Origin of the sequence: Acinetobacter sp. WCHA55, from assembly GCF_002165305.2 — a bacterium.
GTDB lineage: Bacteria > Pseudomonadota > Gammaproteobacteria > Pseudomonadales > Moraxellaceae > Acinetobacter.
In genome coordinates this window covers 461,374-519,044 of the sequence record NZ_CP032286.1, presented here as the reverse complement: position 1 = coordinate 519,044, position 57,671 = coordinate 461,374, and the positions used below count along the sequence as shown (strand labels likewise).

The 57,671-nt window shown below is 42.1% G+C and carries 56 protein-coding genes, 2 tRNA genes and 3 rRNA genes (2 of these 61 only partly in view); 26 read left to right on the top strand and 35 right to left on the bottom strand.

The features are described 5' to 3' along the window. The 12 genes from ndk to CDG62_RS05245 form a co-directional block, all read right to left on the bottom strand. Positions 1 to 279: the 5' portion of a nucleoside-diphosphate kinase gene (gene ndk, locus CDG62_RS05300; RefSeq protein ID WP_004697669.1), read on the bottom strand. 153 nt of this gene lie to the left of the window's left edge; the window shows 279 of its 432 coding nt (coding positions 1-279); the start codon lies at positions 277 to 279; the stop codon falls past the left edge of the window. A 110-nt stretch (positions 280 to 389) separates the two neighbouring features. Continuing rightward, positions 390 to 590: a Fe-S cluster assembly protein IscX gene (iscX, locus tag CDG62_RS05295; protein ID WP_004697668.1), complete on the bottom strand. Its 201-nt coding sequence runs from the start codon at positions 588 to 590 to the stop codon at positions 390 to 392. Positions 591 to 680: 90 nt separating this feature from the next. After that, complete coding sequence (locus CDG62_RS05290; protein ID WP_087528035.1) at positions 681 to 1,232, bottom strand: phosphatase PAP2 family protein; 552 nt, start codon at positions 1,230 to 1,232, stop codon at positions 681 to 683. A 192-nt stretch (positions 1,233 to 1,424) separates the two neighbouring features. Then, entirely contained in the window at positions 1,425 to 2,705 is a 1,281-nt protein-coding gene (locus CDG62_RS05285; RefSeq protein WP_087528034.1) for a glycosyltransferase family 4 protein, read from the bottom strand. Positions 2,706 to 2,845: 140 nt separating this feature from the next. After that, complete coding sequence (locus CDG62_RS05280) at positions 2,846 to 3,262, bottom strand: hypothetical protein (protein ID WP_087528033.1); 417 nt, start codon at positions 3,260 to 3,262, stop codon at positions 2,846 to 2,848. A gap of 13 nt (positions 3,263 to 3,275) precedes the next feature. Beyond that, on the bottom strand, positions 3,276 to 5,582 hold the full coding sequence (locus CDG62_RS05275) for a fimbria/pilus outer membrane usher protein (protein ID WP_087528032.1): 2,307 nt from the start codon (positions 5,580 to 5,582) through the stop codon (positions 3,276 to 3,278). Between the two features lie 15 nt (positions 5,583 to 5,597). Beyond that, positions 5,598 to 6,302, bottom strand: a complete 705-nt coding sequence (locus CDG62_RS05270; RefSeq protein WP_087528031.1) for a molecular chaperone — start codon at positions 6,300 to 6,302, stop codon at positions 5,598 to 5,600. A 90-nt stretch (positions 6,303 to 6,392) separates the two neighbouring features. Beyond that, positions 6,393 to 6,905 (bottom strand): hypothetical protein, encoded by a 513-nt coding sequence (locus CDG62_RS05265; protein WP_087528030.1) that lies wholly within the window; start codon positions 6,903 to 6,905, stop codon positions 6,393 to 6,395. Positions 6,906 to 7,780: 875 nt separating this feature from the next. Then, on the bottom strand, positions 7,781 to 8,614 hold the full coding sequence (locus CDG62_RS05260; protein ID WP_228254422.1) for a DUF2971 domain-containing protein: 834 nt from the start codon (positions 8,612 to 8,614) through the stop codon (positions 7,781 to 7,783). Between the two features lie 227 nt (positions 8,615 to 8,841). After that, a complete protein-coding gene (ilvC, locus tag CDG62_RS05255; protein WP_086210463.1) occupies positions 8,842 to 9,858 on the bottom strand; it encodes a ketol-acid reductoisomerase in 1,017 nt (338 codons plus the stop codon). Positions 9,859 to 9,959: 101 nt separating this feature from the next. Further along, positions 9,960 to 10,451 carry an acetolactate synthase small subunit gene (gene ilvN, locus CDG62_RS05250; protein WP_004697653.1) on the bottom strand — a complete coding sequence of 164 codons (492 nt, stop codon included), beginning with the start codon at positions 10,449 to 10,451 and terminating at the stop codon, positions 9,960 to 9,962. After that, a complete protein-coding gene (locus CDG62_RS05245; RefSeq protein WP_087528029.1) occupies positions 10,448 to 12,175 on the bottom strand; it encodes an acetolactate synthase 3 large subunit in 1,728 nt (575 codons plus the stop codon). Before CDG62_RS05245 ends, ilvN begins: the two co-directional genes overlap by 4 nt. Before the next feature lie 810 nt (positions 12,176 to 12,985). On the opposite strand from CDG62_RS05245, the gene CDG62_RS05240 reads away from it, so the two are divergent. The 7 genes from CDG62_RS05240 (at position 12,986) to CDG62_RS05205 (ending at position 22,638) form a co-directional block, all read left to right on the top strand. Further along, positions 12,986 to 13,309: a DUF4124 domain-containing protein gene (locus CDG62_RS05240; protein ID WP_416232139.1), complete on the top strand. Its 324-nt coding sequence runs from the start codon at positions 12,986 to 12,988 to the stop codon at positions 13,307 to 13,309. Positions 13,310 to 13,431: 122 nt separating this feature from the next. Beyond that, positions 13,432 to 16,053 (top strand): leucine--tRNA ligase, encoded by a 2,622-nt coding sequence (gene leuS / locus CDG62_RS05235; protein WP_087528027.1) that lies wholly within the window; start codon positions 13,432 to 13,434, stop codon positions 16,051 to 16,053. 216 nt (positions 16,054 to 16,269) lie between these two features. Beyond that, entirely contained in the window at positions 16,270 to 16,779 is a 510-nt protein-coding gene (gene lptE / locus CDG62_RS05225) for an LPS assembly lipoprotein LptE (protein ID WP_087528025.1), read from the top strand. Between the two features lie 9 nt (positions 16,780 to 16,788). Continuing rightward, positions 16,789 to 17,778 (top strand): DNA polymerase III subunit delta, encoded by a 990-nt coding sequence (gene holA, locus CDG62_RS05220; protein WP_087528024.1) that lies wholly within the window; start codon positions 16,789 to 16,791, stop codon positions 17,776 to 17,778. Between the two features lie 115 nt (positions 17,779 to 17,893). Next, positions 17,894 to 19,228: a MacA family efflux pump subunit gene (locus CDG62_RS05215; protein WP_087528023.1), complete on the top strand. Its 1,335-nt coding sequence runs from the start codon at positions 17,894 to 17,896 to the stop codon at positions 19,226 to 19,228. A gap of 2 nt (positions 19,229 to 19,230) precedes the next feature. Next, complete coding sequence (locus CDG62_RS05210) at positions 19,231 to 21,222, top strand: MacB family efflux pump subunit (RefSeq protein ID WP_087528022.1); 1,992 nt, start codon at positions 19,231 to 19,233, stop codon at positions 21,220 to 21,222. Between the two features lie 9 nt (positions 21,223 to 21,231). Continuing rightward, complete coding sequence (locus CDG62_RS05205) at positions 21,232 to 22,638, top strand: efflux transporter outer membrane subunit (protein ID WP_087528021.1); 1,407 nt, start codon at positions 21,232 to 21,234, stop codon at positions 22,636 to 22,638. 56 nt (positions 22,639 to 22,694) lie between these two features. Here CDG62_RS05205 and CDG62_RS05200 read toward each other — a convergent pair whose 3' ends face one another. From CDG62_RS05200 to orn, 3 genes are all read right to left on the bottom strand, one after another. Next, positions 22,695 to 23,498 carry an enoyl-ACP reductase FabI gene (locus CDG62_RS05200; RefSeq protein ID WP_087528020.1) on the bottom strand — a complete coding sequence of 268 codons (804 nt, stop codon included), beginning with the start codon at positions 23,496 to 23,498 and terminating at the stop codon, positions 22,695 to 22,697. A gap of 144 nt (positions 23,499 to 23,642) precedes the next feature. After that, positions 23,643 to 24,377, bottom strand: a complete 735-nt coding sequence (locus tag CDG62_RS05195) for a Bax inhibitor-1/YccA family membrane protein (protein WP_087528019.1) — start codon at positions 24,375 to 24,377, stop codon at positions 23,643 to 23,645. Positions 24,378 to 24,535: 158 nt separating this feature from the next. Beyond that, positions 24,536 to 25,090 (bottom strand): oligoribonuclease, encoded by a 555-nt coding sequence (orn, locus tag CDG62_RS05190; protein ID WP_004697635.1) that lies wholly within the window; start codon positions 25,088 to 25,090, stop codon positions 24,536 to 24,538. Positions 25,091 to 25,213: 123 nt separating this feature from the next. Here orn and rsgA point away from each other — a divergent pair, with 123 nt between their 5' ends. The 4 genes from rsgA to secB all read left to right on the top strand — a co-directional run bounded on the left by rsgA (position 25,214) and on the right by secB (position 27,528). Beyond that, complete coding sequence (rsgA, locus tag CDG62_RS05185) at positions 25,214 to 26,272, top strand: ribosome small subunit-dependent GTPase A (protein ID WP_004983468.1); 1,059 nt, start codon at positions 25,214 to 25,216, stop codon at positions 26,270 to 26,272. Between the two features lie 97 nt (positions 26,273 to 26,369). Continuing rightward, positions 26,370 to 26,777, top strand: a complete 408-nt coding sequence (locus CDG62_RS05180) for a rhodanese-like domain-containing protein (RefSeq protein ID WP_004697633.1) — start codon at positions 26,370 to 26,372, stop codon at positions 26,775 to 26,777. 19 nt (positions 26,778 to 26,796) lie between these two features. Further along, positions 26,797 to 27,051, top strand: coding sequence for a glutaredoxin 3 (gene grxC / locus CDG62_RS05175; protein WP_004697632.1), 255 nt, complete (start codon positions 26,797 to 26,799; stop codon positions 27,049 to 27,051). A gap of 27 nt (positions 27,052 to 27,078) precedes the next feature. After that, the gene (secB, locus tag CDG62_RS05170; protein ID WP_004697631.1) at positions 27,079 to 27,528 is read left to right on the top strand and encodes a protein-export chaperone SecB; all 450 of its coding nucleotides are present in this window, start codon (positions 27,079 to 27,081) and stop codon (positions 27,526 to 27,528) included. A 60-nt stretch (positions 27,529 to 27,588) separates the two neighbouring features. On the opposite strand, the gene CDG62_RS05165 is transcribed toward secB, so the two are convergent. Next, positions 27,589 to 27,978 (bottom strand): cytochrome b562, encoded by a 390-nt coding sequence (locus CDG62_RS05165; protein ID WP_004697630.1) that lies wholly within the window; start codon positions 27,976 to 27,978, stop codon positions 27,589 to 27,591. Between the two features lie 77 nt (positions 27,979 to 28,055). Continuing rightward, a complete protein-coding gene (coaBC, locus tag CDG62_RS05160) occupies positions 28,056 to 29,330 on the bottom strand; it encodes a bifunctional phosphopantothenoylcysteine decarboxylase/phosphopantothenate--cysteine ligase CoaBC (protein WP_087528018.1) in 1,275 nt (424 codons plus the stop codon). A gap of 111 nt (positions 29,331 to 29,441) precedes the next feature. Between coaBC and radC the strand changes: the two genes are divergently transcribed. Then, positions 29,442 to 30,134, top strand: coding sequence for a RadC family protein (gene radC, locus CDG62_RS05155; protein ID WP_087528017.1), 693 nt, complete (start codon positions 29,442 to 29,444; stop codon positions 30,132 to 30,134). 75 nt (positions 30,135 to 30,209) lie between these two features. Then, complete coding sequence (locus CDG62_RS05150) at positions 30,210 to 31,121, top strand: bestrophin family protein (protein ID WP_004697627.1); 912 nt, start codon at positions 30,210 to 30,212, stop codon at positions 31,119 to 31,121. 67 nt (positions 31,122 to 31,188) lie between these two features. Here the strand turns inward: CDG62_RS05150 and CDG62_RS05145 are convergent, their stop codons facing one another. Further along, on the bottom strand, positions 31,189 to 32,040 hold the full coding sequence (locus CDG62_RS05145) for a PHP domain-containing protein (RefSeq protein WP_087528016.1): 852 nt from the start codon (positions 32,038 to 32,040) through the stop codon (positions 31,189 to 31,191). Between the two features lie 44 nt (positions 32,041 to 32,084). On the opposite strand from CDG62_RS05145, the gene CDG62_RS05140 reads away from it, so the two are divergent. From CDG62_RS05140 to mnmC, 4 genes are read left to right on the top strand one after another with little or no spacing between them, the layout of a single operon-like run. Then, a complete protein-coding gene (locus CDG62_RS05140) occupies positions 32,085 to 32,699 on the top strand; it encodes an inner membrane-spanning protein YciB (RefSeq protein WP_004983445.1) in 615 nt (204 codons plus the stop codon). Positions 32,700 to 32,728: 29 nt separating this feature from the next. Beyond that, the gene (locus tag CDG62_RS05135) at positions 32,729 to 33,031 is read left to right on the top strand and encodes a YciI family protein (protein ID WP_087528015.1); all 303 of its coding nucleotides are present in this window, start codon (positions 32,729 to 32,731) and stop codon (positions 33,029 to 33,031) included. A 4-nt stretch (positions 33,032 to 33,035) separates the two neighbouring features. Further along, positions 33,036 to 33,539, top strand: a complete 504-nt coding sequence (locus CDG62_RS05130) for a hypothetical protein (RefSeq protein WP_087528014.1) — start codon at positions 33,036 to 33,038, stop codon at positions 33,537 to 33,539. A gap of 36 nt (positions 33,540 to 33,575) precedes the next feature. After that, entirely contained in the window at positions 33,576 to 35,483 is a 1,908-nt protein-coding gene (mnmC, locus tag CDG62_RS05125) for an FAD-dependent 5-carboxymethylaminomethyl-2-thiouridine(34) oxidoreductase MnmC (protein WP_087528052.1), read from the top strand. Positions 35,484 to 35,579: 96 nt separating this feature from the next. On the opposite strand, the gene CDG62_RS05120 is transcribed toward mnmC, so the two are convergent. Next, positions 35,580 to 35,894, bottom strand: coding sequence for a rhodanese-like domain-containing protein (locus CDG62_RS05120; RefSeq protein ID WP_087528013.1), 315 nt, complete (start codon positions 35,892 to 35,894; stop codon positions 35,580 to 35,582). A 91-nt stretch (positions 35,895 to 35,985) separates the two neighbouring features. On the opposite strand from CDG62_RS05120, the gene CDG62_RS05115 reads away from it, so the two are divergent. The 3 genes from CDG62_RS05115 (at position 35,986) to CDG62_RS05105 (ending at position 37,638) form a co-directional block, all read left to right on the top strand. Next, positions 35,986 to 36,474, top strand: coding sequence for a YajQ family cyclic di-GMP-binding protein (locus CDG62_RS05115; RefSeq protein ID WP_087528012.1), 489 nt, complete (start codon positions 35,986 to 35,988; stop codon positions 36,472 to 36,474). Positions 36,475 to 36,502: 28 nt separating this feature from the next. Further along, positions 36,503 to 37,003: a DUF4442 domain-containing protein gene (locus tag CDG62_RS05110; RefSeq protein ID WP_087528011.1), complete on the top strand. Its 501-nt coding sequence runs from the start codon at positions 36,503 to 36,505 to the stop codon at positions 37,001 to 37,003. Between the two features lie 137 nt (positions 37,004 to 37,140). Then, the gene (locus CDG62_RS05105) at positions 37,141 to 37,638 is read left to right on the top strand and encodes an ester cyclase (protein ID WP_119496090.1); all 498 of its coding nucleotides are present in this window, start codon (positions 37,141 to 37,143) and stop codon (positions 37,636 to 37,638) included. A gap of 74 nt (positions 37,639 to 37,712) precedes the next feature. Here the strand turns inward: CDG62_RS05105 and CDG62_RS05100 are convergent, their stop codons facing one another. The 3 genes from CDG62_RS05100 to CDG62_RS05090 are packed head-to-tail and all read right to left on the bottom strand — an operon-like array spanning position 37,713 to position 39,481. Beyond that, positions 37,713 to 38,135 carry an acyl-CoA thioesterase gene (locus CDG62_RS05100; protein WP_087528010.1) on the bottom strand — a complete coding sequence of 141 codons (423 nt, stop codon included), beginning with the start codon at positions 38,133 to 38,135 and terminating at the stop codon, positions 37,713 to 37,715. Between the two features lie 17 nt (positions 38,136 to 38,152). Then, positions 38,153 to 38,584 carry a thioredoxin TrxC gene (gene trxC, locus CDG62_RS05095; protein ID WP_004697614.1) on the bottom strand — a complete coding sequence of 144 codons (432 nt, stop codon included), beginning with the start codon at positions 38,582 to 38,584 and terminating at the stop codon, positions 38,153 to 38,155. Beyond that, positions 38,585 to 39,481 (bottom strand): alpha/beta hydrolase, encoded by an 897-nt coding sequence (locus CDG62_RS05090; RefSeq protein ID WP_087528009.1) that lies wholly within the window; start codon positions 39,479 to 39,481, stop codon positions 38,585 to 38,587. Positions 39,482 to 39,605: 124 nt separating this feature from the next. On the opposite strand from CDG62_RS05090, the gene CDG62_RS05085 reads away from it, so the two are divergent. The 3 genes from CDG62_RS05085 (at position 39,606) to CDG62_RS05075 (ending at position 41,944) form a co-directional block, all read left to right on the top strand. Beyond that, positions 39,606 to 39,941, top strand: a complete 336-nt coding sequence (locus CDG62_RS05085) for a TIGR01244 family sulfur transferase (protein WP_005401736.1) — start codon at positions 39,606 to 39,608, stop codon at positions 39,939 to 39,941. Next, positions 39,934 to 40,359, top strand: a complete 426-nt coding sequence (locus CDG62_RS05080; protein ID WP_087528008.1) for a beta-lactamase hydrolase domain-containing protein — start codon at positions 39,934 to 39,936, stop codon at positions 40,357 to 40,359. Before CDG62_RS05085 ends, CDG62_RS05080 begins: the two co-directional genes overlap by 8 nt. A 208-nt stretch (positions 40,360 to 40,567) precedes the next feature. Beyond that, positions 40,568 to 41,944 (top strand): dihydrolipoyl dehydrogenase, encoded by a 1,377-nt coding sequence (locus CDG62_RS05075; protein WP_162904057.1) that lies wholly within the window; start codon positions 40,568 to 40,570, stop codon positions 41,942 to 41,944. Between the two features lie 173 nt (positions 41,945 to 42,117). Here CDG62_RS05075 and rrf read toward each other — a convergent pair. The 8 genes from rrf to CDG62_RS05030 all read right to left on the bottom strand — a co-directional run bounded on the left by rrf (position 42,118) and on the right by CDG62_RS05030 (position 50,765). Further along, a 5S ribosomal RNA gene (gene rrf / locus CDG62_RS05070) occupies positions 42,118 to 42,232 on the bottom strand. 200 nt (positions 42,233 to 42,432) lie between these two features. Continuing rightward, positions 42,433 to 45,326: ribosomal RNA gene (locus CDG62_RS05065) — 23S ribosomal RNA — on the bottom strand. A 349-nt stretch (positions 45,327 to 45,675) separates the two neighbouring features. Next, positions 45,676 to 45,751 (bottom strand) — tRNA-Ala (locus CDG62_RS05060). Between the two features lie 68 nt (positions 45,752 to 45,819). Beyond that, positions 45,820 to 45,896 (bottom strand) — tRNA-Ile (locus tag CDG62_RS05055). A 61-nt stretch (positions 45,897 to 45,957) separates the two neighbouring features. Then, positions 45,958 to 47,495, bottom strand: a 16S ribosomal RNA gene (locus CDG62_RS05050). The 16S, 23S and 5S rRNA genes sit together here with 2 tRNA genes alongside, the layout of an rRNA operon. Positions 47,496 to 47,931: 436 nt before the next feature. Beyond that, positions 47,932 to 49,005 (bottom strand): DUF6670 family protein, encoded by a 1,074-nt coding sequence (locus CDG62_RS05040; protein ID WP_087527420.1) that lies wholly within the window; start codon positions 49,003 to 49,005, stop codon positions 47,932 to 47,934. Between the two features lie 27 nt (positions 49,006 to 49,032). Further along, on the bottom strand, positions 49,033 to 49,863 hold the full coding sequence (pssA, locus tag CDG62_RS05035; protein ID WP_005401245.1) for a CDP-diacylglycerol--serine O-phosphatidyltransferase: 831 nt from the start codon (positions 49,861 to 49,863) through the stop codon (positions 49,033 to 49,035). 44 nt (positions 49,864 to 49,907) lie between these two features. Next, a complete protein-coding gene (locus CDG62_RS05030) occupies positions 49,908 to 50,765 on the bottom strand; it encodes a 23S rRNA (adenine(2030)-N(6))-methyltransferase RlmJ (protein ID WP_086208912.1) in 858 nt (285 codons plus the stop codon). A gap of 115 nt (positions 50,766 to 50,880) precedes the next feature. On the opposite strand from CDG62_RS05030, the gene CDG62_RS05025 reads away from it, so the two are divergent. After that, positions 50,881 to 51,483 carry a 2OG-Fe(II) oxygenase gene (locus CDG62_RS05025; protein WP_087527419.1) on the top strand — a complete coding sequence of 201 codons (603 nt, stop codon included), beginning with the start codon at positions 50,881 to 50,883 and terminating at the stop codon, positions 51,481 to 51,483. Positions 51,484 to 51,555: 72 nt separating this feature from the next. Then, complete coding sequence (locus CDG62_RS05020; protein ID WP_087527418.1) at positions 51,556 to 52,083, top strand: hypothetical protein; 528 nt, start codon at positions 51,556 to 51,558, stop codon at positions 52,081 to 52,083. A gap of 83 nt (positions 52,084 to 52,166) precedes the next feature. Here the strand turns inward: CDG62_RS05020 and CDG62_RS05015 are convergent, their stop codons facing one another. From CDG62_RS05015 to CDG62_RS04995, 5 genes are all read right to left on the bottom strand, one after another. After that, positions 52,167 to 52,424, bottom strand: a complete 258-nt coding sequence (locus CDG62_RS05015) for a DUF2789 family protein (RefSeq protein WP_087527417.1) — start codon at positions 52,422 to 52,424, stop codon at positions 52,167 to 52,169. 105 nt (positions 52,425 to 52,529) lie between these two features. After that, on the bottom strand, positions 52,530 to 52,790 hold the full coding sequence (locus tag CDG62_RS05010) for a DUF2789 family protein (protein WP_087527416.1): 261 nt from the start codon (positions 52,788 to 52,790) through the stop codon (positions 52,530 to 52,532). 163 nt (positions 52,791 to 52,953) lie between these two features. Next, a complete protein-coding gene (locus CDG62_RS05005) occupies positions 52,954 to 53,940 on the bottom strand; it encodes a malate dehydrogenase (protein WP_087527415.1) in 987 nt (328 codons plus the stop codon). A gap of 169 nt (positions 53,941 to 54,109) precedes the next feature. Then, positions 54,110 to 54,772, bottom strand: a complete 663-nt coding sequence (locus tag CDG62_RS05000) for a ribonuclease I (protein ID WP_087527414.1) — start codon at positions 54,770 to 54,772, stop codon at positions 54,110 to 54,112. Positions 54,773 to 54,790: 18 nt separating this feature from the next. Further along, on the bottom strand, positions 54,791 to 56,758 hold the full coding sequence (locus CDG62_RS04995) for a lytic transglycosylase domain-containing protein (protein ID WP_087527413.1): 1,968 nt from the start codon (positions 56,756 to 56,758) through the stop codon (positions 54,791 to 54,793). Positions 56,759 to 57,066: 308 nt separating this feature from the next. On the opposite strand from CDG62_RS04995, the gene miaB reads away from it, so the two are divergent. After that, on the top strand, positions 57,067 to 57,671 hold the beginning of the coding sequence (miaB, locus tag CDG62_RS04990) for a tRNA (N6-isopentenyl adenosine(37)-C2)-methylthiotransferase MiaB (protein ID WP_087527412.1). It continues 853 nt past the right edge of the window; only the first 605 of its 1,458 coding nucleotides appear in the window; it begins with the start codon at positions 57,067 to 57,069; its stop codon lies beyond the right edge, outside the window.

Genomic DNA, 57,671 nt, shown 5'->3' with positions numbered 1-57,671 from the left:
CGTTGCACCAAGGATTTCGCGGTGAGCAAGAACTGCGTTTTCGCCTTCAAGAACTGAAACAACAACTGGGCCAGAAGTCATGAACGCAACTAGGTCAGCAAAGAAACCACGTTCTTTGTGCTCTGCGTAGAAACCTTCTGCTTCAGCTTGAGTCAAGTGTTTCATTTTAGTTGCAACGATTTGAAGACCAGCTTTTTCAAAACGAGCAAAGATGTCACCGATGTGGTTTTTAGCAACTGCGTCTGGTTTTACGATAGATAAAGTACGTTCAATAGCCATGATTGGCTCCTTAAGTCAATGTAGACATGAAAATTTTGGCGCATTATACCGATATAATGCACCATTTTCTGCTTTTACTCTGTAAAAAGTTGCTTTTTTCGATGCAAGGATTATCGTGCTTCGTCAATCCATGCCATTTGAATTGCTTCAAGCAAACCTTCAGTCGACTTAGTCGGATCATCACTAAAGTCTGGTAAAGCACATACCCAAGCATGTAAGTCTGTAAAGCGAATCCACTGCGGATCGACATCTGGATGAGCTTCATACAACTCAATAGCAATATCAATAGTGTCTGACCAACGTAAGCCCATGGTGGAGTCTCATCACAATGTAGAAGATGTTGTACTGTAACAAACTCTGAAATTTAAACACTAGTTTGTTTGAGGTAAAACTGGGCTTTTTTACAACACGATATTTAAAAATGGTGCACTACAAATTAAAGTGACAGCTACTACCGCACCTATAACAGCCCCGACCAACACATCACTTGGATAATGTAGCCCTAAAATCATGCGTGATGCGGCAACCAAAACAGTAAAAGGCAACATAAGCACCAATAAAACTGGCTGTACGAAGCCCAACAAGGTGCTCACCATCACCGCATGTAAAGTATGACCTGAGGGAAAACTAAAGTGATCGAGAGGTCGCTCACCCATTCGAATCACTTGATGTACCTGATAGGGTCTTGGGCGAATGGTTTTAATTTTTAAGACTTTATAAATTAAAGTCCCGCACAAAGAACCAAGAACCAAATACACGATTTGTAAACTATAGACCAAGCCTTGCAATAACCAAGTTAAAGCCAACATGGTGTACCAGAAGATGCCATCTCCCAACCGACTGATCCGCTTAAAAAAATTGGCTACAGTATTCGAATGGGAAAAATGATTGAGATAGACACAGCCTTTTAAGTCTAAATCTAATATTCTTATTTTTGCAGTTTTAAGATTCATACCACTTCTCCTTAACAACAATGTTGAAAGTTCAGCTGGAAAATCATTGTTCTATGACGATTTAATTCATCAAAATTGCTTTTCTTTAAGCTCATATTAAAGGGTGTTTTTGACAGTTTGATGATTTAAATTAAAACCAATCAAAATCACCCAACTCATCTTTATCACTGACGCTTTTAAAACAGCTATTGTTTAATGTGCTGCCTTAATATTTGCTGCGTGATATAAGGCTTGCTCAAACTGTTTCACAGGATACTGCCAGCCTACACTTTCAATATCCTGTCGTGCTTGAATTCCCATGCATCTAAGCACCTTTTGCTCTGGTAACTGCATAATAGCCTGCATAAAGTGTGCCACCTGTCCAAAGGGACTCAACCACCCTGTCATACCTTCTTTGATATAGCGCTGTGGACTGGCATAGTTATAAGCCACCACAGGTAAGCCACTGGACATAGCTTCGAGCACCACATTACCAAAAGTCTCTATTTGACTGGCAAAAACAAAAACATCCGCACTGGCATAAACTTGAGCGAGTGACTGTCCTGTTAAGCTTCCCGTAAAAATAACATCGGAGCCATTCGCCATCTCAGTTAAACGCTTACGATCCGGACCATCTCCCACAATCACCATTTTCAACTTGCACGATTGCTGCTTCTTGATCTTCAAATAGCTCTGAATGAGTACATCTACTTCTTTTTCTGGAGATAAACGTCCCACATATAGCAACACAGAAGTATTTGCATCTGCTTGCCAACGCTGACGCAGTTGTTCTGAACGATGCTCTGGATGGAAGCGAGTTGTATCTACCCCTCGCCCAACCTCAACCAAAGGGCAAGTCACACCAAAGGCCTTAAGTTGATTTAAGGTGGTTTGACTCGGCACACAGGTGAGTACTGTATGGTTATGAAACCAGCGGAGATAGCTTTCAATTGGCTTGACCAGCAAAGCCAAATCAAAGAAGCGACTAAAGTCATGAAAAGTTGAATGGAAACCACTCGATATTGGAATCTGATGTGCTTGAGCAGCATACAGAGCCGTCAATCCCAACGGTCCTTCCGTTACAATATGGACCACATCTGGTGCGAAGCGTTCAATCGCTTTGCTGACTTTGACATACTGTGGCATGCCAAATTGCATCTCCGTATATTTCGGAATACTTTTCGCCCAGACCAAACACTCTTGTTCAGCCTGAAACTCTGTACACATGTTTTTTTGCATCGGGCGGATCAACTGAATACGGTGCCCCTGTTTTTGTAAACCCTTACATAACTGTAACAATGAATTTGCAACACCATTAATTTCTGGTGACCATGTTTCCGTCACGATGGTTATTTTTAACTTGGGTTTAAGGGTTTCTTCAAGGATAGAGAATTCTTGCTGAAAATTATGTTGATGTTGTTGTTTGAGATAAAACCGCTGTGTTTCTGGAAAATTGTGCTGTTTGAATAATTTTGTTGTCATTGAGCCGATCATGTTATTCCAAACTTTTCTTATTTTCCCTCAAGTTTAGTTAAACTATTTGACAGTTTGATGATAACCATCTTCTTAATAAAAAAGATACCTACTTTTTATAGGTATCTTCTTATCAGCCAAATGCATATAGAACCCTCATATTAGAACATCAAGTTAATATACAAATTGTCTCTATACTCCCCTGCAGGTGTATAAGCACTAGGAGGATCAACCAGCTGAACTAAAACAACAAACTTATTTCGCTCAGTTGCCGGTTGAAAAATTGGAGCATTCCAGCGAGAGGCTGTTGCCCCTGAAATATTCATTTGAGTTCTTAATCTATTGTTTCTCTCATTGATCAAGTAGCTACTCCCTGAAGCACTTGTCAAATTACGTGTATTAAATTTGATTGCGTAATTACTATCACAGGCTACTGAAAATGAAGTGGCTGCTTGACTTAAATAAGAAGCATTCAAGTTGAGTTGTGTTGCTACTAAATTCTCAATTTGACATTGTTTTGCATACAAAAAACCACTTGTCGACAATAACATGATAGCCAGCATAATGACTTTTTTCATATTATTTCTCCTCTCATTGGCACTCGAAGATGATTGTGCGAATATCTTCACTTGTTTGTGCATCTGTCACAACCAACTCAGCATTACATGTTTTAGCATCTGCTGTCTTGATTTGTAACTTATACGTTTTTGGCACTAGACCATACAAAGTAATTGTTCCATCCGAACCAACTGGATAAAGCTCTCCCTCCTCATTATTAATATATAACTCTGAACCCGCTAAAAATGCTTGATTTGATTGACCTTCAAGTGGACGAATCGTCACTTGTTTTGCATGATAAATTGGAAAATCAATGGTATATCCCCGCTGATTTAATGTAGTAATTTGTTTAGATGAGTATGGGATCTTGTCTTCAATAGGCAACTGATCCACATCAAATGAAATATCATATTTCACATAAGGAATAATCTCATGCACAAATGCATAACCTTTACTATTCGTTTTATTTGCATAAGTTAAAGAACGCAAAACATCTATATCTTTATAATCTCCTACTTTCACCAAAGCAAAAGCATTATCTACGCGTTTAGTTAAGCTAAACTTCCCATCCAAAAAGACCATTGCACCTTTATAATTAATTTGAGAGTCACTCGAGTGCTCACCTTGAACATGATATAGATTAAGGTCACCGATATTGGTTTTCACAGTAGCATTGGCATTTAATACAGTTTCACTATCACGATAATCTGCACCAAAATTGTAATCTACGCCTACCTGACTCGAATCATTTTTAACAAATTGCAAATTCGCACTTTTATCTGCAGAAGCACTAAAGTAGACCGACTTATCATCAAAGTTATAACTAAGGGACAAAATCCCACCTGAATCCTTATTATCCCCAAAATTATTAAAATAGCTTAAACCAAATGTAAACCCACTCCTAAAACTCCTATTAAATCCAACAGTAATTAACTTTTGATCTGCTGAATTATTCTGGGTATTTTTATAGTGGCGCTGCTCCGCATAGTTAATATTAAAATTACCAATATAAGGCAAATTACTAATACCAACATATGCCAAATTTTCAAACTTTGGGTAAGTAAAAGTAGATTCGAGATCATCGCCAAGAAAAATAAAATTTCGGTCATTATATTTTGTACTTAACCCTAAAGATACTCTACCAAAATCTTTACTGGCTGAAAGTCCATATGAATAATTAATATCATGAGCATCATCATGTGAAGCTAAAATCACACTATCTAACACTAGATAATTAGACACCCCTTGTGTCCAAGTAAATCCTACATTTTGAATATCTTGACTATAAGATAGATTTGTACCAAGCGTGGTTGAGTTTGAAAGACCTCTTCGATAATAAGTATTTGCAAAGAAATCGCGATAATCCCCACTATCTGTAGAATAATTATATCTTAACTTACCCAAAGCAACATTATACTCACTTAAACCAGAACGAAGTAAACGATTAGTCACCATAATAGGAAAGTTCTGTACACTTCGATTTCCTAACACATCCTCTACCACAATTTGGGCATTGCCTGCTTGCTGAATCTGGGCACCTGTTTGCAATGCATAGTCACCCGGACTAACTCTCTCACTATAGATTTTTGTTCCGTTAATATATAAATCAACTGTTGATGGTATTCGCGCACTGCCCTGTAATACAGGCAAATTCCAATAGATGAAGTCTGGTCGTTCTGTATAGTTCGTTCCCCAGCTTAGTCCTGCAAAACGAAGTGAGTTGATTAATGGATTAGATGCTGTTGTTGTATCCCCCAAGGTAAGGCGTGTCATTTTTTCTGGAAAATCAATATCTAAACTACTACTCAATCGTACAACACCATCCTCCTCTGAAGAGTTTCTATGAATCAAAGAGTTTTTTAATATCCAATAGTCTTTAAAAATCCCTAAATCAACTAAGCTATTAAATCCATCATCATGATCACTATTTGTGGTATATAAGAAGTCATAATTAATAAAACCACCAAAACTTGCTTTCTCTGGTGTTAGGCTGTTATTAATTCCACCTGTATTTTGTGCAAAATATTTTGTCGGAATATCTATTTTTATAGACTGCGAAGCTTCATCAAATTCTGAATTTACCTCACCACCAGAAACCAAACAGTAGTTATCTTTATTCGTTAGTTTTACAAATCCAATAACATCAATATTTCTTTCTTTTAAAATATTACACTCAATATAATACTGATCATCCTTTTGTATGAGGTCCACATCAATTGCATGATCAAGACCATTAATCCATAAATTTGCAATTCTTTCTTCATATTTAACTTCAACTGCCATTACATTTAATGAAATAAAAAAATTAATCAGCAAGAGTGCTTTAGTATTCGTTCTCATAAAAATTCCCCTTACCTAATTTGAGAATTTCAACTCCACTACATCATCATTTTTATCTGAATTAAATTGAATTATATAATTTGTGGATTTTTTCAGTTGAACATCCTTTAAAGCATAAGATGTACTCTTTTTAGCTAACAAATACTTCATTTGCTCACTCTTATAAATGACTTTTTTATTCGTATCTAAGACTTTCAAGTTGCTTATTCTAATATGTGAATTTGCATCATTTTTAACAATTAAACGATCGGAATCGGTACTAAAATTTAACTTTATATTTTCTTGCTGCCCTACAAATAATGGCATATTAAAACTAACTAAGAAGTTAACCACTGAACCTTTAGTCGCTTGATGCATTTCATTAATTACAATTCGCCATGTACCTTCCTGTCCTTGCGATAAAACTGAGTCAATTGGTCGATTAAAGCCTACTCTTATCACTTGCTTTGCATTTGGTTGCAAAATAAAATTTTTTGGATTAATTAATAAAGAGCTATCCACCTCATAAATATCTTCCCCCTTATCATTTTGAGTCCACTTCACTGCATTCACTTCAAAAACTTTTTTTTCTGCTTCATCTTTTGATTCCAACGTAACCGTAGTCGTTCTTTTTTGATCTTTTCCAGAAATGTAGAGTTGAACAGGATCTATCGAAACGCCCGCATGTATTTGTGAAGTACAAAACATAAAAAAACTGCAAATAACCATGATTTTATTCATATTTTATCTTCCTCATTATTTTTATACTAAATAACCCAATCCAATGTCTCCATTAGATTAGGTTATTTTATATACTATTACAAAATTAGTTTAATAAAAAACTTTAATTTTATAAGTATCAGTATAATCACCAGCACGTTGACTTGCGCTAACTGCAGCATTGTTCACGATAACATTATAGCTATCAGTTGAAACACCATCATGATTTGTGTTCCCCCAAGGTATAGGACTAGCTGAACCCACTTTATTCGTTGTAATAGAAGTGAATACTTTATAAGTTGTACTATCTGCCATCAACTTAACGTAAGTTGTAGGGTTAGTACCTGCATTCTCAGTTTCTAAATTGAGTACATATGGAGTATTTGTAGTAATTGTATAGCCAGAGCTTTTATTCCCGCCTTCATGACTCAGTACAATTGGACTTCCTCCTTTAATTTCACATTTTTTTGGTACGTTAAGTTTAATTGGAATATCTTTTTGGCAACCAAGAGAAGTACAATTAGACCATTTATCGCCGCCTCGATCTGCCTCGTCTGCCAAAACTGCCGTAGAACCAGCACCTAATAGTGTTGCAACTAGCGATGCTTGTAGTAATTTATTCATAGCTACTCTCCGAGATTTTTCTTCTAAACCAAATTAATTGTTATGGTGTTTACCCTTAATAAAGCTGGGCCTTACATGGCTACCAAGCTTTTCTTAAGTGTGTGTTTATTCTAATTGTTCTGCATAAAAATCCACCTATGCACCCTTTTTCACTCAAATAGAGAAGCAATACTCAACACTTATAAAATTAAAATTAAAATATTGTTTTTATTTTTATTTTTTAAAAAAATATATTTTTTAAATCCCTAAAATTAGTTACACTAGTTTCAGGTATGCTCTATTTTAGTGCTTTTTTATATTTTAAATAGCCCGCTGTTTTATATTAAAAATTTAGCTTTACATTTCATTACATCTTTATTTGAATAATTTCTTAAATCATTAAAAAATTCATTATTCACCTTTTTTTTACCTTATATTTCCACTAATTTTTCAATACAAGCCGATCGTCTTGCTAAAGAACAAGGTTTATTCATATGCTATTTACCTAGTTTTAGGGATTGAACAACATAACTAAAGTCACATAATCAAGCCTTAAACTTACATGAACCACTATTTTAGAAATCTAAAGTTCACATTAAGAACCCGAACGTAACTATAAGTGCACTTTTTTAAGGGTTTCATTTATTACAGTAAAGCCGATAGATACGTTATTAGTCGAATAATTTTATATAGCTTTTAGTGACATCCAATACAATTTAGTTTTTAGATTGGCATTATTGGAAGCTGCGTATACATCACACTATAAATAAATCAAAATTCTTTTGATTTATTTATACCAGTACTATTAGATTGGTAGCACTTTAGCTAAAAAATTTAAGGCACTTATTCTACCCCTCATAATACTATCTGAAAATAAATACAACATTTACGATATATCATTTGATTTCTTGTTTCATGAGCAACCAACGCTCTACATCTACGCCAACACGATAGAGAGAAATACTTTTTCGTTGACATGTAGCCTTTAGTCTTTCAATTGGATCTGACAATTCTACATCCTGTTGTGCTTTATTTTTCTGCTTCCTCATCTGGTCTCTATAACAATTCTCACCAATATAAATTTCCATAAAAGCTTCTTCTGGTATGTCGCGCAAATAGATTGGCCTTGTTTCTAATTGCAATCTATTCCAAACCAGACCGTCTATTATTTCTTCTTTTTTACTCGAATAGTGATATGTAAAATTTGCACTGCTGATATTTTTAACAATACGCACTTCTTCCTCATAAGCCCAACATACAGACTTATATAGAAAAGCATGTTTTAAAAAACGTTCATGCTTTTTCCAACTCATAACTGAAGAATCCCCTATAGCCATTAAATCCTCATCATTGATATTATTTGTAGCTTTGGGTGCCGTATTTACATATATAATTTCTCCCCGATGTGCTGGAATAATGTATTGCTCATCATTTTCAAAACCTGCTTTGACCGTATCTATTCCAATCACCATTCCTTTATAACAATCTCCATAATGAGACCACATTAGGGGATTTAGTGGTGCACGAGTAAGCGAAAGAACGGCATATTTTCTTGATAGGCGATTTCGGCATACCCCAAAGCGAACAGCTTGAGAAATACTGCCCTCCGTCAGACCTAATGCAGTAGCCTCAAATGGATCATTAAAATCCTCTAAATGCGAAAAACCTAAAGCACACGTTTCCAGAATCTTTAAGCCAGCTTCAAAACTCACATATTTATACAAAATCATTGTGCTTATCCAAATAAAAACCTGCCAAAGCCAATTTTTTATAGCATATAAATCAGCTAGACCAAAAACTTAGTCATCTCTTTATCTACGATTTTGTTTGCTTAAATCCAAAGTACAAAAAAAGATAAAAGCACTGCTTTTATCTTGTTGAGGCACCTAAGCTTAAACATAAAAAAACCCACTCAAATAGAGTGGGTCTTCGCATTCAAATCAACTGATTCAAGAAATTAGTTCTTTTCTTTATCTACGATTTTGTTTGCTTGAATCCAAGGCATCATCGCACGTAACTTACCACCTGTTACTTCAATGCCATGCGCTGCGTTTTGACGACGACGAGCAGTCATTGATGGGTAGTTCAACGCACCTTCTTGAATGAACATCTTCGCATATTCACCAGATTGGATACGTTTAAGTGCATTACGCATTGCTTCACGAGACTGTTCGTTGATCACTTCAACACCAGTTACGTACTCGCCATATTCAGCATTGTTCGATACTGAATAGTTCATGTCCGCGATACCACCTTCGAACATCAAGTCAACAATCAACTTAAGTTCGTGTAAGCATTCGAAGTAAGCCATTTCAGGCGCATAACCTGCTTCAACCAAAGTTTCGAAGCCCATTTTCACAAGTTCTACTGCACCACCACAAAGAACAGCTTGCTCACCAAATAGGTCTGTTTCAGTTTCTTCACGGAAAGAAGTTTCGATAATACCTGTACGACCACCACCTACGCCAGAAGCATAAGAAAGCGCTACGTTACGTGCATTACCAGAAGCATCTTGGTGAATCGCGATTAAGTCAGGAACACCTGAACCACGTTGGTATTCAGAACGTACTGTATGACCTGGTGCTTTTGGCGCAACCATGATCACGTCTAAATCAGCACGTGGAACCACTTGGTTATAAAGAACAGAGAAACCGTGAGCAAATGCAAGCGTTGCACCTTCTTTGATGTTTGGCTCAATCACGTCACGGTAAAGTTGTGATTGGAATTCATCTGGAGTCAAGATCATGACTACGTCAGCTTGCGCTACAGCAGCAGGAACTTCAGCAACTTTAAGACCCGAATTTTCAGCTTTTTTCCAAGAAGTAGAACCCGCGCGTAAACCTACAGTTACGTCTACACCAGAGTCTTTAAGGTTAAGCGCGTGTGCATGACCTTGTGAACCGTAACCAATGATCGCTACTTTCTTAGATTGGATGATAGATAAGTCGCAGTCTTTATCGTAAAAAATTTGCATTGCTGTCTCCGCTAAAATGCTTGGTATTCTGTAATTCCATCAAGGGGTTTATTGTTTGATGAAATCCTCCTCTTTCTCAAAAGGAGGTTGAATCGTGTTAATTAAATAGTTAAAACTTTTTCGCCGCGCGCGATGCCTGAAACACCTGAGCGCACAACTTCAAGAATGGTGTTCTCTGCGAGTGCATCAATAAAACCATCAATTTTTTCAGTTGTACCCGCGATTTGAATGGTATAGGTCGTTGGGGTGACATCCACGATTTGCGCACGGAAAATGTCCGCAGTTCGCTTGATTTCAGCACGTGCTGAACCGAGTGATTTGACTTTAATCAACATCAACTCACGCTCAATATGCGCACCTTCAGACAGATCAACCACTTTCACCACTTCAACCAATTTGTTGAGCTGTTTGGTGATTTGTTCAATTTTATGGTCATCGCCATAAGTTGTTAATGTCAGACGTGATAAGGTCGGATCTTCGGTTGGCGCAACGTTTAAAGTCTCAATGTTATAACCACGTTGAGAAAATAAACCCACCAAACGAGAAAGCGCACCAGCTTCATTCTCTACAAGTACAGAGATAATGTGTCTCATGACGTGCGCTCCCCTTTGCCTAACCACATATCTTGCATTGACTGACCTGCAATAAGCATTGGATAAACATGCTCTGTGCGGTCAACCATCACATTAATAAATACACATTTATCGTTGATTGCCATTGCTTCAGCAAGCTTCGACTCTAGCTCATCCGCATGGTCAATTTGAATGCCAACGTGACCATACGCTTCCATTAATTTAGGGAAGTCAGGCAATGAATCGATATAAGAACTCGAATGACGTCCTTCATAGTTCATATCTTGCCACTGCTTTACCATCCCTAAAGCTTGGTTATTCAAGCAGAGGATTTTTACATTTAGGCCATATTGCTTACACGTCGAAAGCTCTTGAATACACATCTGAATCGATGCTTCACCTGTGATACATACCACTTGTTGATCAGGGAAAGCCAATTTCGCCGCCATCGCATAGGGTAAACCTACACCCATGGTGCCTAGGCCACCAGAGTTCACCCATTGGCGCGGACGTTTATACTTATAATAGTTCGCAGCAAACATTTGATGCTGACCTACATCAGAAGTAATGATCGCTTCACCATTGGTGATTTTATCTAGTGCTTCCACCACTTGTTGTGGTTTCATTACACCATTTGCACCTGACTCATAACGCATGCCATGAACTTTACGCCATTCATTGATTTGCGCCCACCAAGCAGCTATGTCTTCAGGATTTGGTTTAGACACATTCATTTGTTTCAACTGTGTCAACATTTCTTGAAGGACTGGTTCTACCGCACCCACGATTGGGATATGCGCCATGATAGTTTTTGAAATCGTCGCTGGGTCGATGTCAATATGAATCACTTTAGCATTTGGACAGAATTTTGCTGGATTATTGGTTACACGGTCATCGAAACGCGCACCGATACACAAAATCACATCGGCATTGTGCATGGTCATATTGGCTTCATACGTACCATGCATACCCAACATACCAATAAATTGTGGATCATTGCCTGGAAATGCACCAAGACCCATCAATGTATTGGTGACTGGGAAGCCTAGAATATGCGCCAACTCAGTCAACTGTTCTGATGCATTACCTTGAACCACGCCACCGCCAGTATAAATTACAGGACGTTTAGCATGGATCAGCTCTTCAATGGCTTTACGAATTTGACCTGAGTGACCACGATGCGGCGGTTGATACGAACGCATCTTCACTTTTTCTGGGTATTCGTAAGCAAATTTCTCAGCAGGGTTAGTCGCATCTTTCGGAATATCGACCACAACTGGACCTGGACGACCTGAAGACGCGATATAAAAAGCTTTCTTAATAATCGAAGGAATTTCGCTGGCATGGCGCACTTGGAAACTATGCTTTACGATCGGACGAGAAATACCGACCATATCTGTTTCTTGGAATGCATCTTCACCAATTAAATGTGACGCAACCTGACCAGACAAAATCACCATTGGGATTGAGTCCATATAAGCCGTTGCGATTGGAGTCACAGTATTGGTTGCACCCGGACCTGAAGTCACGAGGACCACGCCCGTCTTACCTGTTACGCGTGAGTAAGCATCTGCCATATGACCAGCAGCTTGTTCATGGCGCACAAGGTAATGATTGATTTTGTCTTGTTGAAAGAACGCGTCGTAGATATGTAAAACTGCGCCGCCTGGGTATCCAAATACATGTTCAACGCCTTCGTCCGCCAATGCGCGAACGAGCATTTCACCACCAGATAAAAGTTCCAACGTGATTCACCCTAATCTTTATCACTGCAATGGTGGAAGGCACCAGCAGTGTTTCATTCATTGATTGTCTGCACTGTTATAGCACACATATTTCTTAGTTTTCATAGCAATAGGAAAAAATTCTGATCTGTATGCTGTTTGAGCAATATGAGATCTAAAACGTGTTGGGATAAACACATTTTTTTACTTTGTTCACGGTCTCGGCTAGAAAGCGTGTCCATTGCATGAAATGACACTTTATCGAAGGGTGATCGAGTAAAGGCATATAAAACTAAAGACAGCATTTTTAGGAGTTTCGTGACTAAAGTCAAGTTTAAAAATTAGCTTTTTTTTGTTTATTTACAGAGCGTTTATTTTTTATTCATCGCGGACAAAGGGAACTAAGCCACTTTTCCTATGTTTTTTAGTGCAAAAACAATTAGATTTCTATTCCACTGAATTTACTAATAAAAAAACATAATAAAACCCATAAATAAGTTTAATAAGATATTCACCCAAATTTAAATTCAACATCTATCTCAAGTTTTTCATTTTTAAGTATAGATCAGCATTTGTACATCAGGTTTTAGCATAACCTTCTTATTTTCATACTGTGTCATATCGCATATTTCACGCATTAAACTGAGGATTTGACCTGCAAAATATTTCAAAAAACTCAGATGAAAAACGTGTCAAACACTGCTTATTGTTCTCAAATTGGCATAAAATAACGGCAACGATAAACCCGATAAAATCCAATGACTACGGATATAAAAAGGACAATGGTAGATGAGCATTCAGTTTGCAAAAATAGCAGCATGTTTGGTGGGAATGGGGCTTGTAATGGGCAGCACACAAAGCTTCGCTAAAACTTATTATAAGTGGGTTGATAACCAAGGCTCGACACATTACACCACAACACCTCCACCAAAAACAGCAAAGAAAAAAGGCAAAGTCGATACCTATGGTTGGAAAAATCCTCCACAACCTGCATCATCGGAAGCACCACCACCTGCCAATATTCCAAATACTGTACCAGCCCCTCCCAATGCTGTACCAAGTGCTGCCCCAGCACCAGCGGTTGATTTAGAAAATCAACGACGTGAAGCGAATGAAGCACTTCAACAAGGCCAACAGGTCCGCCCTGCAGTTTAATCATTCCGCGCGATTCCAGATTTATTTTTAGCTTGTTTAATTTCCTGCGCAAAATTCACTTTTAGGTGCATTTTGCGCTATGCTGTGCAACAAACTTTTTAACCATTGTTCTACTTACGTATATGACTACTCACATTGACCCTGAATATCAAGCGAGCGCGATTGAACCTACCGTCCAACAAGACTGGGAAGCTCGTAAAGCCTTTAAAGTTGCCGACTCTGTAGAAGGTCCACGTCGTTATATCCTCTCGATGTTCCCCTATCCAAGTGGCAAACTGCATATGGGTCATGTGCGTAACTACACTATTGGTGATGTCATCAGTCGTTTCCACCGTCTCAAGGGGGAAACCGTCCTGCAACCTATGGGTTGGGATGCTTTTGGTTTACCTGCTGAAAATGCTGCGATTGCACACCAAGTTGCACCTGCAAAATGGACCTTTGAAAACATTGCATATATGCGTGACCAATTAAAAAAATTAGGTCTATCAGTCGATTGGGACCGTGAATTTGCAACGTGTACCCCTGAATATTACCGCTGGGAACAGTGGCTATTCGTACAACTTTATAAAAAAGGCCTTATTTACCGTAAGTTATCTACCGTAAATTGGGATCCTGTGGATCAAACTGTACTTGCGAACGAACAAGTTGAAAATGGCCGTGGTTGGCGTTCAGGTGCATTGGTTGAAAAACGTGATATTCCAATGTATTACTTCCGCATTACCGACTATGCGCAAGAATTATTAGACGATTTAGATACCTTAAAAGATGGTTGGCCACAGCAAGTCTTGACCATGCAACGCAACTGGATTGGTCGTTCACAAGGGATGGATATTACCTTCCCTTCTGCGAATCCTGACGTGTATGCAGACGGTTTAACAGTATTTACGACACGTGCTGACACCTTAATGGGCGTGACTTATGTTGCTGTTGCTGCTGAACATCCGATGGCGCTGAAAGCAGCGGAAAATAATGCTGAACTTCAAGCATTTATTGAAGAATGCCGTATGGGTTCTGTGGCTGAAGCTGACCTTGCCACGGCTGAAAAGAAAGGAATGGCAACGGGTCTGTCTGTGAAGCATCCTGTCACTGGTGAAGACATTCCTGTTTGGATTGCTAACTACGTGCTGATGTCTTATGGTTCTGGCGCAGTCATGGCAGTTCCTGCACATGACGAACGTGATTTTGAATTTGCCAACAAATACGGCTTAACCATCAAACAAGTCATTGATGCTCAAGGCGCAGACGATGCAGACTTTGATGCTACACAATGGCAAGAATGGTACGGTTCTAAAGAGGGTAAATTGGTCAATTCAGCAGAATTTGACGGTTTAGACTTCCAAGCTGCTTATGATGCATTCCTTGCAAAATTAGAACCAACAACTCTTGCAAGCACGAAAGTCCAGTTCCGTTTACGTGACTGGGGCGTATCGCGTCAGCGTTATTGGGGTTGCCCAATTCCAATGATCAACTGTGAAAAATGTGGTCAGGTTCCTGTACCTGAAGAGCAACTTCCAGTGGTCTTACCAACTGATGTCGTACCTGATGGCTCGGGTAACCCCCTGAACAAGATGCCTGAGTTTTATCAAACCTCGTGCCCAAGCTGTGGTGGCGAAGCACGTCGTGAAACTGATACTTTAGATACCTTTGTAGAATCATCTTGGTACTATGCACGTTATGCATCTCCTGATTTTACTGATGGTTTAGTTAAACCTGAAGCTGCTCAAACATGGCTTCCAGTAAATCAATACATTGGTGGTGTTGAACACGCGATTCTACACTTACTTTATGCACGCTTCTTCCACAAATTGATGCGTGATGAAGGTGTAGTACAAGGCAATGAACCATTTACCAACCTGTTAACTCAAGGTATGGTTTTGGCAGACACTTATTACCGTGAAGCTGAATCAGGCAAGAAAACTTGGTTTAACCCTGCGGATATCGACCTCGAACGTGATGAAAAAGGTCGTATTCTGTCTGCGAAATACCAAGGTGATGGTCAGGACGTGATTGTTGGTGGCCAAGAGAAAATGTCGAAATCAAAAAATAACGGTATCGACCCACAAGCCATCATTGATCAGTACGGTGCAGATACGGCACGTGTGTTCATGATGTTTGCTGCTCCACCAGATCAATCCCTTGAATGGTCTGATGCAGGTGTGGAGGGCGCAAATCGTTTCTTGAAACGCGTATGGCGTTTGGTTGCAAGCTTCCTTGAAAAAGGCAATTCAGCTTCTGCAATTGATACTGCTCAACTATCTACAGAAGCACAAGATTTACGTCGTAAAACGCATGAAACCATTCAAAAAGTGGGTGATGACATCGAACGCCGCCACGCCTTTAACACGGCTATTGCAGCGATGATGGAACTGTTAAATGCGAACAACAAGTTTGAAGCGAAAAATGATAATGATGTTGCGGTTGCTCGTGAATCAATTACAACGCTTTTAACTTTACTTGCGCCATTTGCACCACATTTAAGCCAAACTTTATTGGCTGAATTTGGACTGGACTTAACCAACGTGTTGTTCCCAACTGTGGATGCATCTGCTCTCACACGCAATACGCAAACAATTGTGGTTCAAGTAAACGGTAAACTGCGTGGCAAATTAGAAGTGTCTGTCGATGCATCGAAAGATGAATTGCTTGCATTAGCTAAAGCATTGCCAGAAGTTCAACAATTCTTGACGGGTCCAACCAAGAAAGAAATTGTAGTGCCCAATAAATTAGTGAATTTGGTGGTTTAAGGTCTTTGAGCCTCCCTTTTATAAAGAGAGGCTTGGTGGAATTTTATTAGAAATCTCCCTTGCAAAGCATTGCTTCTCACCTCTTTTAAAAAGAGGGGGAAATGATAAACGACAAACAAAACCCAAACAAAGCCCGTTGCCAGCCAACGGGCTTTGCACATACAATCACGACATATTATTTTTCTTTTATCAAAAAGAGCAAACAGAGGACAACACATGCATTTAGGCAAATGTTTGGCAGCTATTGTTTTAACTTGTGGCCTAAGTGCTGGCTTAGTCGGGTGTGGCTTTCATTTAAAAGGCACCAATCCAAGCGCAACGCCGATTGCTTATTCAAAAATGAATTTGGTGCTTCCGAAGAACACCGATGAACTGCATGAAAAATTAGCCATTTATTTAGGTGCATCGGGTGTACAGCTAAGCAGTGGTTCAGATGCCTATGTGCTTCGCGTGCTAGACTATAAACCGCAGCGTTTAGAGCTGAACGGTAAACTGATTGAAGTGTTATTACGCCTCAATGTCACCTTCCGTATTGAAGATGCGCAAGGCCGTGCACTGACTGAACCACGGACCGTAGTTGCAACGCGTAGTTATCAATATAACGTTGAAACCGTCAACACTGATGACCAAGAGAAAAACTATTTAAATCAAGTCATTGTGGATGATGTCGCGCAGCAAATTGTGCGTCAAATTTCACTGAACCGCCTACCACCGGCACAGCAGTAAGGTTTAACAATGAAACTTGACTATTTGCAAGCCTTAAAACGTGTCGATGAAGCTCGCGGCGCGTGGATTATGCAAGGTCAAGAACCATTGCTTGAGCAAAATTTACTGGATGCATTTCGAGCAAGTTGGCAAAAGCAAGAGATTGAACGACAACGACATGACATTAGCAATGTCAATGACTGGAAAAATGTCTTTAATGCGCTCAATAGCTTGTCCTTATTTTCAAGCCAGCTTGCCATTGAAGTTCATGGCAATATTAAGCCCGATGCTAACGCTTTAAAGTTACTAAAAAGCTATATCCAAAGCAATGAGCAAAACTTGCTTTTGGTGGTGATGCCAAAACAGGACAGCGCTAGCCTAAAAACGAGCTTTTTCCAAACCGTTGAAGCCAATGGTGTGCATGTTGCTCTGACCGCGAATTATCCGCGTGATCGTCAACAGATTTTGAGTATTGAAGCAGATAAGCTTGGGGTTAAACTGAGTCAGGATGCATGGCAGTGGTTAGAACAGCACCATGAACACAACTTACTTGCAGCTAAAAATAGCTTAATGCGTGTCAGCGATACCTTTGCTGATGTTGAGCTAATTCAAATTGATCATTTACATGCCTGCTTACAAGACCAATCCCGCTATAGCACTTTCGACTTGAGTGATGCTCTGCTCGAGGGCAATCTGGCACAATCCATTAAAATTTACCAATATCTGATTGCCTCGGGTGAAGCTCTCAGTCTGATTTTATGGAGCATTAGTAAAGAAATGCGTTTACTCATGCAACTGTTTGAGCAACCGCAAAATGCACTGCAACTGGGAATTTGGAAAAATAAAGTCAGCGTCTATCAACACGCCTTACGTCGACTGAACCCGCAGTGCTTTTTAACGTGGCCTAGTCTCTTACTTCGCATTGATGCTTCGATTAAAGGTTTGGGTCATGAAAATGCTGAACATGTCGTGATGCAAGCCATTGCGACGCTGTGTGGAAAATCACTCTTTCCCGCTTAAATTGTAGCAATCAGTCTTTTAAAAATAATAATCATTTCTATTTGTTCAAAAAATTCACGATTTATCCGTATTTCGCTTTTATACTATCTGCAATTCTGTTTACTCCCTGATTCCAATGCAAAAAATAAAAGCTGTCAAAATGGTTATTACGGTACTGTGTGTTGCCGTACTTGCTTATGTCGCGTGGACATACTTCAAACCAAAACAAGAACAACCACAGTATATTAGTGAATCGGTCACTCGTGGTGATCTTGAAAATACAGTATTGGCGACAGGTACTCTAGATGCAACCAAACTGGTGAGTGTCGGCGCACAGGTCTCAGGTCAAGTACAGAAAATGTATGTGCAACTGGGTGATGAAGTTAAACAAGGTCAATTAATTGCGCAAATTGATTCAACCACCCAAGAAAACAGCTTTAAAACAGCAGAAGCCAACATTAAAAATTTGCAAGCGCAGCGTCTACAACAGGAAGCCAATCTTAATGAGGCGCAACTGGCATATAAACGTCAACAGCAAATGTATGCACAAGATGCCACATCAAAAGCAGAATTAGAATCGGCTGAGGCTAGCTATAAAACAGCGCAAGCACAGATTAAGGCCATTGATGCACAGATTGAATCTGCAAAGGTGACTAAGTCGACTGCTCAAACCAATATCGGTTATACCCGCATTGTGGCACCGACTGATGGTACTGTGGTGGCGATCGTGACTGAAGAAGGTCAAACAGTAAACGCCAATCAAAGTGCACCGACCATTGTTAAAATTGCAAAATTGCAAAATATGACCATTAAGGCGCAGGTTAGTGAAGCGGACATCATGAAAGTTGAAAAAGGCCAACAGGTTTATTTCACCACTTTAGGTGATGACAGCAAGCGTTATGCCAGCCTACGTCAGGTTGAACCTGCGCCAGACTCGATTACCGACGAAAGTACCACCAGCACATCAACCAGCACTGCAATTTACTACAATGCGCTGTTTGATGTACCCAACCATGATGGCAAGCTACGTATTGATATGACTGCACAAGTCTACATTGTGCTCGATTCCGCAAAAAATGCCTTATTAGTCCCTTCTTCTGCAATTTCCACTCGTCCTGCAAATACAAAGCGTAACAGTGGTTCAAATACGCAAGCGGCATCGTCGCCACAAAGCAAATCGGACTCAGACCGACCTCAAGGTCCGCGACTTGAACGTCTGAATTTAAATGCAGCGCAACAACAATTGGTCAAAGAAGGTAAAGCTACGCTGAGCGTGGTTCGTGTCTTACAAGCGGACGGCTCAGCTCAACCAAAACAAATTCTGGTGGGTATCAATAACCGCGTCAATGCACAAGTGCTTGCAGGCTTAAAAGAAGGTGATCAAGTAGTGATTGCAGACAGTTCGGAGAACTCTGCAGCTTCTGCCAACAGCAGCAACCGCCGTCGTAACAGTCCACCAATGGGAATGTAAGCATGACCAAAAAAGCCTTGCTTGAAGTCAGCAATTTGGTGCGAGAGTTTCCAGCTGGTGAAAGTACTGTCCAAATTCTCAAAGGCATTGACCTGACCATTTACGAAGGTGAATTGGTTGCCATTGTCGGCCAATCGGGTTCAGGTAAATCCACCCTGATGAATATTTTGGGCTGTCTCGACCGCCCGACCTCTGGGAGTTATCAGGTCAATGGTCGCGAAACTGGTAAACTCGAACCGGATCAGTTGGCCGAATTACGTCGTGAATATTTTGGTTTTATTTTCCAGCGTTACCACCTTTTAGGCGACTTAACCGCAGAAGGTAATGTTGAAGTCCCTGCCGTTTATGCAGGTGCAACACCGTATGCGCGTAAACAACGTGCCACTGCGTTACTGACAGAATTAGGGCTGGGCAATAAAACCCAAAACCGACCAAGTCAACTTTCTGGCGGGCAGCAACAACGTGTCTCTATTGCACGTGCCTTGATGAATGGTGGTGATGTCATTCTCGCTGACGAACCAACAGGTGCCCTAGACTCGCATAGTGGCGTGGAAGTGATGCGGATTTTGCGTGAACTAAATGCCGCAGGCCATACCATTATTTTGGTGACCCATGATATGCAAGTGGCAAAAAATGCCTCACGGATTATCGAGATCAGCGATGGGCAAATCATTGCAGACCGTGTCAATCAACCTAAGCACGACACTGAACTACACAACGACCCTGATGCAGAAACTGCGATTTCAGCCCAACAAGAAAAAAATAAAAGTGTCTCCGCATGGCGTTCCCTGCTCGACCGTTTAGGTGAAGCCTTCCGTATGGCACTTTTGTCGATGAATGCACACCGCATGCGAACCTTTTTGACCATGCTCGGCATTATCATCGGAATTGCATCAGTCGTGACAGTGGTGGCTTTAGGCAATGGATCACAACAGCAGATTTTAAGTAACATCAGTAGTTTAGGCACCAATACTATTACGGTGTTCCAAGGTCGCGGTTTTGGTGATAACTCCAAAACGGCCAACTTTAAAACCCTTGTTCCTGCCGATGCTGAAGCGCTCGCCACCCAACCGTATGTGAGTGCGGTCAGTCCAATGGTGAGTTCATCCAAAACCATTCGCTATCAACAAAGTGAAGCCAATGCCACCATTAATGGCGTCGGTGGCGATTATTTCACAGTGAAAGGCCTGACCTTCAAAAATGGGCAAACCTTTGACCAGCGGAGCGTCCGTGACCGCACCCAAGACGTGGTCATTGATACCAATACACAAAAACAGTTTTTTAGTGATGGCAGTAATCCAATTGGGCAAGTCGTACTTTTGGGCAGTGTTCCTGCACGAATTATTGGTATCGTCGAACCGCAAACCAGTGCTATGGGTTCTGATGACACATTAAATGTCTATATGCCTTACACGACAGTAATGAGTCGTATGCTCGGTCAAAGTAATGTGCGCAATATCGTGGTGCAAATCAATGATAAATACTCCACGAGCGCAGCTGAAAACGCAATTGTGAACCTACTCACCTTGCGTCATGGTCAACAAGATGTGTTCACCATGAACAGTGACAGTATTCGCCAAACCATTGAAAAAACCACCAGCACCATGACCCTATTGGTTTCTGCAATTGCCGTGATTTCTTTGGTAGTAGGTGGTATCGGTGTAATGAATATTATGTTGGTTTCAGTGACCGAACGCACGCAAGAAATTGGGGTTCGGATGGCAGTGGGTGCACGTCAAAGTGATATTTTGCAACAGTTCCTGATTGAAGCCATCTTAGTCTGCCTGATTGGTGGGGTGTTAGGCGTATTGCTCTCGCTGGGTCTAGGACAAATCATTCAAAAATTTGCTGGGGGTAATTTTGGGGTTGCTTACTCAACCACCTCCATTATCGCCGCATTTGTATGCTCGACATTAATTGGTGTGGTGTTTGGTTTCTTGCCTGCAAAAAATGCAGCCAAACTCGACCCTGTTGCAGCACTTGCCAGAGAATAAGGAAAAAATATGCCTTTTTTATTTACGCGTCTTTGTACCGCGATGTTGCTTGGCAGCACTTTGGTTGGCTGTGCAGCTGTGGTTAAAACACCTTATCATGCACCAGCGGTACAGACGCCGATTCAATTTCAGTACGACAAAGTCACCGCACAACAACGCCAACAAGCGATTTATACCGACCAATGGTGGACGTTGTTTGGCGATGCACAGCTCAATCAACTGGTCGATGCCGTACTCGCAAAAAATGCCGATCTGGCCGTTGCTGGGATGACCTTAAAGCAAGCGCGCTTACAAGCAGAACTTGCAGAAAATCAGCAAAAACCACGTGTGAGCTCTACGGTATCTACAGGTCATCAGTTCGACTTAAACTCAGGAAATGACAGCTCAAGTGGCCTGTCTTTAGGAGCTGGCCTAAGTTATGAAGTCGATTTATTTGGTAAATTGGCCAGTCAAACTGAAGCAAAAAGATGGGAAGCTCTTGCCACCGAGCAAGATTTGCAAGCCACTGCTCAAAGCTTAATTGGCACTACAGCGAAGCTATATTGGCAGTTGGCCTATTATAATGAAAGCCGTACAACGGCTGAGCAAAGCCTTGCCACCTCACAGAAACTGTATGACTTGGTTAAAGTTCAGTACCAAGCTGGGGCTGTATCAGGACTGGATTTAACTCAAGCTGAACAGTCCGTACAAAGTCAAAAAGCCAGCCTGAGTCAAATTCAGCAAAGTTTGGTCGAAACCCGTACCGCAATTGCAGTGTTACTGCATATGCCTGTACAGCAGTTAAGTGTTGATGAACCTCAACGTTTACCACGTTTAGCTTTACCAAGTATCGCAGCGGGCTTACCAGCCGACATTTTGTCGCGCCGTCCAGACTTAAAAGCAGCTGAGCTACGTTTACGTGAGAGTTTAGCCACTAAAGATGCTACCACGGCGAGCTATTATCCTTCGATCAGTTTGACAGGGAATCTAGGATCAACGAGCACTTCACTAACGCAACTGCTCAAGACCCCTGCTCTAACATTAGGCGCAAGTTTAAGTCTACCGTTCTTGCAATATAACGATATGAAACGCGACCTTGCGATTAGTCAATTGGACTATGAAAAAGCCATCGTGCAATATCGTCAGACCTTGTACCAAGCCTTTGCCGATGTGGAAAATGCACTGTCTGCACGAACGGAGTTGAGTCAACAAGTACAATTGCAACAGCGGAATTTGGAACTGGCTGAAAAAGTGGAACGTTTGACCCAAGTGCGTTATCGCTATGGTGCCGTGGCTTTAAAAACCTTGTTGGATCAACAAGAAACCACACGTACTGCGCGCTTAACCTTGGTCAATACCAAACAAAGCCAATACAACGCTTATGTGACCTTGATGCAAGCACTCGGCGGTAGCCCGATTCAACAGCTTCTTCAATAAAAAGCAGAATAAAAAACGGCACATCATGTGCCGTTTTTTACATTTCAACTAAGCGATTAGTCATCGAGCATCAAGTCTGGGCTCATCCCCACAGTGTTGAAACCTGCATCAACATACATGATTTCACCCGTAATACCATTTGCCCAAGGCGAGCAAAGGAATAATGCGGCATTACCGACATCTTCAATGGTCACATTACGTTTAAGTGGTGAAATTTTTTCATTGACGTCTAACATTTTACGGAACGATTTAATACCTGATGCCGCCAAAGTACGGATTGGGCCTGCTGAAATCGCATTCACACGAATCCCTTCTGCACCCAAGCTTGAAGCCAAATAACGTACACCCGCTTCTAATGAAGCCTTCGCCATACCCATCACATTGTAGTTTGGCATCACGCGCTCAGAACCTTGGTAAGTCAAGGTCAATAAGCACCCTTGACGTGCAACCAATAATGGCTTCGCTGCGCGTGCCATCGCAATGAAACTATATGCACTGATGTCATGCGCCACTTTAAAGCCATCACGATCCGTTACATCAGTAAAGTCCCCATCTAAGGTATGTGCAGGTGCAAAACCAATCGAATGCACTACACCATCTAAACCATCCCAATGTTTTGCCAATTCAACAAAAGTCTGTTCAATTTCAGTATCAATAGCCACATCACACGGTAGAACAATCGTTGAACCAAATTGTACTGCAAATTCATCCACACGTTTTTTCAGTTTTTCATTTGGATAAGTAAACGCAAGTTCCGCACCTTCGCGGTGAAGCGCTTGAGCAATACCAAATGCAATTGATAATTTACTTGCAATACCTGCGATTAAAAAACGCTTTCCAGCCAATAGTCCTTGTGCCATGTGACTCTCACTCAAAATAATTTATCTGCATAATGCCAAGTTTAAGTTGAAACCGAAATTGCATAATGCGCCTTTTTTCAATTCATCAACATTCAATAACACATACGCCCCGATGAAGGGGCGTATGTGTTAAGAATCGAGAGATTAGTCATCGCCACGCAGCATGCTGAGTAGACGCAAGAATGAATAGTACATCCACACCAAAGTCGCCAGTAAGGCAATACCGCACAGCCACTCCATCGCTTTCGGAGCATGTTGTGCCGCAGCACTTTCAATCAAATCAAAATCTAAAATTAAGTTAAGTGATGCAATCACTGCAACAAAAGCAGCAAAACCTAAGCCTAATAAGTTGTTTTCAAATAAAAATGGAATACTTGAACCAAAAGCCAAACGCATCACCATTTGCACCACAAAGACAATTGCGATGGCAATTGAAGCCGACATCACCACAGATTTGAATTTTTCTGTGGCACGAATAATTTGAAAACAATACAAACCAAACATCACCAAAGTGGTGACAAAAGTTGCCAAGAGCGCTTGTAAAGGTACACCTGGATATTTCAATTGGAAAATGACCGATACCCCTCCCAAAAAAGCACCTTCAAACAAGGCATAAGGAATAGCAAGAGTTCGAGCGGTATTTGGTTTAAAGGTCGCAATTAAACCTAGAATCAGACCACCAATCGCACCGACTAAGGTTGCAGCATAAGCCAGCGAAATATTTAAGCTCATGAAACAGTATAAAAACAGTGCCATACCGACCACAGCCGCAATCACTGTAAGTAATACAGACTTCTGAATAGCACCTTGAACAGTCATCGGTTGACTATAATCCGCATGTGTTTCCACGCGGTTCAAAATAGGGTTATTACTTTGCATAACTCAACTCTTTGTTATAATTTAATTAATTTACTTTATCATAAAGCTTGTTTTAAACTTGTATAGCAAAAAAGTGTTTCTTTTTTCTACACAAGTACCCTCAGCTCTATTCTATTCGATTTCAATAAAAAAGAGGCTAACGCCTCTTTCTTTAGTACTTATTTATTCATAATAAAAAAGTATTCGCGATAATACTTCAGTTCCGCAATCGAATCACGAATGTCATCCATCGCTAAGTGTGAAGCATTCTTTTTCAAACCACTCATAATTTCTGGACGCCAGCGTTTAGCCAACTCTTTTACCGAAGACACGTCTAAATTACGGTAGTGGAAATACTGTTCCATTTCAGGCATTAAACGGTGTAAAAAACGACGGTCTTGGCAGATTGAATTGCCACACATTGGTGAGCTTTTTGGATTGACCCATTTTTTTAGAAACTCTAAAGTTTGCTGCTCAGCATCTTGCGCCGTCAATTTACTGCGACGTACACGTTCAATTAAGCCGGATTGACCATGTTGGCGGGTGTTCCACTCATCCATTGCATTCAGCACACGGTCTGGCTGATGCACAGCAAGCACAGGCCCTTCAGCTAAAATATTTAAGTTATCATCCGTCACAATTGTAGCAACTTCAATAATTTGGTCGTTATCTGTATCGAGACCTGTCATTTCAAGGTCAATCCAAATCAAACGCGTATCAGCGGTGCTGCTCATAAATGTGCAATCTTATTCGGCTTAAAAACGATGATAGTAGCAAATTAATTGCTTCGATGCTGTAACTGCTACCCTGCTTCGTGCTATTTTTGCCATCTTGAATTCATGGTTTTTAGGATATGAATGGCTTTAATTCGTAAACGTCGTTTAACTGAGCAGCAACAACGTCGCATTCAGAAACAACAGCAAACACGTCAAGAAGATATCGACACTTCAAATGACTTAGAAGGCTTGGTGGTACAACACTATGGCCGTCAGCTTGAAGTGCAAGCCCTTACGACTCCAGATCCACATCCCATCAAACCAACGGTACAAGCAGGCGAGCCTGAACCGTTTTGGAAACCGATAGAACTTGGCAGTATTTGGCGCTGTCATACACGTACCAACCTCGAACTATTGGTTACAGGTGATCGTGTCAAATGGCAAGCCGACCCAAACACAGGACTGGGGATCATCAATGCCATACAGCCACGTCAGTCGCTACTGACTCGTCCAGACCGTTATCATAAAGTGAAACCTGTCGCTGCCAATATCAGCCTGATTGTGATTGTGTTTGCGCCACTGCCTGAGCCTGCACCAGGTTTGATTGACCGTTATTTGGTGGCCTGTGCCGATGCCAATATTCCAGCACTGTTGGTGCTGAACAAAACCGATTTGCTTAAAGACAATGACCCGATTTTAGCGTTGATTGCGGAATATCAAGCCTTAGGCTATGAAGTGATGCAAACACAAGCTGATGGTGACTTAACTGCACTGACTCAGCGTTTAAAAAATGAAACGGTAGCCTTTGTCGGTCAGTCTGGTGTTGGTAAAAGTACGCTAATTAATGCCATCGTGCCTGACGCTGCACAGAAAACCAATGTGATTTCTGAAAACTCAGCCTTAGGGCAGCACACCACGACCTCTACCCGTTTGATTGGTTTTGGCGAAGGCGCCTCGCTGATTGATTCCCCAGGAATTCGTGAGTTTGGTTTATGGCACTTAGATGCGGACAAAGTACAACGTGGCTTTCCTGAAATTGAAAACTTATTGGGCTACTGTCAGTTCCGTAACTGCACCCATAAACATGAAAAACAATGCGCTTTACGCTTAGCTGCGGCAAATGGTGAAATTTTAACGCGCCGTTTAGACAGCTATTTACGTCTGATTGATGAAATTGCTGAAGCTCAGCAAAAAAATTAATTTTTATTCAACCTTAGCCCTTGAAGCGGTGATTTTGATCACCATATTTTATGAGCTATACTCTCTAGCAATTTTTGAATTGTAATTTAGGTGACTTGTGGAACGTTGGTTCGAGTTTATGGGGAATCACCCCTTCTTATTTGGAACACTTGCAGTATTGGTTGTTTTGTTTTTCGTACTTGAAGGACAACGCAATGGTCGCAAAATTTCACCACAATCTTTAGGTATTTTAGTGAAAGCTAAAAATGCCATGTTGATTGACTTGCGTGATGCCAAAGATTTCCGTGAAGGTCATATCAGTGGAAGTCGCAACATTCCCTACAGCCAAATTACAAAACATGCTGAAGAGTTAAAAGCTGCAGATCGTCCACTCGTGTTCATCTGTAACTTAGGTCAAGTGGCAGGCACTGCTTTACAACAAGTTGCACATACTGACAGCTATCGTTTAGATGGCGGGATTAGCAACTGGAAGGCTCAAGGCTTACCACTGGTTAAAGCTAAATAATTCGCACAAGGAGAAACTCATGGCTCAAGTCACTATTTATTCAACGACTGTATGTCCATATTGCGTTCGCGCAAAGCAGCTCCTTGAGCGTAAAGGCGTTGAATATAAAGAAATTAATTTATCTAAAGAAGCGCCAGAAGTCCGCATTGAATTGATGCAACGCACCAATCACCGTACGGTTCCACAAATTTTTATTGATGACCAATTTATTGGTGGTTTTGATCAACTTTATGCTTTAGAGCGTGAAGGAAAACTCGACCAACTATTGGCATAATTAGCTCAGCATATTAAGGATTAGAAAATGAGTGAAGCTCAACCACAACTTGCTTTAGAACGTATTTATACAAAAGATATTTCTTTTGAAGTCCCAGGGGCGCAAGTTTTTACCAAAGAATGGCAACCAGAGTTGAACATCAACTTGTCATCTTCTGCTGAAAAAGTTGATCCAACTCACTACGAAGTTTCACTTAAAGTGGTTGTACAAGCAAACAACGCAGGCGACACGGCGTTTATTGTTGATGTTACTCAAGCGGGTATTTTCCTTGTAGATGGTGTTGAAGAAGAACGTCTTCCGTACATCTTAGGTGCATATTGCCCGAACATTTTGTTCCCGTTCCTTCGTGAAGCGGTGAATGATATGGTGACTAAAGGCAGTTTCCCACAATTGTTACTTACACCAATTAACTTTGATGCTGAGTTCGAAGCAAATATGCAACGTGCTCAAGCTGCTGCTGTTGAAGGTCAAGCTTAAAAATTTAAGCCCTTCCAACATAAAAAAGACCGCTTTTGCGGTCTTTTTTATTGTACTGAATTATTTAAACGCTTTGTGGCCTTGCTGCTTAATGGCCTCAAACTTGGCTGAACTTTGTTTGGCTTCCGCAAGTTTCCCTGCCTGTACCAAATGTTGAGCATGTTCAATTTCTTGGGTTAATGCATCAAACTTTTGTTCATATTGCTTCACTTTAACACTGTCTTTTGGTTGTTTCACCAAAGTATCAGGCTTGTTTTGCTTGGCAGTTGCCGCGGCTTTTTGCATTTCAGTTAATGCGGTATTCGCCTCTGTGGCAGTCTTGGCTTGAGCAAAAGCTTTTGAGTTCTTCGCCAAAGATTTCATCGCACCTTCTAGCACTTCCGACGCTTGTGCTAGTCCTGCCAAACATAAACCACTGCTCAACAGCACAACCTTTAATAATGTTTTCATTCTTATTCCTATGAGTTTGCAAAAAAAATGCAGCCTAAGGCTGCATTAAATATGGCAAAAATGAAGACCGATGTAAATTAAAAATCATCATCACTTTCAGGGTCTCGATGTAAAGCATCGTGAATTGCTTCAACCAACTGCAAAGCAATTTCTTGTTTCGATGCTTTTTCCAAATCGCGCTTTTCCATTTTATAGCTTTCTGCAAAAAAGACCGTCATCGCATTTTCATCAGACGCAAAACCAATATCAGGACGCGACACATCATTACAAGCAATCATATCGAGCTTTTTCGCCACCAATTTACCTGCGGCATATTCCTCAACATTGCGTGTTTCTGCTGCGAAACCCACCATGAATGGGCGTTTGTCTTGCTGTGCAATGGTCGCCACAATATCAGGGTTTTTGATTAAAGAAACATTGAGCTGATCCCCTGCTTTCTTAATCTTATGCTCTGCGACTTCTGCAACACGATAGTCCGCAACAGCGGCAGTCGCGATAAACACATCACAACCTTCATCTAACATTTGCATGCTGGTATCCAACATTTTCATGGCAGATGAAACATTGATTCGGCGTACACCGTTCGGTGTGTCTAAGCTGACAGGACCTGCAATTAAAGTCACTTTGGCTCCTGCCGCATAACATGCAGCAGCAATGGCAAAGCCCATTTTTCCTGTACTATGGTTGGAAATATAACGCACAGGATCAATCGCTTCACGCGTTGGCCCAGCAGTAATGGTGACTTTTTTGCCCGCCAACATCCCAAATTTTTCAGCCATGGCACGCTGTGCTTTATGGAAGTATTCTGTCACTTGATGTGCCAAATCTTCAGGCTCAGGCATACGGCCTAACCCGACATCACCACAAGCTTGCGCTCCCGCATCTGGCATGATCACATGCACGCCATCTTCCACTAAAGTCGCTAAATTACGCTGCGTCGCTTTCGCCGCCCACATTTGTTGGTTCATAGCGGGTGCTACCCACACAGGGGCTTTGGTGGCTAAATATAAAGTAGAAAGTAAGTCATCGGCTAAACCTGCAGCAAACTTTGCAATGGTGTTACAACTGGCAGGTGCAACCAAAAGCAAGTCTGCCCAGCGTGCTAGCTCAATATGCCCCATGCCCGCTTCGGCTTCAGGATCTAACAATTCAGTATGCACAGGATTGCCTGACAAGGCTTGGAATGTTAATGGGGTAATAAAGGCTTGTGCGCCTTCGGTCATGACCACACGGACTTGAAAACCTGCGTCTTTTAAACGACGAACTAAGATGGCACTTTTATAGGCAGCAATACCGCCCGTAACAGCTAAAAGGATATTTTTATTTGGAATCACACTGAGATCAAAGCTCACGAACAGGCTACCTTTCTGTTGCAGTGGCGCTCACAATAGCATTAAATAGTCTTATACCCAATAATCGTTTGGGTCATGTTCCTCAAATTAAGAATAAAAAAGTATAAAAGAATGCACTTATCTATAAAAAAATGGCCCGAACAAGAACGACCACGTGAACGCTTATTACACCAAGGGCCAGCTAGCCTCTCCGATGCAGAACTATTGGCTATTTTTATCCGCTCGGGCTCAACACAACATTCTGCGGTCGAATTGGCGCGTCTTTTGTTGCAACATTTTGGCAGTCTGAATGCCGTTTTCGATGCTGAACTTCCCGAACTCAGCCAATTTCACGGCATTGGCCCGAGCAAGTATTCACAATTAATAGCCGTCAAAGAGTTGGGGCGACGCTACAGTAGTCAGCAGCTCAAGCAAGAAAAGTTAGAGCTCAATCATTCAGCTCAACTGCTCAAGTTTTTACAGTATGAGTTTTCAGGTGAAAACCAGGAGGTCTTTGCAGTGCTTTGCCTAGATGCACATTTAAGGAAAATAAACTTTAAAAAATTGTTCTTTGGTGCAGTCAATTCTTGTGAAATATCGATCAATCAATTGCTACGTTACTGTATTGCTCAACACGCCACTTTCATGGTGATTGCGCATAATCATCCACTTGGAAAAGCTCAGCCCTCCACGGCGGACATCGAACTGACCGAGCGCATTCTTCAAGCCAGTCAGCTCGTGGACATTCAACTGATTGATCATTTCATTTTATCGCCCGAAGGTGCTTTTTCTTTTGCTGAACACAGCCTGATCCAACCCACTTAAATATGCAGACAAATGATTGACAAATACCGCGACAAATATGAAGATCAAGCAAAATTTTAAAAGAATTCTAATCACATGATTGTGCGTGATCAGCCCAGTATTTTTAAGGTGCTTTTTTCATGGCGTGGCACCATTCTTCCCAAAGTTTTACCGCCTTTGGGTGTGGTCATGTTGGTCTCTGCCATTATTGGCATTTTGTCCTATGTCGGCTATTTCCACTTCCCCGAACTGCCCTTGGTCGGCTTCACCCTCATTGGGGTGGTACTTTCTATTTTCCTCGGCTTTAAAAATAGTGCCTGCTATGACCGTTGGTGGGAAGCACGGAAGTTATGGGGCATTTTAATTGCCAACTCACGTCACTTTGACCGCGACTGTCGTATCTTGACCCAAGGTCGTCGTGAACGTGTGATTCAACATGTGATTGTCTTTGCCAATGTCTTACGCGACCGTTTACGTCATCAAACGGCCAATCCAACAGAACTGGTGCAAACCAGTGGCTTAAGTCAAAATGCGCTGACTCAACTGTATCAACAAGCCAATGCCCCGCAGTACACGCTCAGCTTGATTCAGTGGGAGTTGATGCAGGCATTAAAAGAAGGTGAAATTAGTGACATTGTGTATGCGCAACTGAATCAGCACGTTGCTGACTTGAGTGTGGTGCAAACCGGTTGTGACCGTATTGCGACAACACCACTACCTTTTGCCTACTCTGTATTACTCAATCGTACAGTGTATTTTTTCTGCCTCATTTTACCATTTAGCTTAGGTTCAACCTTGGGTATTTTCACCCCGCTTTTGGTTGGTGTATTGGCCTATACTTTCTTAGGACTCGATGCTTTGAGCTCGGAAATTGAAGAGCCTTTCGGAACGCAAAGTAATGACTTGCCACTGGACTCGATGGTACGTACTATCGAAATTGAACTGCTTGGGACTTTAGGAAAACCGACACCTCCCCCGATTCAAGCACAAGACAATAATTTACTCTAATATGGCTCACGCTTACCTTCTTTTAAGCTATATATCGCTCATAAAGAAGGTGGGAGTCCTCAAAATATTAGACAAAACTTTCCCAAATCCCCACTTGCCCCTCTTTGACTCTGGGAATATTACCCAATTTAATCCATGGCATATTGTCACCATGGAAGTCGCTTCCAACCGAAACTTTTAAACCGTGCTCAGCAATCATCCGATCCACCATTTGACGAGTCGATGTCGGTTCGACATTGGGCGGCAATTCAACTGCATCTCCACCAAACTGTGCAAATATTTCAATCAGATAACGAATATTAGTAGCAGATAAATCATACCGTGTCGGATGCGCCAATACTGCAAAACCACCACTGGCATGAATCACTTGAATGGTTTCTTCTAAACCCAGCCCATCAAATTTCACGTAGGCTTTCTTACCTTCCTTAATATATTTATCAAACGCTTGTTGCGCACGACTCACATACTTTTTTTCAACTAAGGTCTTGGCAATATGTGTTCGAGTCACACGATCAGGCATCTGTTCAACTTTCGCCAAAACATCAGCATAAATGTCTTCACCAATCAGTGGAATCAACAAATCACAAATTTCTTTGGCGCGGCGCGCGCGGATTTGTTTTTGCTGTTCAAGACATTTTTGTAGTGGCTCTAAATCTTGCATATTCAATGCAACCACATGCACGCCATAGTTTTTCTTAGTCGAGGGTCTCGACCACTGACTGGAAATTTCTACACCTGAAATAATACGCATCGCATGCGACTTTGCAGCCAACTCTGCTAAAGCAAGGCCATCCATGGTGTCATGGTCTGTCAAAGCCAAGGTATGGATGCCTTTTTCCGCAGCAGCATCAACCAATTGCTTTGGTGTGAAAGTACCATCAGAAATATTGCTGTGAGTATGTAAATCTACGCCTTCCATCACTTATACTAGCTATTTATTTGAACAGATTTAGATACTCTAACATGAAAGCACTTTTAGACTTTGTGCCGCTGATCATTTTCTTTTATTTATATAAAACTGTAGATCCTAAAAATACTGATCACCCATTGCTCCAATTGATTGGTTCTGCAGGAGGTGTCGATAATAATAATATTCTTGTAGCCACCACAGGTTTGATTATTTCAATGCTGGTGGTTTACGGCGCACTGTTCTTCATGCAAAAGTTCCGTTTAGACAAACAACAGTGGATTGTGTTGTTTATGACGGTTATTTTCGGTGGTGTTACCTTAATGCTGTCAGATGACTTTTACATCAAACTCAAAGCGGCCTTGCTGAATATTATTTTCTCAGGCGCTTTCTTACTTTCTCCTTATTTTGGCAAAGAACGCAAACCGCTGATCAAACGTTTGTTCGGCCCAATCTTCAATTTAACCGACGCAGGTTGGAAAAATTTAAACTTTGCGTGGGCTGCTATGTTCGCCCTCATGTCCTTTTTACACGTATTTTTCGCATTTTTATTTATGGACGGAAAATATTGGGGAGAATTCACGGCTTTTGGTGACATGATCGTGATGTTTTCCTTTATCATTATTCAGTTTATTGTATTGCGTAAATACTTTAAATCTTCTGAAGAGTAATTTAGCCAGAACATACATCGAGAACTCATATGCCGCTATTCGTCGTCACATGTACCGATCAAGAAGGTACAGTCGAAAAACGTCTTGCTACACGTCCAGAACATCTTGCTCGTTTGCAAAAGCTCAATGATGAAGGTCGTTTAATTGTTGCAGGAGCGATGCCGAAAGATCCAAGCAATCCGCAAGCAGGCTTTTATGGCAGTACTATCATTGTTGATTTTGACTCACGTGAAGCACTCGATGTCTGGTTACAGGAAGAGCCATTCTTAAAAGTAGGGGTTTATCGTCAGATTGATGTTAAACCATTTAATAAAGCATTCCCTCAAGGATAAGGTCATGCGCGTTGTTGTCACAAGCTTATTGGGCTTATCTCTTCTTTCTTCTATGGCGTGGGCCGTTGAAACCGCTCCTGCCCCGAGTATAGCCCCTGCTGTACCAGCAACGACTGCCGTACCTATTCCAGTGCAAGGTAGTACAACTCAGCCAAAAATCATTCCTGCGGTGACCACAGTGAGCCCAAATGGTCAACCACAGGAAGCCAAACCGCTCACCGCTGAACAATTGGCGAAGAACAAAGCATTGCAAGATGCCAAAGTCAAAGCACTGGTCAAAGACCAAGCTTCACGTCTTACACAATTGGAGAAAGCCAATCTTGATGCTTTGGCGCAAAACCAAGAGCTGCAACTTAAAAATGACAGCCTCGGGGTACAAGTACAGGTTTTACAAAGCGAACGCAGTGCACAAATGTTTCTTTACGGTGCAGCAACCATCGCTGTGGGTGTCTTACTTGGTTTTTTAATTGCTAGTTACGTTTATACCAAACGCCGCCGTCAGTGGTAAGCTAAGCCCTATTAGAAACAATAAGGTACTGTGGCTTTGTCAAGCGCAATTCAAACTGCCGATTTAGAGTGGCAACAAGTTGATGGCATTGATGTGCCAGTTTCAAAACAATTTGGCGATGTCTATTTTTCCAAAGACAATGGTCTACTTGAAACACGCCATGTGTTTTTAAATGGCAACGATTTATCTGAGCGCCTGTCAAATCTTCAGCCCTTTGAATATTTTAGTGTGGGTGAAACAGGCTTTGGCACAGGGCTCAACATCTTGGCACTTTGGCAACTTTGGCAACAAGTACGGCCAAATAACCACAGCCATCTCCATGCCATTTCAGTTGAAAAATTTCCGCTATCTAAGGCTGATCTGATACGCGCACTCGATGCTTGGCCTGAACTCAAACACATCGCAGATCAACTAATCGCACAGTATCCGCATCCGATTGCGGGTTGTCATCGCCTGAACTTCCCTAATGAACGTTTTAGCCTAGACCTTTGGTTAGGCGATGCCCACGATGTTTTCCCTAGTATGGCAAAAACCAGTAGCGTTAACGCATGGTTCCTTGATGGGTTTGCACCTGCCTGTAACCCAGACATATGGGAAGAGCAAGTACTGAATCACATCGTTCGCTTGTCTGACATTGGAACAACATTTTCTTCATTTAGTGTCGCAGGCGTACTCAAGCGTGGTTTAACACAGCATGGTATTTCTATTTCACGTCCGCGTGGCTATAAGCATAAACGCGAAATGCTCAAAGCCATCTGGTTAACTGCTGAGCCTGAAAACACATCAGACGCTGTAGATACCAAATCAGTATTGAATCAAAATCAACCGGATCAAGTATCACACGCTTTTAAACAACGCCAGATTGCTATCGTTGGTGCAGGGATTGCAGGTTTAACTAGTGCATGGGCCTTTGCCGAGCGTGGGCACCAAGTCACGCTCTACGACCAATCTGAGCCACTCGCAGGAGGTTCAGGCAATCCGCTGGCCTTACTCAACCCCAAACTTTGTCCGATTGAACAAAGTCATGAACATCTCATGACCTTGGCTTGGCAACATGCTTTACAACACTATTCCAAATTTCAAGCTTTTCGCCCGATTCAAGTACATCAACTGGCGCTTAAAAAAGCCGAAGACTTACTCGAACTTGAACAACAATATCCTGCGGGTCTTCTGACAGCCGAAACTGCTGCTGATTCTATGATAATCACTAAATATCCCTGTCTGAATCTAACTAAAGCCGGCGCTGTCTCACCACATCAACTCAAAGATCAAATCTTAGCGCATCCGCTCATTCAGTTCGTACAAGCCAACATTACTAAAATCCATCCCGAGCACAATGAAATCGTAGGTGAACAAGCCCAATCACTAGGCCAGTTTGATCACGTGATTGTGTGCTGTGCACGCCACACAGCTGCGTTCTTTGAGCAGTACCCAGTGCTGAAGCCCATTCGCGGACAAGTCAGCTGGGTGGAGAACAGGTTACAACCTTTAGCCCTCAATCAAGCCTATAGCTATGGCGGCTATTGTATGCAGCTTGATGCACAACAACTCATCTTAGGTGCATCCTTCTATCCCAATCGAGACGACAGCGATGTTTTGCTTGAAGACCATGTGCATAACTACGAGCTTATCCACAGTGTCTTTCCAGATTATGCACAATCACTTCCTGATGTGAGGACTTGGCAAGGCCGTGCATCCGTTCGCGCGCAAAGTTTGGACTATTTTCCAGTACTTGGTAGAATGTCCGAACAGTTTGAAATTTATAGCTTTGCTGGCTTGGGTTCTAAAGGATTTTTGTTTGCGCCTTTATGTAGTGAAATTTTAGCGGCGCAGATACTGAAAGAGGCCTGCCCCGTTCCTGACTCACTGCTACAAAAGCTCAGTCCGACCCGGTTCCAGAAAAAGCCCAAAGCCAAAAAGCCTTATTTTAAAGCTCAGTCTTAGTTCTGCTTTTGACTCAAGTGCAGCGCATGGCGCTATAGAGAAAATTCATATTTCCAAGACATTAAAAAAGCGCCTTACGGCGCTTTTTACTTCTGCTTAGTGACCCTGTTCTAAGGCTAAACCAGCATCACGAGCAGCTCGGGTACCACCCATTAAAATCACATACTCACGCGCACTGTCAAAACCTTCAAGTAACTCTGCAGCACGTGGCGCTTTACTACCGCCACCACATAAAATGTAAATCGGTTGATCCGTTGACACTTGAGTAAGGCTTTGTGCTGAAAGTTCTGTGATGGGCTGATTAATCGCCCCTTTCACGTGTGCTTCAGCATAAGCACTTGAATCACGTACATCCCAGATGATCGCATCCTCTGGGAACTCAAATGTTGTAATTTCTTGTTTACGGATCATTGCGCACTCCTTTGATGTAAACAACACTTGGCAAATGAAGAAAACATCCCTAGCATCTCAGATATTCTTTCCACTTGTAAAGGTTTAATCCATGCCATCTTTTGATATTGTTTCAGAATTAGAAATTTTTGAAGTAAATCATGCTGTTCAGAACACCCAAAAGGAAATCGCAACACGTTTTGACTTCCGTGGTCAGGACGTTTCGATTGAACTCAATGAAAAAAACAAAGAAATCAAAATCTCAACTGAAAGTGATTTCCAGTGCGAACAAGTTTACACTATGTTAGAGAACCATTTCTTTAAGCGTAAAGTCGATATTCAAGCGCTTGATCCACAAAAAATGACGGCTTCAGGTAAAAATGTAGTTCAAGTGGTGAAATTAAAAGATGGACTTGACTCAGATACCGCAAAAAAAATTAACAAAGCCATTAAAGAAAGTGGCATTAAAGTGCAATCTTCAATTCAAGGCGACAAAATTCGTGTGACTGATAAAAAGCGCGATACATTACAGCAAGTAATGACCTTTTTAAAAGAACAACAATTTGGTCTGCCGTTACAGTTCAATAACTTTAAAGACTAATACTTTTGTTTGATCATTTGAGGTAACTATGCCAAAGGCCAATCGCTTATCTAAAATTGTAAAAGCCACTTCTCGCTTGCCGAAAGCGTTGCGTACGCGATTATGGAGTCAAGCTTTTGGTCGCATAGTGCCCATGGTCGGCAGTGCTCATATACGTTACTTACAAGTGAGTCATAGTGAAGTCGTCGTCAAAATCGAAAACCACCGAGCTATGCAAAACCATATTGGTCAACTACACGCCTGTGCCATGGCCTTGATTGCTGAAACGGCAACAGGTTTTGTCACAGGAATGAACGTGCCTGACCATTGCATTGTTCTGATTAAAAGCATGCATATTGACTTTAAACGTCCAAGTAAAGGTGCCATGACAGCGACAGCCACCTTAACACTAGAACAACAGCAACTGATGCAAACCACCGCCAAAGGTGAAACTTTAGTTTCTGTGACAGTAATGGATGAATCGGGTGAAGCACCCGTTCAGTGTGAAATGTTATGGGCATGGCTCGACAAAGCATCATTAAAAAAGTAAGAATGTAAATATAACTTACTGTTTGGTAAGTATAAAATTTACAACAATACGCTAAAGCCGCGACTAAAACTTACTATATCTTTGCTTCAACTCGGCTCAAAATCATGATACTTAATATGAATATTTGAGCTGACTTGATGAAAAAAAGATTAATTTTAGCGACAGTCCTATTTACTTTAGGGCTGGTGGCTTGCCAACAGCACTACCTAGCCAACACCTCAATTTCAACAATGCTGCGTCAATCTTCAGCCTCTACCCTGACTGAACAAAATAAAAAAATTGTGGTGGACTTTTATGAAGGAGTTTTTAGCAAACATCAGGTTCAAACCTATTCGGATCGCTATATTGGTACACAATACATTCAACATAATCCCTATGTTGCGGATGGAAAAACGCCGTTTGTAAACTATTTCACCCAGTATTTTAAAGAAAATCCTGATGCAAAAAACACCATCAAACGTGTCGTAGCTGAAGGTAATTTGGTGGTACTCCATGTACATTCCACCCAAAATTCACAAGATCGTGGTGAGGCCGTTGTCGATATTTTCCGTGTTGAACAAGGTAAAATTGTAGAACATTGGGATGTGATACAAACCATTCCTACTGAGTCTGCTAATCGTAATACCATGTTTTAATTCATCGAACTGCATGGAATAGCAATAAAAAAGCCAGTAATTACACTGGCTTTTTTTGCAAACTGACTCAAACCTTAGTTAGATTGGCTCGCAAGAAACTTCTCTTTAACATCCGTAGGAATCTGACGTTTATTACCTTTGACATCAACCGCAACAAAGGTAAATACACCTTCAGTTACACGTACAGGTGGGCGTGAACTATCATGACTGTCCCATACCTCAATTTCCATTTGAATCGAGGTATTGCCTACTTTTAGAATTTTAGTATAACAACTAATCACGTCCCCGACTTTGACAGGGACCAAGAACGTCATCTGATTAATTGAAATCGTTGCACAACGTCCCTTACTAAAACGCTCTGCATGAATTGCACCCGCCAAATCCATTTGTGACACAATCCAACCACCAAAAACATCTCCACTCCAGTTGGTATCGGCTGGCATTGCAATTGTCTGAAGAGACAACATCCCTTCTGGTTTCACATGAATCTCTGACACGTTGACTCCAATTTTCGTTATGACTGGGCTTGCAACTGTTGATCTAACCATTGTTGCAATTGTGGCGCACGGAGCGCGCCGCTTATTCTAGCAATTTCAGTAGTTTTATTCATTAAAACTAAGGTTGGAATACTTCGCACATTAAAGGCACTACTTAATCGTGGAGATTCTTCGGTATTAATTTTGGCAAAAATCACTTGTGGATTTTGTTTCGCCACTTCAGCAAAATGCGGTGCCATCATTTTACAAGGACCACACCACTCTGCCCATAAATCAATAAACACAGGCAAATCGCTATGGCTAATGAATTGGCTAAAATTCTGCTCATTCAACTCAATCGGTGCCGCAGGTAAAAGCGCTGCGTGGCATTGACCACAACTCGGATTGGCACTCAATTTCTCTTCAGGCACACGATTTTTGGCCAAACAAGTAGGACAGACAATAATCATTTAGTTGACTCCAATATGTTGATGTAAGAATTCTAATTGGGTCGAAATGGCTTTTTCAAACCAACTGGCATGATAAATATCAAAATGCTGCATTTCCCATTCATGATATTGAACAAAAGGTGCAATATTGGTCGCGGCTTCACGACTGGATTCAATCGGAACTAAACTATCATGCTTGGCTGCAATGAACAGTACAGGAATATTAATTTGCCGTACATTTTGAATGGGACGATAACGAATTAAATTAAAAAATAGTCGTGCGGGAATCTCACCACTCCAATAATAATCAGGATTGATAATCGAACGATACCCCAAATAAGCATCTTGCGTCGGCAAGAAACATAACTCTCGTGGATCCACCACAGGTAAAGTCGTCGGAGACATCCCCACTTTTCCACCCATATAATCTTGGCTGGACAGCTTTAATGCTTTCGGGAGTTGCTGTAACGGGTAAAGCTTGGCACTTTCAGCACCATCGACAAAAGGCACTTGCGCCATCACCGCCTGAACATTTTTGAACTCTGCAGCAATATCAAGTACATATCCACCGCTGAGTGCCGTCCCCCATAGCACAATCCGTCGATTATCAATCGACTTACGCTCTTTGAGGTGGTTAATCATGGTCCGCCAGTCTTCAAGCTGCTTCTTAATCGATACCAGTTCTCGTGGACGTCCGGTACTACCGCCCCAATAACGGTAGTCAAATAACACGACTGCATAGCCCGCTTGTGCAAAACGCTGCGCAAATTGGATCAGTTTGAATTGGCGAAGCCCAGCCAAACCATGGGCCATCAAAATCACTGCGGGCTTTTCTTCAGTTTTCGGACGATAGAAATCCGCAGCAATGACCTCTTGGCCACTTTTGACATATAGCGGTTCAACGGTATAGGCGTGCATACCTGCTCCATTGCGTTATTTTATGGTTGTAATCGCTTATAAATATTTCAACAGCATAGGCTGAGCTTTCAGCTTAATGCTATCATAAAGCATATCTCGATTAGTTTATTTTTGGAGTGACAGGATGAGCGAAAATGTAGGCTTTGCAGGTCAAATTGGCCCAGAACATTTGGTTCAAGTGGTTGAAAAAGGGTTTAAATCTGTGATCAATAACCGTCCAGATATGGAAGGTGGTCCAGAACAACCAACCAGCGCTCAAATTGAAGAAGCAGCACGTGTAGCAGGCTTGGATTATGTCTACCAACCTGTGGTTGCTGGTCAAATCACCGAAATGGATGTTCGCACTTTTGCCAACCACTTTAATGAACTTCCAAAACCTGTTCTCATGTTCTGCCGTACAGGTAATCGCTCAAATAACTTGTACCAACTTGCCAAACAAATGGATCTGTTAGATGACTAAACGGTTGTTTAAACATGTCATCTATACTGCTCTGCTTTTAGCAAGCAGTACACTTTGGGCAGCAACGAATAACCTGAGCCAAGCACTCAGCCCGCAGCTCAGCGTTTCAGGGGAAATGACTCAAGACAAGTTTGAACAGTTGATAAAACAAGGTTTTAAGTCGGTCATTGTCAACCGACCAGATCAAGAACAAGGCAATACCGTTCGCGTTGATCAACTGCGTAATATTGCGGAACAGTCCAAAGTCAGCGTAATTTACCAACCGGTTACCAGCAGTAAAATTTCTGAAACAGACGTGGTTGAATTTGCTAAATATTATAATGAGTTGCCCAAGCCTATTTTAATGGTCTGTAAGAGTGGTACTCGCTCTAGTCTGCTGTTCAATCAGGCAAAACAACGAGGATTACTCCATGAATAAGCTGTTACTCCTTTTACTCTGCTGTACCTTAATGACAGCATGCAGTTCAATGAATGTACGCCCTACCGTTGGGGTAAGCGTTGGCACTGGCTTATAAATCAAATGAGAGTAAAGACGGCATCTAGTGCCGTTTTTTACAAAATATAATCATCTACAGCCCTGAATATGTTAACTATAGAGTATGTCTCGCTTAGATAAACGTTTGCTTATGTATGATCTGATTATTATTGGGGCTGGAACCGCGGGTATTGCAGCCTACCAACAAGCCATTAAGTCCACACAAAATCTATTAATCATTAATGATGGGCCATGGGATACCACTTGTGCACGTGTCGGCTGTATGCCCTCAAAAGTCCTTATTTCTACAGCCAATCGCATGCATGATATTCAACATGCGGATCGTGTCGGATTAAAAGTAGAATCAAAAATTGACCGTAGCCAGGTCATGCAACACGTACAAGCACTCCGTGATCGCTTTACCTCTAGTACCCTTAAAACTGTAGAAAGCTGGCCTAAGGCGCATAAAGTTCAAGGCCGTGCTCACTTTGTCGATGCAAAAACGGTCGAAGTGAATGGGCAACTCTACCAAGCCAAAAGCTTTATCTTAGCTGTAGGCTCCACACCAAGTTTTGACCCAACATGGAAGAATGAACTCGATGATCGGCTCATTACCTCCGATCAAATCTTTGAACTTGATGCTTTACCCAAATCTTTAGCTGTTATTGGCAGTGGGGTCATCGCGATTGAACTGGCACAAGCCATGCAACGACTTGGCGTCAATACCACCGTCTTTGCACGTAGCCGTAAAGTCGGCGTTTTGACCAGCCCAAAATTGCAACAGTTGGCACAAACAGAAATTAGTGCTGAACTTAAAATTAAATTCGAAGTTTTACCCACAGAAGTTAAATATATAAACGATCAAGTTGAACTTAGTTTTACTGAAAATAGTCAGGCTAAAACACTCAATGTCGATTATTTACTGATTGCCACCGGCCGAAGTAGTCTTTTAAATACACTTCAACTCGGAAATATCGACACATCATTCACAGACTTAAAACATTTACCTGTTGATCCTGAGACCAAACAACTCGCTGACTACCCGATTTTTATCATTGGCGATGCATATACTGATACACCACTACAACATGAAGCCGCACACGAAGGCAAAGTTTCGGTCAAAAATGCATTGAACTTCCCCATTCTAGAATCATGCAAAACTCTAACGCCTTTAGGCATCGTGTTTAGCAACCCAGAAATGGCAACGGTTGGACAAAACTTTAAGCAACTACAAAGTGCAAATATCAATTTTGTCATCGGCGAAGTATCCTATGCAAAACAAGGACGTGCATTGGTTCTGGGTAAAAACTATGGAGCCATCGAGGTTTATGTAGATAGAAGTAGCCAAAAGCTACTTGGTGCTGAATTACTCACAGAGTCTACTGAACATTTGGCCCATTTATTGGCATGGATGATTGCAGAAGAGTTGACTGTCGATGAAATTTTGCAGAAACCGTTTTATCACCCTACCCTTGAAGAAGGTTTAAGAACGGCTTTAAAACATGCGCGTCGACAACTCAGTCCCTGAGCTACCAAATTCATGTTCTTTTACTATAAGTACTTAGACGTTTACGGTGTGTGATTAAACGATTTCATCAACCGTCTTCAATCAAAAATCAATGATAATAAATTCACCATTTCGCTAACCGCATGATAAAAAAACCCCCTCTGCATTAAGCGGAGGGGGTTTTTGAATTAATGAGCTGGCGATGACTTACTCTCACATGGATAACTCCACACTACCATCAGCGCTAAGAGGTTTCACTTCTGAGTTCGGGAAGGGATCAGGTGGTTCACTCTTGCTATTGTCGCCAGCACAACTGTTTATGGATACTCGCTAGGTCTTATGATTGCCTCGCTTTCTACCAAATCTTGCACTCGTTCAAAGCAGTGCTTTGAACATCGTTCATAACAGAACATCTGAGTTAATTTAATTTGCACATTCTACTTAGCTTTATAACTAAATCAAGTTGTTTGCAGTGATTTGAACCACAACACCAACTGTTTGGGTGTTGTATAGTCAAGCCTCACGAGCAATTAGTATTGGTCAGCTTCACATATCACTATGCTTCCACATCCAACCTATCAACGTCGTAGTCTTCAACGGCTCTTTAGAGGACATAAAGTCCTAGGGAAATCTTATCTTGAGGTAGGCTTCCCGCTTAGATGCTTTCAGCGGTTATCCCTTCCGAACATAGCTACCCGGCGATGCGACTGGCGTCACAACCGGTACACCAGAGGTTCGTCCACTCTGGTCCTCTCGTACTAGGAGCAGATCCTCTCAAATTTCCAACGCCCACGGTAGATAGGGACCGAACTGTCTCACGACGTTCTAAACCCAGCTCGCGTACCTCTTTAAATGGCGAACAGCCATACCCTTGGGACCTGCTTCAGCCCCAGGATGAGATGAGCCGACATCGAGGTGCCAAACACCGCCGTCGATATGAACTCTTGGGCGGTATCAGCCTGTTATCCCCAGAGTACCTTTTATCCGTTGAGCGATGGCCCTTCCATACAGAACCACCGGATCACTAAGACCTACTTTCGTACCTGCTCGACTTGTGGGTCTCGCAGTTAAGCGCGCTTTTGCCTTTATACTCTACGCGTGATTTCCGACCACGCTGAGCGCACCTTCGTACTCCTCCGTTACTCTTTAGGAGGAGACCGCCCCAGTCAAACTACCCACCAGACATGGTCCTCGTCCCGGATAACGGGACAGAGTTAGAACCTCAATATTACCAGGGTGGTATTTCAAGATTGGCTCCACCGAAACTAGCGTCTCGGTTTCAAAGCCTCCCACCTATCCTACACAAGTAAGATCAAAGTTCAATGTCAAGCTGCAGTAAAGGTTCACGGGGTCTTTCCGTCTAGCCGCGGGTACACCGCATCTTCACGGCGAATTCGATTTCACTGAGTCTCTGCTGGAGACAGCGCCCCCATCATTATGCCATTCGTGCAGGTCGGAACTTACCCGACAAGGAATTTCGCTACCTTAGGACCGTTATAGTTACGGCCGCCGTTTACTGGGGCTTCGATCAAGAGCTTCGCTTACGCTAACCCCATCAATTAACCTTCCAGCACCGGGCAGGCATCACACCCTATACGTCCACTTTCGTGTTTGCAGAGTGCTATGTTTTTAATAAACAGTTGCAGGGGCCTGGTTTCTGTGGCTGCCAATAGCTCAAGGAGTAAATCCTATCACCGTCGGCAGCGTACCTTCTCCCGAAGTTACGGTACCATTTTGCCTAGTTCCTTCAGCAGAGTTCTCTCAAGCGCTTTGGTCTACTCGACCTGACCACCTGTGTCGGTTTCGGGTACGATTCCTATGTAACTGAAGCTTAGAGACTTTTCCTGGAAGCATGGTATCAGCCACTTCACTGTACAAGTACAGCTTGCTATCAGTTCTCAGCATAGAGTACCCCGGATTTGCCTAAGATACATGCCTACAACCTTCCACCTGGACAACCAACGCCAGGCTGACTTAACCTTCTCCGTCCTCTCATCGCATTACATAGAAGTATTGGAATATTAACCAATTTCCCATCGACTACGCCTCTCGGCCTCGCCTTAGGGGTCGACTCACCCAGCCCCGATTAACGTTGGACTGGAACCCTTGGTCTTTCAGCGTGCGAGTTTTTCACTCGCATTGTCGTTACTCACGTCAGCATTCGCACTTCTGATACCTCCAGCATACTTCTCAATACACCTTCATCGGCTTACAGAACGCTCCCCTACCACTTGCAATAAATTGCAAATCCGCAGCTTCGGCATATAGTTTTAGCCCCGTTACATCTTCCGCGCAGGCCGACTCGACTAGTGAGCTATTACGCTTTCTTTAAAGGGTGGCTGCTTCTAAGCCAACCTCCTAGCTGTCTATGCCTTCCCACATCGTTTCCCACTTAACTATAATTTTGGGGCCTTAGCTGGCGGTCTGGATTGTTTTCCTCTTGACTACGGACGTTAGCACCCGCAGTCTGTCTCCCGGATAGTACTCATTGGTATTCGGAGTTTGCATCGGTTTGGTAAGTCGGGATGACCCCCTAGCCGAAACAGTGCTCTACCCCCAATGGTATTCGTCCGAGGCGCTACCTAAATAGCTTTCGGGGAGAACCAGCTATCACCGAGTTTGATTAGCCTTTCACCCCTATCCACAAGTCATCCCCTGGCTTTTCAACGACAGTGGGTTCGGTCCTCCAGTTAGTGTTACCCAACCTTCAACCTGCTCATGGATAGATCACCCGGTTTCGGGTCTACACCCAGCAACTAAACGCCCTATTAAGACTCGATTTCTCTACGGCTCCCCTATACGGTTAACCTTGCTACTGAATGTAAGTCGCTGACCCATTATACAAAAGGTACGCAGTCACCGAACAAGTCGGCTCCCACTGCTTGTATGCATGCGGTTTCAGGATCTATTTCACTCCCCTCACAGGGGTTCTTTTCGCCTTTCCCTCACGGTACTGGTTCACTATCGGTCAGTCAGGAGTATTTAGCCTTGGAGGATGGTCCCCCCATATTCAGACAAGGTTTCACGTGCCCCGCCCTACTCGACATCATCATATAAGCCCTTTCGTGTACAGGACTATCACCCACTATGGTTGCACTTCCCAGAGCATTCCACTAGAACTTATATGACTTAATGGGCTTTTCCCCGTTCGCTCGCCGCTACTGAGGGAATCTCAATTGATTTCTTTTCCTAAGGGTACTGAGATGTTTCACTTCCCCTCGTTCGCCTCGTATGACTATGTATTCATCATACGATACCTGCCTTATGACAGGTGGGTTTCCCCATTCAGAAATCTCCGGATCACAGGATATTTGCCGCCTCCCCGGAGCTTATCGCAGGCTATTACGTCTTTCATCGCCTCTGACTGCCAAGGCATCCACCACATGCACTTAATTACTTGACTATACAACCCCAAACAGTCGTTAATCCCTACAAGTAGGATTAAGACAGTCTATGATGATTCCTCATCACTTCCTTACAGTTTGTTGCTCTGTGTACTTAAACACTGTACAGCTTCAATTCAATTCACATACCAAAACGCTTGATTCAGTTAATTTCGCTAGTAACTCATTTCTCCAACCTTCATCAATCAGTAATAAATCACTGTTAATGTCGATCTTTAAAACGAGTATGAACAAATTATTTCAACTCAAATATATTCTGTTAATGATTTTTCCAGCCTTCGTCAGGTCAGGAAACTGTGATAAATCACAGAAGTTAATAAGCTTTAACTTACTAAATTCTATAATCTATGGTGGAGACTAGGAGAGTCGAACTCCTGACCTCCTGCGTGCAAAGCAGGCGCTCTACCAACTAAGCTAAGTCCCCAGCTTATCAATAAGTCAATGTTTCTGTTTTTCTGTATTCAGCATTTAATAATACCGGTTAGTCAGATTTGGTGGGTCTGACAAGACTTGAACTTGTGACCCCACGCTTATCAAGCGTGTGCTCTAACCAACTGAGCTACAGACCCTCAGATACATCGTCATGAAGAACAACTTGTTGTGGATTCTTACCAATCGTCAATCTTTCGTTAAGGAGGTGATCCAGCCGCAGGTTCCCCTACGGCTACCTTGTTACGACTTCACCCCAGTCATCGGCCACACCGTGGTAAGCGTCCTCCTTGCGGTTAGACTACCTACTTCTGGTGCAACAAATTCCCATGGTGTGACGGGCGGTGTGTACAAGGCCCGGGAACGTATTCACCGCGGCATTCTGATCCGCGATTACTAGCGATTCCGACTTCATGGAGTCGAGTTGCAGACTCCAATCCGGACTACGATCGGCTTTTTGAGATTAGCATCCTATCGCTAGGTAGCAACCCTTTGTACCGACCATTGTAGCACGTGTGTAGCCCTGGTCGTAAGGGCCATGATGACTTGACGTCGTCCCCGCCTTCCTCCAGTTTGTCACTGGCAGTATCCTTAAAGTTCCCGGCTTAACCCGATGGCAAATAAGGAAAAGGGTTGCGCTCGTTGCGGGACTTAACCCAACATCTCACGACACGAGCTGACGACAGCCATGCAGCACCTGTATGTAAGTTCCCGAAGGCACCAATCCATCTCTGGAAAGTTCTTACTATGTCAAGACCAGGTAAGGTTCTTCGCGTTGCATCGAATTAAACCACATGCTCCACCGCTTGTGCGGGCCCCCGTCAATTCATTTGAGTTTTAGTCTTGCGACCGTACTCCCCAGGCGGTCTACTTATCGCGTTAGCTGCGCCACTAAAGCCTCAAAGGCCCCAACGGCTAGTAGACATCGTTTACGGCATGGACTACCAGGGTATCTAATCCTGTTTGCTCCCCATGCTTTCGTACCTCAGCGTCAGTATTAGGCCAGATGGCTGCCTTCGCCATCGGTATTCCTCCAGATCTCTACGCATTTCACCGCTACACCTGGAATTCTACCATCCTCTCCCATACTCTAGCTTCCCAGTATCGAATGCAATTCCTAAGTTAAGCTCAGGGATTTCACATCCGACTTAAAAAGCCGCCTACGCACGCTTTACGCCCAGTAAATCCGATTAACGCTCGCACCCTCTGTATTACCGCGGCTGCTGGCACAGAGTTAGCCGGTGCTTATTCTGCGAGTAACGTCCACTATCCAAGAGTATTAGTCTCAGTAGCCTCCTCCTCGCTTAAAGTGCTTTACAACCAAAAGGCCTTCTTCACACACGCGGCATGGCTGGATCAGGCTTCCGCCCATTGTCCAATATTCCCCACTGCTGCCTCCCGTAGGAGTCTGGGCCGTGTCTCAGTCCCAGTGTGGCGGATCATCCTCTCAGACCCGCTACAGATCGTCGCCTTGGTAGGCCTTTACCCCACCAACTAGCTAATCTGACTTAGGCTCATCTATTAGCGCAAGGTCCGAAGATCCCCTGCTTTCCCCCGTAGGGCGTATGCGGTATTAGCATTCCTTTCGGAATGTTGTCCCCCACTAATAGGCAGATTCCTAAGCATTACTCACCCGTCCGCCGCTAGGTCAGTTACCGAAGCAACATCCCCCGCTCGACTTGCATGTGTTAAGCCTGCCGCCAGCGTTCAATCTGAGCCATGATCAAACTCTTCAGTTAAAATCATTAGTAGCTTATGGCTACAAATCTTGGCTCATCAATTTTCTGACATTAATTTCTCAAATAAACTTCGAGTAATTTCTACCATTCAATCAATGAAATATTTTCGATCGATCAATCAGTAAAAATCCACACAAGTTGTTCTTCATAATCTCTTAATGATCTTCTTACTGATTCGTCATCAGCAAGCTAGGTCGGCTATACTACTCTCTTTCAAGAAGAAGTCAACTGGTAATTCAAATTATTTTAAACTCTCTTTCCAAAACCCAACTCAATCAATTTTAACTAAGTTACTGTTTTATCAGAAGTTTTAATCTTCATCACCGCCGATGGATGTGCATTCTACAGTATTTCCAAACCAACACAACCCCTTTTCCTCAATTATTTATAAAAAATTCCTCAACTGTTTACTTATTCAGCAAAATGGCGCTTTTTCTTATTTTTTGAGTGAAAAGGGAACAATTTCTCCAATTTCATTGCGTATTTTTTCTTGCGAATTTTTCTCTTGCCACTTTAATGCACGACAATCCACATATTCACAATAACCACTTTCGCCCTGTTCCTCATAATTATCCATTTTGAGTTGATATTTAAAACTTCCCACATAACCCGCAGCCAAACCAAATTTAAAATCACCACGACTTTGCGCACAAACATGAATGTGATGTCCCTGTTCATCTTGATAATGCCATTCAAACTCTCGCGGCAAATACATTTTTTGCCCATTGGGAGTTTTCACAGCAGGATAAACACGATGGACTTGAAAGCGCACCATCTGATCAAACATATAGGTTTGTTGTTTTTGCAAGTCACGTATATAGATACGTGACTGCACAATTCGATTAAACGAATCCCGAATTTGCTCTAACAATAGTTGACGCTGATCCGCTAGATTGATGATTTGATAGGTGAAAAAGGCTAAAGGTAAATAACTAAAGTCAATACTGCGCGCATAATCAAAAGCCCCTAACTGGTCAATGTCATAACGCTGTTCTTTATATTTAACTTCCCCCTGACATCGACACAATAGAGACCAATGCTCGGCAAGACCAAAACGTAATTTGGTGAAATGTGAAATCAGCGGCGTTGTTGCAATTTCAATTTCAAAACTCAACTCTGTGTCTTTTCTTTGAATTTGAAATTTTGGGAACGTTCCCATGAGCTGTTCTTTATTAGCAAATTTAAATGTTTTTTCTTGAAATGAACATTCCGCAGAAATTGAATAACGGTTCAGCTGCCCTGCCATATGTGGACTACTACTGGCCAATACGGTAGCAGTATCCAAAGGGGTAGTTCTAATTGCACTATTATTTCTAAACATAGGCGTATTGGGCTGACCAATCATGCTCAAAAAATTTAAATAATGTAATGGCGCAGGAAGATTGGGAATGGTTAAAGCTTGATGTATAATTTTATATTTTTTATTGGGTGGATGATAAGCAGGGAGTGACCGTGAAGGAGCCTGATTAAGTTGTTTAGACTGATCGAGAAAATCTTGAAACAACCACATATCACACTCCTTCTACATATCATTAACTCATGATGGGCTGTGCTGACGTCGTGCTAAAAACGTAGTAACAAAGCCAGATAGTGCATAAATCAAGGAAATGACTAAAATACCAACAGGAATATTGTAAGTCATTGCAGCAAAAATAAAGACCGCGATAGGAAGGACAAAAAATGGAACGCGCTTACGATCTACCGTCTTAAATGAATAATATTTAATATTCGAAATCATGAGGAGTCCGACAGACACGATCACTGCTGCACTAATGGCTTGAATACCCCGCTCACGAATATCAAAAATTTCTGGGAAGTCGAGTCCAACCCAAACCAATGAAATAATAATAATGGCAGCAAGAGGACTAGCTACACCAATAAAGTAACGTTTATCGACCACACCAATTTGCACATTAAAACGTGCTAAACGGAACGCAGCACAGGCGGTGTAGACAAAGCAACACGCTAAACCAATGCGCCCGAGCGAATCCAAACTCCAGCTATACATCAAAATAGCGGGTGCAACACCGAACGCCAATAGATCCGATAAAGAGTCATACTGCTCACCAAAAGCACTTTGCGCACCAATGGCTCGTGCAACGCGGCCGTCTAAGCCATCCAACAACGCTGCCAAGAAAATGGCATAAATCGCTTGCTGGAAGTTGCCATTCATACTGGCAATGATGGAATAAAAACCTGACAACAACGCTGCCGTTGTAATCAGGTTCGGCCACAAATAAATACCTCGACGTTTTACTTTTTGACCTTCCTGTGTATGCTCTTCTTCTTCCACCTCGAAAGTAATCCCATCAAACGTAGGCGTACTGCGGGGTGAAGATTCGCTTTCAGGTTTATTTATATTTGTCATTCTCTGTCGATCCTAATGTAGCCTTTTCTCTTACTAGTCTATCTTTATTCGCCAACTAACCAACGAACAGCAGCATGACCACCATTTTCACTCATACGCAAATGCGGGAATAACCATTGTAGCGCTTCATCTGCATCTTCAGAAAACTTCCAAGGCGGGTTAATCACCAATAGACCACAGCCGTTTAAACCCACTGGAGTGTCATCTGGCCAAACACATACTTCACAGATCAACTGACGGCGAATACCGGTTTTAATCATTTTCTTTTCAAAACGTTCAATCATCGCGCGATCTTTGATTGGATACCAAATCGCAAAGACCCCTGTTGACCATTTTTTATGTGCTGCTGCAATCAGGTCAACTAACTGTGGAAAATCTTTACGTTCAACTTCATAAGGTGGGTCAATCATCACCAAACCGCGTTTTTCTTTGGGTGGAATGACACCGAGTAAGCCTTCATACGCATCGCGCTCATGCAAACCCGCGCGTTTGTCACGAACGTTGTAATACAACTGTTGGAATACATCACGCTGCATTTCAAAAATAGTGGCTTTGTCGATTTCACGCATGCCTTCCAATGCAAACCACGGCGAGCCTGGATAAGCACCTTTACCTGAACCTTCACGCATTTTTTCAACAATTTTTAAATACTGCTGAACACCCTCAGGCGCATTACGCTTAATCGAGTCATCAAGTTTTACTAAACGGTGAATACCATTTAAGAACTCACCCGACTTTTGTGCTTCTGAAGTCGATAAATCATATTTACCAGCACCGCCATGCGTATCAATATAACGATACGGTTTATCTTTTTGATTGAGGCGAGTCAAAATCTGAAGCAAAAGGACATGCTTCATGACATCTGCAAAGTTACCTGCATGGAAGTGGTGACGGTAATTCATGTTTCTATCATTCCTAAAATCAATGAGTATTTTAGCATGAAAAATAGTTTCGTTCAGACTGCTTTCATACACTAGAATAACCGTGGCTTTTCTTTGTCTTTTTTAGGTTAATGTAATGGAAGCAGTTCTTCTCCCAAAGTCTTGGAATGTTGATCAAATCCTAGATGATTTAGATCAACATGGTTTTACCATCATTGATGACGCCTACTCTAAAGACTATGTACATCAACTTATTGAAGAATGTACCTCGAACTTAAACCACTTTCGTGAAGCCGCTATTCAAAATGGTGTCATCAGTAAGATCCGTAGTGATCACATTTTATGGTTACATCCCGAACTCCACATTTCCAATCAACATGTACAGTCCCTTTTTAGCTTAGGTCAAGAGCTCAACCGTGCTTTTTATCTTGGTATTCGGGACGTCGAAGCGCATTTTGCTTGCTATAACGCTGGCGAGTTTTATGCACTACACCGTGATAATCCTCAAGGTAAAAATGGTCGTATGATTTCTGCGGTTTATTATTTACACGAAGACTGGCAAGACAGCTGGGGAGGAGAGCTTCATCTACAAGATAAAAATAACATTTGGCACGTACTGCAACCCAAACCAAATCGTATCGTACTGTTTCAAAGTGACTTGCTACATGAGGTTTTAAAAGCCAAACATCAGCGTTTATCGATTACTGGATGGTTACGGAGTGACAGTACAATTCTGTGATTCAGGCAATAAGACTTTAAATTGTAAAAAGTATCCTCATATACTGAACATCAATTGATGAGGATGTAACCGATGCGTGCCAACAGTCAACACATTATTCAGCGTATTGGTGAAACAGATCAACTCTACCTAGAAGGCAATAGCCCTGAATTAGCGCTTGAGCGTGCTGATTTGCGCTTACAGTTGGTCACACTGAGCCAGCTTCGCCAAGAGCAAGTCCACTTTTTACAAGAAGCAGTAGTATTACTTGAGCAAGGTCGAATTGAGTTTGAGGAAATGCCTTTATCTTTGTACCTCAATTTGTCTTTGCATCTAGCAAAGGCTTATATGCTGTACTTTGAAATCACCAAAGAAGATCGCTTTGCACTGATTACACAGCAAATTTTAAAACCACTAACCAGCTATGGTCAGGGCGATATTTACCTGTTTTTGGCCTATGCCTCGGTCAGTAGAAAAGAATCCGCATTGGCACGACACTGGCTTGGTAAATATGCGAAAAGCTCCGAGTTTGATTTCGTTTTACTGCGTGAACATGCCGCTTTTGTCGACCTTCATCAAGAAGATTGGTTTATCAAACTCATACAAAGTAAATTGCACTAAAATATACAAATAAAAAACGCCTGAAATCAGGCGTTTTTTATGGATCAATCCCAGTATCTAAATTGCGAAGCCATAGAATCAATTTAAGCTGTTTGAAGTTTATAAGCATCAAGATGTAGCTGTTGATTGAGCTCATCAACCATAATCGCCCAATCATCATCTTGCACCAAATGACTGATTAATAACGCACGTTGAGCGGAATTCCAAAACGCTGCGTCGTGTAAAGATTGATGCGCAGGAAGTTGATGCGTACGAATATATAACTCAATGGCAGCTGCACTGTTAGCAAGTCCCAGTTGAGAGAATAAAAGCTCTAAGGATGGTTTGTGTTGATTGAGCATCTCGCCCTCCTTATCAATACTATTGTCAATTATTATTGAATTAACTTATATGTATTTTTTAAAAAAACCTAGTCTTAAAACTAGGTTTGTTGTTTCAATTTGTGATTATAAATGACACGAACCTGAAAGTTTATTTTCTGTATGTAATTGCTCGTTTAACTGGTCAACGACCAACGACCATTCATCATCTTTTTTCCAATTGCTGATAATAAAATCATGCTGTGCTTTAGACCAAAAAGGTGCTTTATGCAATGGAACATCTGAAGTGAGTTGATGTGTGTCAATAAACTGATCTATCGCATCCGCACTTGCATCAAGCCCCAATTGCTCAAATAAAAGTTCTAAAGTCGGTTGTTGATCAAACATCATTGTTCTCCTCAAGCCCTGATCATGCCCTATTAGAATAAACCTTTGGTCATCAACGCTCAGTTGTATCTACATCACAGCATGTTATTTTTTGTTCAATACACTTCCCATAAAAAAAGCACCCCAAACGGAGTGCTTTTTCAACTTAATCAGTTCGATTAAATTATTTAACCATGTCAGCAACTGCTGCACGTTCTTCTTCTAACTCATTCAGAGTGAAGTTAATACGCTCACGGCTGAATTCATCGATTTCAAGACCTTGAACGATTTTGTATTCGCCATTTTCAGTTGTAACAGGGAAACCGAACATTACGCCTTCAGGAATACCGTAAGAACCGTCAGAAGGAATACCCATAGTTACCCATTTGCCGTTTGTGCCAAGAGCCCAATCGCGCATATGGTCGATTGCAGCATTAGCAGCAGACGCGGCAGAAGACAAACCACGTGCTTCGATGATTGCAGCACCACGTTTACCAACTGTAGGTAAGAATACGTCTTTGTTCCAAGCCGCATCGTTGATTTTGTCTTTTAAGCTTTCGCCGTTTACAGTAGCAAAACGGTAGTCAGCATACATCGTTGGAGAGTGGTTACCCCAAACAGTCATGTCTTCGATGTCAGAAACTGCAACACCTGCTTTTTGAGCAAGTTGAGTCAAGGCACGGTTGTGGTCAAGACGTAACATTGCTGTGAAGTTTTTCGCAGGAAGATCTGGAGCAGATTTCATTGCGATGTAAGCATTTGTATTTGCAGGGTTACCTACAACAAGTACTTTAACGTCACGGCTAGCAACTTCGTTTAGTGCTTGACCTTGACCGATGAAGATTTCACCGTTCACTTTCAATAAGTCAGCACGTTCCATACCAGGACCACGTGGACGTGAACCAACCAATAACGCGTAGTCAGCATCTTTAAATGCAACTTTTGGATCATCAGTACCGATCATGCCAGCCAATAATGGGAAAGCACAGTCGTCTAGTTCCATCATTACGCCTTTAAGCGCAGCTTGAGCTTTCTCAAAAGGAACTTCTAACAATTGCAGAATAACTGGTTGGTCTTTACCTAACATTTCGCCACTAGCGATACGGAATAATAGGCTATAACCGATTTGACCAGCAGCGCCAGTAACGGCAACGCGAACAGGTTGCTTCATGTACTTATCTCCATTTGAGGAACGTTATATGATTAAATAGCTGTTCTATCTAATCTTAATAATCATAAACGGCAAAGATTGTACTCCAATACTTTGGCAGATGCATGTAAAAGAGAATGAATTCCAACAAAAGTATGATAGGAAATATAAATTAATTTAGGGAAAGAGATTAGTAAGAACCCTTGATCGCAAAGGAATTTGGACAGTTTTCTTGAATATTCTCTGCACAAACTTTGTACTGACCATTGGGTTTATAACAGACCTTGACTTCGGTCAAAATATTGGTTTGACGGTGAGTACGGCAGCTAAAACGCAGCCCGCTTGCAGGCAGTCCGGGGTTCAAACGCTGAAACTGCCCTCGTAAGGTATTAAGTTGCGCGGTTTTATTTTCAGATGAAGTCAAATCTGCGGGAATTTTTAAACGTTCTGCATAATTAATTACGTTACGAAAATATTGACTAGCACTCATCGGCACACACCCACCAATCTCTGCCCACAACTGGCGACGCGCATGTTCATCGGGCATGACTCTAGCGACCACTTTGGCCTGAAGTGGTGACAGCACTGCTGAGGAATTGGTCTGACACTCTCGTGTCGTGGTTTCAGGATACAAGCCTGTGATATTGAGCGAATAGCCTTCCAAACATTTCCGTTTCTTTGAGCCTTGATTATCGAACAAACACACAGCTGGTGTCATTTGAACTTCCATCACATAGCCAAATACAGTCGGTGTTGCATGGGCTGATGTCGCAAAAAATCCCAGAGCAATGCCACTACTGATCAACAGCAGAAGCTTTTGCGTCAAGACTGATTGGGATGACATCAAAACCATAAAATGCCTAGGCCTTTATTATTGATTTCTAAAAGGAATATTTTGCATGCGCTGGGTGATCGACTGTGGCCCCTGTCCAAGCAGCACACCATAATGTGTCGCATTACTCATGACATGCTTGACGTAATCACGAGTTTCAGTCAGAGGAATACTTTCTGTGTATTGATCCGCCGCAATGGGCTGATTTTCAGGTTGCCAACGACGCGCACGATTTGGCCCTGCGTTATAACCTGCTGTGGCAAGTACAGGACTGTTGCTTAATTGGCTTTGAATCATGGACAAGTAGAACGTGCCATAACGAACATTGGTATTCATATCACTCAGTGCAGCAGGATTATAGGTTTCACCCATTTGTCTAGCGACCAGTTTCGCCGTATCTGGCATGATTTGCATCAAACCACCTGCCCCGACATGCGAACGAGCATGGGTAACAAATCGGCTTTCTTGGCGCATTAACCCATACGCCCATGCAGGATCTATGCCTGCATTGCGACTATGACTGACTACATAGCTTTGATGCGGCATGGCATAACGATAGCTATAGTTATGTTGCTTGACCGTTCGATCCGCTGCATAGATCGCGCGGTCATACCACCCCATTTCTGTGGCACGTTTGGCAGCAGCCAAAATTAAGCCATCATCTTGTTTTAAATAAGCTTGTCGTACTGCCCAGTTCCACTCACGGTTGACATAATTGTCTGGTGCGTTGACATTGCGCAATGTAAAAGCACGGCTAAAATGAATATCCTGATTCAAACGCTGTATGTCAGCATTGCTAGGTTGGGTATTCGCAGGAATGGTCTGATAACGTTGTCCAATACGATCTTTTGCCAATAAGTTATGATAATCGTCACCTACTGACAATTTTTTGAAGATCTCGCGCGCCAGTGCCTTTGATTTTGCATCACCACGTTGTTCTGAAGCACGGGCTAACCAATATTGCCAGCGGTCTTCTTGTTTCTGCGTCACACTCATGCCATCAATGGCACGAATGACACTCTCCCATGCCCCAAAGCGAATGGCTTGGCGCGCATAAATTTCGGCTTCTTCTTCACTCAGTGCTAAACCATAACTCCGATCGAAAGCTTGCAACACTTCCACATTAAAATTGTTTTTCATCACGGTTGTGCCACCAATATACCCCACAGCGCGGTACAACGCTTTTTGCACTGACTCAGGGGTACCCTCTGCAGCACGCTTTACCGAAGCCAATGCAGTATTTAGATCACTATCGGCTAAACGGCCAATGGCATAAATTAAATACGCTTGATCTGCCACCGATGCTTTCGGTGCTGACCATAGATAGTTCAGTGGATCGGCTTGGATGCTATTCAACTGTGCCAAAGACAGATTCATACCAATGGTTTGTGCGGTTGCAATCGCTTGACCTGCTTGCCCTGCACGCAGCTGTGCCCATAGACGCTGTTGTTTGTCTTGCTCCGTCATCAGTGGACTAGACAACATCATGCGCCCTAGCCCAGTACATGATTCAGGCTGTGAATTGGTTGTGAGCCAAACATCTTTGTATTCGGCAAAAACCAAAGGGTCGCCTGACTTGGCACGGACTTGCGCTATGGCACAGCTTTCTGCACGATCTGCATTGGACACATAGGTCAATACTGGCTGTGCAGAAGTAAAGTCGGCCATTTTAACTTTTTCTTCGATGTAATCTGCTGCTAACTTCTCAGCCATGGCAGATTGCGGATAGCGCTGTGCAAAATTGACAATATTCGCCGCAGGCTGTAACGCTAAATTACTGTTAAGCACCCAGTATTCAGGATAATAACCCAACACATCACCCTGCATACTGCTTTGATATTCTTGCAACAAACTCACATTGCCTGCATTGGCTGCGCGTAAAGCATCATTGAATTGTTCATCTGCTGCCTGAGTCGCTGCAGATAGACCCAAGGCAGCCACACCCAACGCAAACACTTGATAATATTTATTCTGTAATCGTTTTAACATGGGTTTGCCTTCAGTCATCTTTGGATTGCCTAGTCGCGTCTCATCATTTTCATTAGTTTAATAACTCATAACAGACTCTATTGTTCTCTTATGTAACCTTATGATTAGACAATATTAATTTTCCTGCATTTTCACTTCACAAATCAATCTTTTTAGCTTCAGATTTAAAGCTATAAGTTTATTCAGATTTCCTGCTAGAATATGTGCCTTTCGTAGTTTTCACATGGTGTTTGATCGCCCTTTTTTGTCGCTAGCTAAGCTCTACTTTCGCCGCCACAGATACCGATCAGACACAAAACCTAGATTTATCCCCCTTAGGAGCCTACATGACGGTTCAAACCTTCATTCCAAATGGTGCCCAAGCTGCCTCAGAAAACACTGTTACCCAGCCACAGCACACCCCAGCCATCGATGGATCAGTTAAAAAACTGTATATCGAGACGCAAGGGTGTCAGATGAATGAGTATGACAGTCACCGTATGGCAGACTTACTGGGCGACTCGCACGGTTATGTGCTGACCCAAGACCCGAAAGAAGCCGATATTCTACTCATGAACACCTGCTCGATTCGTGAAAAGGCCCAAGAAAAAGTTTTCTCAGAGTTAGGTCGCTGGCGCAAGCTGAAAGACAAAAACCCTGACCTAATCATTGGTGTTGGTGGTTGTGTAGCCTCTCAAGAAGGTGACAACATTCAAAAACGTGCCAACTATGTCGACATGATTTTTGGCCCGCAAACTTTGCACCGTTTGCCACAAATGCTGGATCAGCACTTTGATCAAATCGAAAAACCCAAGAAAGAAAAAATCAAATTGGTCGATATTTCTTTCCCTGATATTGAAAAATTCGACTTTTTACCTGAACCGCGTGTGGAAGGTTACAAGGCTTTTGTTTCAATTATGGAAGGTTGTTCAAAATATTGTTCATTCTGTGT

Excerpts from the sequence above, each read along its gene's own strand:
- iscX (WP_004697668.1), bottom strand. The coding sequence starts at position 590 with ATGGGCTTACGTTGGTCAGACACTATTGATATTGCTATTGAGTTGTAT.
- CDG62_RS05290 (WP_087528035.1), bottom strand. The coding sequence starts at position 1,232 with ATGAATCTTAAAACTGCAAAAATAAGAATATTAGATTTAGACTTAAAA.
- CDG62_RS05285 (WP_087528034.1), bottom strand. The coding sequence starts at position 2,705 with ATGATCGGCTCAATGACAACAAAATTATTCAAACAGCACAATTTTCCA.
- CDG62_RS05280 (WP_087528033.1), bottom strand. The coding sequence starts at position 3,262 with ATGAAAAAAGTCATTATGCTGGCTATCATGTTATTGTCGACAAGTGGT.
- CDG62_RS05275 (WP_087528032.1), bottom strand. The coding sequence starts at position 5,582 with ATGAGAACGAATACTAAAGCACTCTTGCTGATTAATTTTTTTATTTCA.
- CDG62_RS05270 (WP_087528031.1), bottom strand. The coding sequence starts at position 6,302 with ATGAATAAAATCATGGTTATTTGCAGTTTTTTTATGTTTTGTACTTCA.
- CDG62_RS05265 (WP_087528030.1), bottom strand. The coding sequence starts at position 6,905 with ATGAATAAATTACTACAAGCATCGCTAGTTGCAACACTATTAGGTGCT.
- CDG62_RS05260 (WP_228254422.1), bottom strand. The coding sequence starts at position 8,614 with ATGATTTTGTATAAATATGTGAGTTTTGAAGCTGGCTTAAAGATTCTG.
- ilvC (WP_086210463.1), bottom strand. The coding sequence starts at position 9,858 with ATGCAAATTTTTTACGATAAAGACTGCGACTTATCTATCATCCAATCT.
- ilvN (WP_004697653.1), bottom strand. The coding sequence starts at position 10,451 with ATGAGACACATTATCTCTGTACTTGTAGAGAATGAAGCTGGTGCGCTT.
- CDG62_RS05240 (WP_416232139.1), top strand. The coding sequence starts at position 12,986 with ATGGGGCTTGTAATGGGCAGCACACAAAGCTTCGCTAAAACTTATTAT.
- leuS (WP_087528027.1), top strand. The coding sequence starts at position 13,432 with ATGACTACTCACATTGACCCTGAATATCAAGCGAGCGCGATTGAACCT.
- lptE (WP_087528025.1), top strand. The coding sequence starts at position 16,270 with ATGCATTTAGGCAAATGTTTGGCAGCTATTGTTTTAACTTGTGGCCTA.
- holA (WP_087528024.1), top strand. The coding sequence starts at position 16,789 with ATGAAACTTGACTATTTGCAAGCCTTAAAACGTGTCGATGAAGCTCGC.
- CDG62_RS05215 (WP_087528023.1), top strand. The coding sequence starts at position 17,894 with ATGCAAAAAATAAAAGCTGTCAAAATGGTTATTACGGTACTGTGTGTT.
- CDG62_RS05210 (WP_087528022.1), top strand. The coding sequence starts at position 19,231 with ATGACCAAAAAAGCCTTGCTTGAAGTCAGCAATTTGGTGCGAGAGTTT.
- CDG62_RS05205 (WP_087528021.1), top strand. The coding sequence starts at position 21,232 with ATGCCTTTTTTATTTACGCGTCTTTGTACCGCGATGTTGCTTGGCAGC.
- CDG62_RS05200 (WP_087528020.1), bottom strand. The coding sequence starts at position 23,498 with ATGGCACAAGGACTATTGGCTGGAAAGCGTTTTTTAATCGCAGGTATT.
- CDG62_RS05195 (WP_087528019.1), bottom strand. The coding sequence starts at position 24,377 with ATGCAAAGTAATAACCCTATTTTGAACCGCGTGGAAACACATGCGGAT.
- orn (WP_004697635.1), bottom strand. The coding sequence starts at position 25,090 with ATGAGCAGCACCGCTGATACGCGTTTGATTTGGATTGACCTTGAAATG.
- rsgA (WP_004983468.1), top strand. The coding sequence starts at position 25,214 with ATGGCTTTAATTCGTAAACGTCGTTTAACTGAGCAGCAACAACGTCGC.
- grxC (WP_004697632.1), top strand. The coding sequence starts at position 26,797 with ATGGCTCAAGTCACTATTTATTCAACGACTGTATGTCCATATTGCGTT.
- secB (WP_004697631.1), top strand. The coding sequence starts at position 27,079 with ATGAGTGAAGCTCAACCACAACTTGCTTTAGAACGTATTTATACAAAA.
- CDG62_RS05165 (WP_004697630.1), bottom strand. The coding sequence starts at position 27,978 with ATGAAAACATTATTAAAGGTTGTGCTGTTGAGCAGTGGTTTATGTTTG.
- radC (WP_087528017.1), top strand. The coding sequence starts at position 29,442 with ATGCACTTATCTATAAAAAAATGGCCCGAACAAGAACGACCACGTGAA.
- CDG62_RS05150 (WP_004697627.1), top strand. The coding sequence starts at position 30,210 with ATGATTGTGCGTGATCAGCCCAGTATTTTTAAGGTGCTTTTTTCATGG.
- CDG62_RS05145 (WP_087528016.1), bottom strand. The coding sequence starts at position 32,040 with ATGGAAGGCGTAGATTTACATACTCACAGCAATATTTCTGATGGTACT.
- CDG62_RS05140 (WP_004983445.1), top strand. The coding sequence starts at position 32,085 with ATGAAAGCACTTTTAGACTTTGTGCCGCTGATCATTTTCTTTTATTTA.
- CDG62_RS05135 (WP_087528015.1), top strand. The coding sequence starts at position 32,729 with ATGCCGCTATTCGTCGTCACATGTACCGATCAAGAAGGTACAGTCGAA.
- CDG62_RS05130 (WP_087528014.1), top strand. The coding sequence starts at position 33,036 with ATGCGCGTTGTTGTCACAAGCTTATTGGGCTTATCTCTTCTTTCTTCT.
- CDG62_RS05120 (WP_087528013.1), bottom strand. The coding sequence starts at position 35,894 with ATGATCCGTAAACAAGAAATTACAACATTTGAGTTCCCAGAGGATGCG.
- CDG62_RS05115 (WP_087528012.1), top strand. The coding sequence starts at position 35,986 with ATGCCATCTTTTGATATTGTTTCAGAATTAGAAATTTTTGAAGTAAAT.
- CDG62_RS05110 (WP_087528011.1), top strand. The coding sequence starts at position 36,503 with ATGCCAAAGGCCAATCGCTTATCTAAAATTGTAAAAGCCACTTCTCGC.
- CDG62_RS05105 (WP_119496090.1), top strand. The coding sequence starts at position 37,141 with ATGAAAAAAAGATTAATTTTAGCGACAGTCCTATTTACTTTAGGGCTG.
- trxC (WP_004697614.1), bottom strand. The coding sequence starts at position 38,584 with ATGATTATTGTCTGTCCTACTTGTTTGGCCAAAAATCGTGTGCCTGAA.
- CDG62_RS05090 (WP_087528009.1), bottom strand. The coding sequence starts at position 39,481 with ATGCACGCCTATACCGTTGAACCGCTATATGTCAAAAGTGGCCAAGAG.
- CDG62_RS05085 (WP_005401736.1), top strand. The coding sequence starts at position 39,606 with ATGAGCGAAAATGTAGGCTTTGCAGGTCAAATTGGCCCAGAACATTTG.
- CDG62_RS05080 (WP_087528008.1), top strand. The coding sequence starts at position 39,934 with ATGACTAAACGGTTGTTTAAACATGTCATCTATACTGCTCTGCTTTTA.
- CDG62_RS05075 (WP_162904057.1), top strand. The coding sequence starts at position 40,568 with ATGTATGATCTGATTATTATTGGGGCTGGAACCGCGGGTATTGCAGCC.
- CDG62_RS05040 (WP_087527420.1), bottom strand. The coding sequence starts at position 49,005 with ATGTGGTTGTTTCAAGATTTTCTCGATCAGTCTAAACAACTTAATCAG.
- pssA (WP_005401245.1), bottom strand. The coding sequence starts at position 49,863 with ATGACAAATATAAATAAACCTGAAAGCGAATCTTCACCCCGCAGTACG.
- CDG62_RS05030 (WP_086208912.1), bottom strand. The coding sequence starts at position 50,765 with ATGAATTACCGTCACCACTTCCATGCAGGTAACTTTGCAGATGTCATG.
- CDG62_RS05025 (WP_087527419.1), top strand. The coding sequence starts at position 50,881 with ATGGAAGCAGTTCTTCTCCCAAAGTCTTGGAATGTTGATCAAATCCTA.
- CDG62_RS05020 (WP_087527418.1), top strand. The coding sequence starts at position 51,556 with ATGCGTGCCAACAGTCAACACATTATTCAGCGTATTGGTGAAACAGAT.
- CDG62_RS05015 (WP_087527417.1), bottom strand. The coding sequence starts at position 52,424 with ATGCTCAATCAACACAAACCATCCTTAGAGCTTTTATTCTCTCAACTG.
- CDG62_RS05010 (WP_087527416.1), bottom strand. The coding sequence starts at position 52,790 with ATGTTTGATCAACAACCGACTTTAGAACTTTTATTTGAGCAATTGGGG.
- CDG62_RS05005 (WP_087527415.1), bottom strand. The coding sequence starts at position 53,940 with ATGAAGCAACCTGTTCGCGTTGCCGTTACTGGCGCTGCTGGTCAAATC.
- CDG62_RS05000 (WP_087527414.1), bottom strand. The coding sequence starts at position 54,772 with ATGGTTTTGATGTCATCCCAATCAGTCTTGACGCAAAAGCTTCTGCTG.
- CDG62_RS04995 (WP_087527413.1), bottom strand. The coding sequence starts at position 56,758 with ATGACTGAAGGCAAACCCATGTTAAAACGATTACAGAATAAATATTAT.